The 55538-nt window shown below is 74.3% G+C and carries 52 protein-coding genes (2 of these 52 running past the window's edge); 23 read left to right on the top strand and 29 right to left on the bottom strand.

Features of this window, described 5'->3' with window-relative positions:
• Together ACGFZL_RS08165 and ACGFZL_RS08170 are read left to right on the top strand one after the other, a co-directional pair.
• On the top strand, window positions 1-133 hold the end of the coding sequence (locus ACGFZL_RS08165; protein WP_355174561.1) for an NAD(P)H-quinone dehydrogenase. The gene continues 1316 nt to the left of window position 1, outside the view; the window shows 133 of its 1449 coding nt (coding positions 1317-1449); its start codon lies beyond the left edge, outside the window; the stop codon is at window positions 131-133.
• Window positions 134-291: 158 nt separating this feature from the next.
• Window positions 292-1281 carry a DeoR/GlpR family DNA-binding transcription regulator gene (locus ACGFZL_RS08170; RefSeq protein ID WP_393690093.1) on the top strand — a complete coding sequence of 330 codons (990 nt, stop codon included), beginning with the start codon at window positions 292-294 and terminating at the stop codon, window positions 1279-1281.
• A 111-nt stretch (window positions 1282-1392) separates the two neighbouring features.
• On the opposite strand, the gene ACGFZL_RS08175 is transcribed toward ACGFZL_RS08170, so the two are convergent.
• Window positions 1393-3165 carry an acetyl/propionyl/methylcrotonyl-CoA carboxylase subunit alpha gene (locus ACGFZL_RS08175; RefSeq protein WP_393690094.1) on the bottom strand — a complete coding sequence of 591 codons (1773 nt, stop codon included), beginning with the start codon at window positions 3163-3165 and terminating at the stop codon, window positions 1393-1395.
• 358 nt (window positions 3166-3523) lie between these two features.
• Here ACGFZL_RS08175 and ACGFZL_RS08180 point away from each other — a divergent pair, with 358 nt between their 5' ends.
• On the top strand, window positions 3524-3964 hold the full coding sequence (locus ACGFZL_RS08180; protein WP_393690203.1) for a hypothetical protein: 441 nt from the start codon (window positions 3524-3526) through the stop codon (window positions 3962-3964).
• Here the strand turns inward: ACGFZL_RS08180 and ACGFZL_RS08185 are convergent.
• The 4 genes from ACGFZL_RS08185 to ACGFZL_RS08200 form a co-directional block, all read right to left on the bottom strand.
• Window positions 3933-4550 (bottom strand): nucleoside triphosphate pyrophosphatase, encoded by a 618-nt coding sequence (locus ACGFZL_RS08185; protein WP_393690095.1) that lies wholly within the window; start codon window positions 4548-4550, stop codon window positions 3933-3935. The two genes, ACGFZL_RS08180 and ACGFZL_RS08185, sit on opposite strands and share 32 nt — an antisense overlap.
• Window positions 4551-4582: 32 nt before the next feature.
• Window positions 4583-4711 carry a morphogenic membrane protein MmpB gene (gene mmpB, locus ACGFZL_RS08190; protein ID WP_355174553.1) on the bottom strand — a complete coding sequence of 43 codons (129 nt, stop codon included), beginning with the start codon at window positions 4709-4711 and terminating at the stop codon, window positions 4583-4585.
• Between the two features lie 112 nt (window positions 4712-4823).
• Window positions 4824-5021 (bottom strand): acyl-CoA carboxylase subunit epsilon, encoded by a 198-nt coding sequence (locus tag ACGFZL_RS08195; protein ID WP_393690096.1) that lies wholly within the window; start codon window positions 5019-5021, stop codon window positions 4824-4826.
• A gap of 17 nt (window positions 5022-5038) precedes the next feature.
• Entirely contained in the window at window positions 5039-6640 is a 1602-nt protein-coding gene (locus ACGFZL_RS08200; RefSeq protein WP_393690097.1) for an acyl-CoA carboxylase subunit beta, read from the bottom strand.
• Between the two features lie 120 nt (window positions 6641-6760).
• Between ACGFZL_RS08200 and ACGFZL_RS08205 the strand changes: the two genes are divergently transcribed.
• The 5 genes from ACGFZL_RS08205 (at window position 6761) to hutH (ending at window position 13463) form a co-directional block, all read left to right on the top strand.
• Entirely contained in the window at window positions 6761-7639 is an 879-nt protein-coding gene (locus ACGFZL_RS08205) for a biotin--[acetyl-CoA-carboxylase] ligase (protein ID WP_393690098.1), read from the top strand.
• A gap of 194 nt (window positions 7640-7833) precedes the next feature.
• On the top strand, window positions 7834-8958 hold the full coding sequence (locus ACGFZL_RS08210; protein ID WP_355174545.1) for an adenylate/guanylate cyclase domain-containing protein: 1125 nt from the start codon (window positions 7834-7836) through the stop codon (window positions 8956-8958).
• Between the two features lie 846 nt (window positions 8959-9804).
• Entirely contained in the window at window positions 9805-10605 is an 801-nt protein-coding gene (locus tag ACGFZL_RS08215) for an enoyl-CoA hydratase-related protein (protein ID WP_355174543.1), read from the top strand.
• Window positions 10606-10687: 82 nt separating this feature from the next.
• Window positions 10688-11845, top strand: a complete 1158-nt coding sequence (locus ACGFZL_RS08220; protein ID WP_393690099.1) for a diguanylate cyclase domain-containing protein — start codon at window positions 10688-10690, stop codon at window positions 11843-11845.
• 79 nt (window positions 11846-11924) lie between these two features.
• Window positions 11925-13463: a histidine ammonia-lyase gene (hutH, locus tag ACGFZL_RS08225; protein ID WP_393690204.1), complete on the top strand. Its 1539-nt coding sequence runs from the start codon at window positions 11925-11927 to the stop codon at window positions 13461-13463.
• A 36-nt stretch (window positions 13464-13499) separates the two neighbouring features.
• Here hutH and ACGFZL_RS08230 read toward each other — a convergent pair whose 3' ends face one another.
• The gene (locus tag ACGFZL_RS08230) at window positions 13500-13847 is read right to left on the bottom strand and encodes a hypothetical protein (protein ID WP_355174540.1); all 348 of its coding nucleotides are present in this window, start codon (window positions 13845-13847) and stop codon (window positions 13500-13502) included.
• 108 nt (window positions 13848-13955) lie between these two features.
• Between ACGFZL_RS08230 and ACGFZL_RS08235 the strand changes: the two genes are divergently transcribed.
• The 4 genes from ACGFZL_RS08235 (at window position 13956) to ACGFZL_RS08250 (ending at window position 18173) form a co-directional block, all read left to right on the top strand.
• A complete protein-coding gene (locus ACGFZL_RS08235) occupies window positions 13956-14333 on the top strand; it encodes a hypothetical protein (RefSeq protein ID WP_393690100.1) in 378 nt (125 codons plus the stop codon).
• 236 nt (window positions 14334-14569) lie between these two features.
• Window positions 14570-15820, top strand: coding sequence for an Ig-like domain-containing protein (locus ACGFZL_RS08240; RefSeq protein ID WP_355174536.1), 1251 nt, complete (start codon window positions 14570-14572; stop codon window positions 15818-15820).
• A gap of 124 nt (window positions 15821-15944) precedes the next feature.
• Window positions 15945-17435, top strand: a complete 1491-nt coding sequence (locus ACGFZL_RS08245; RefSeq protein ID WP_393690101.1) for an ABC transporter permease — start codon at window positions 15945-15947, stop codon at window positions 17433-17435.
• 54 nt (window positions 17436-17489) lie between these two features.
• Window positions 17490-18173, top strand: coding sequence for an ABC transporter ATP-binding protein (locus tag ACGFZL_RS08250; protein WP_393690102.1), 684 nt, complete (start codon window positions 17490-17492; stop codon window positions 18171-18173).
• Window positions 18174-18200: 27 nt separating this feature from the next.
• Here the strand turns inward: ACGFZL_RS08250 and ACGFZL_RS08255 are convergent, their stop codons facing one another.
• Window positions 18201-19196, bottom strand: a complete 996-nt coding sequence (locus ACGFZL_RS08255; RefSeq protein ID WP_393690103.1) for a helix-turn-helix domain-containing protein — start codon at window positions 19194-19196, stop codon at window positions 18201-18203.
• 157 nt (window positions 19197-19353) lie between these two features.
• Between ACGFZL_RS08255 and ACGFZL_RS08260 the strand changes: the two genes are divergently transcribed.
• The 3 genes from ACGFZL_RS08260 (at window position 19354) to msrA (ending at window position 21749) form a co-directional block, all read left to right on the top strand.
• A complete protein-coding gene (locus tag ACGFZL_RS08260; RefSeq protein ID WP_355174528.1) occupies window positions 19354-20394 on the top strand; it encodes an NAD(P)-dependent alcohol dehydrogenase in 1041 nt (346 codons plus the stop codon).
• A 110-nt stretch (window positions 20395-20504) separates the two neighbouring features.
• Window positions 20505-21083, top strand: coding sequence for a hypothetical protein (locus tag ACGFZL_RS08265; RefSeq protein WP_393690104.1), 579 nt, complete (start codon window positions 20505-20507; stop codon window positions 21081-21083).
• A gap of 153 nt (window positions 21084-21236) precedes the next feature.
• Complete coding sequence (gene msrA / locus ACGFZL_RS08270; RefSeq protein ID WP_393690105.1) at window positions 21237-21749, top strand: peptide-methionine (S)-S-oxide reductase MsrA; 513 nt, start codon at window positions 21237-21239, stop codon at window positions 21747-21749.
• A gap of 7 nt (window positions 21750-21756) precedes the next feature.
• Here the strand turns inward: msrA and ACGFZL_RS08275 are convergent, their stop codons facing one another.
• Window positions 21757-22875, bottom strand: coding sequence for a hypothetical protein (locus tag ACGFZL_RS08275; protein WP_393690106.1), 1119 nt, complete (start codon window positions 22873-22875; stop codon window positions 21757-21759).
• Window positions 22876-22993: 118 nt separating this feature from the next.
• On the opposite strand from ACGFZL_RS08275, the gene ACGFZL_RS08280 reads away from it, so the two are divergent.
• Window positions 22994-24148 carry a cystathionine gamma-synthase gene (locus ACGFZL_RS08280; protein ID WP_393690107.1) on the top strand — a complete coding sequence of 385 codons (1155 nt, stop codon included), beginning with the start codon at window positions 22994-22996 and terminating at the stop codon, window positions 24146-24148.
• A gap of 16 nt (window positions 24149-24164) precedes the next feature.
• Here ACGFZL_RS08280 and ACGFZL_RS08285 read toward each other — a convergent pair whose 3' ends face one another.
• The 3 genes from ACGFZL_RS08285 to ACGFZL_RS08295 form a co-directional block, all read right to left on the bottom strand.
• Complete coding sequence (locus ACGFZL_RS08285; RefSeq protein WP_393690108.1) at window positions 24165-24422, bottom strand: hypothetical protein; 258 nt, start codon at window positions 24420-24422, stop codon at window positions 24165-24167.
• The gene (locus ACGFZL_RS08290) at window positions 24419-24937 is read right to left on the bottom strand and encodes a sigma factor-like helix-turn-helix DNA-binding protein (RefSeq protein WP_393690109.1); all 519 of its coding nucleotides are present in this window, start codon (window positions 24935-24937) and stop codon (window positions 24419-24421) included. The genes ACGFZL_RS08285 and ACGFZL_RS08290 overlap by 4 nt, the downstream gene beginning before the upstream one ends.
• Before the next feature lie 97 nt (window positions 24938-25034).
• Entirely contained in the window at window positions 25035-25541 is a 507-nt protein-coding gene (locus ACGFZL_RS08295) for a MarR family winged helix-turn-helix transcriptional regulator (protein ID WP_393690110.1), read from the bottom strand.
• Window positions 25542-25704: 163 nt separating this feature from the next.
• Here ACGFZL_RS08295 and ilvA point away from each other — a divergent pair, with 163 nt between their 5' ends.
• The 3 genes from ilvA to ACGFZL_RS08310 all read left to right on the top strand — a co-directional run bounded on the left by ilvA (window position 25705) and on the right by ACGFZL_RS08310 (window position 28913).
• Window positions 25705-26934 (top strand): threonine ammonia-lyase, encoded by a 1230-nt coding sequence (gene ilvA / locus ACGFZL_RS08300; RefSeq protein ID WP_393690111.1) that lies wholly within the window; start codon window positions 25705-25707, stop codon window positions 26932-26934.
• A gap of 129 nt (window positions 26935-27063) precedes the next feature.
• The gene (locus ACGFZL_RS08305; protein ID WP_355174512.1) at window positions 27064-28062 is read left to right on the top strand and encodes an ATP-binding cassette domain-containing protein; all 999 of its coding nucleotides are present in this window, start codon (window positions 27064-27066) and stop codon (window positions 28060-28062) included.
• Window positions 28059-28913: an ABC transporter permease gene (locus ACGFZL_RS08310; protein WP_355174510.1), complete on the top strand. Its 855-nt coding sequence runs from the start codon at window positions 28059-28061 to the stop codon at window positions 28911-28913. Before ACGFZL_RS08305 ends, ACGFZL_RS08310 begins: the two co-directional genes overlap by 4 nt.
• Window positions 28914-28993: 80 nt before the next feature.
• Here the strand turns inward: ACGFZL_RS08310 and greA are convergent, their stop codons facing one another.
• Both greA and ACGFZL_RS08320 read right to left on the bottom strand, forming a co-directional pair.
• Entirely contained in the window at window positions 28994-29491 is a 498-nt protein-coding gene (greA, locus tag ACGFZL_RS08315; protein WP_393690112.1) for a transcription elongation factor GreA, read from the bottom strand.
• Window positions 29492-29640: 149 nt separating this feature from the next.
• A complete protein-coding gene (locus ACGFZL_RS08320; protein ID WP_393690113.1) occupies window positions 29641-30039 on the bottom strand; it encodes a DUF4307 domain-containing protein in 399 nt (132 codons plus the stop codon).
• A 137-nt stretch (window positions 30040-30176) separates the two neighbouring features.
• On the opposite strand from ACGFZL_RS08320, the gene mca reads away from it, so the two are divergent.
• Window positions 30177-31058, top strand: a complete 882-nt coding sequence (gene mca / locus ACGFZL_RS08325; protein ID WP_393690114.1) for a mycothiol conjugate amidase Mca — start codon at window positions 30177-30179, stop codon at window positions 31056-31058.
• Complete coding sequence (locus ACGFZL_RS08330; RefSeq protein ID WP_355174502.1) at window positions 31051-31290, top strand: hypothetical protein; 240 nt, start codon at window positions 31051-31053, stop codon at window positions 31288-31290. The genes mca and ACGFZL_RS08330 overlap by 8 nt, the downstream gene beginning before the upstream one ends.
• 19 nt (window positions 31291-31309) lie before the next feature.
• Here the strand turns inward: ACGFZL_RS08330 and ACGFZL_RS08335 are convergent, their stop codons facing one another.
• Window positions 31310-34510, bottom strand: a complete 3201-nt coding sequence (locus ACGFZL_RS08335) for a tetratricopeptide repeat protein (RefSeq protein WP_393690115.1) — start codon at window positions 34508-34510, stop codon at window positions 31310-31312.
• A gap of 321 nt (window positions 34511-34831) precedes the next feature.
• Here ACGFZL_RS08335 and ACGFZL_RS08340 point away from each other — a divergent pair, with 321 nt between their 5' ends.
• Entirely contained in the window at window positions 34832-35335 is a 504-nt protein-coding gene (locus tag ACGFZL_RS08340; protein WP_393690116.1) for a nucleoside deaminase, read from the top strand.
• A 232-nt stretch (window positions 35336-35567) separates the two neighbouring features.
• On the top strand, window positions 35568-38564 hold the full coding sequence (locus ACGFZL_RS08345) for a DUF4157 domain-containing protein (RefSeq protein WP_393690117.1): 2997 nt from the start codon (window positions 35568-35570) through the stop codon (window positions 38562-38564).
• An 18-nt stretch (window positions 38565-38582) separates the two neighbouring features.
• On the opposite strand, the gene ACGFZL_RS08350 is transcribed toward ACGFZL_RS08345, so the two are convergent.
• The 15 genes from ACGFZL_RS08350 to ACGFZL_RS08420 form a co-directional block, all read right to left on the bottom strand.
• Entirely contained in the window at window positions 38583-39335 is a 753-nt protein-coding gene (locus ACGFZL_RS08350) for a zinc ribbon domain-containing protein (RefSeq protein ID WP_393690118.1), read from the bottom strand.
• Window positions 39336-40245: 910 nt separating this feature from the next.
• Entirely contained in the window at window positions 40246-40800 is a 555-nt protein-coding gene (locus tag ACGFZL_RS08355) for a phage tail protein (RefSeq protein WP_393690119.1), read from the bottom strand.
• On the bottom strand, window positions 40797-42779 hold the full coding sequence (locus tag ACGFZL_RS08360; protein ID WP_393690120.1) for a putative baseplate assembly protein: 1983 nt from the start codon (window positions 42777-42779) through the stop codon (window positions 40797-40799). Before ACGFZL_RS08360 ends, ACGFZL_RS08355 begins: the two co-directional genes overlap by 4 nt.
• Entirely contained in the window at window positions 42779-43201 is a 423-nt protein-coding gene (locus ACGFZL_RS08365; protein WP_355174488.1) for a GPW/gp25 family protein, read from the bottom strand. The genes ACGFZL_RS08360 and ACGFZL_RS08365 overlap by 1 nt, the downstream gene beginning before the upstream one ends.
• Window positions 43201-43518, bottom strand: a complete 318-nt coding sequence (locus ACGFZL_RS08370) for a PAAR domain-containing protein (protein ID WP_355174486.1) — start codon at window positions 43516-43518, stop codon at window positions 43201-43203. The genes ACGFZL_RS08365 and ACGFZL_RS08370 overlap by 1 nt, the downstream gene beginning before the upstream one ends.
• A 37-nt stretch (window positions 43519-43555) precedes the next feature.
• Window positions 43556-45385 (bottom strand): VgrG-related protein, encoded by a 1830-nt coding sequence (locus ACGFZL_RS08375; RefSeq protein WP_393690121.1) that lies wholly within the window; start codon window positions 45383-45385, stop codon window positions 43556-43558.
• Between the two features lie 19 nt (window positions 45386-45404).
• The gene (locus ACGFZL_RS08380; RefSeq protein WP_355174482.1) at window positions 45405-46127 is read right to left on the bottom strand and encodes a LysM peptidoglycan-binding domain-containing protein; all 723 of its coding nucleotides are present in this window, start codon (window positions 46125-46127) and stop codon (window positions 45405-45407) included.
• 66 nt (window positions 46128-46193) lie between these two features.
• Window positions 46194-46622 carry a phage tail protein gene (locus tag ACGFZL_RS08385; protein ID WP_355174480.1) on the bottom strand — a complete coding sequence of 143 codons (429 nt, stop codon included), beginning with the start codon at window positions 46620-46622 and terminating at the stop codon, window positions 46194-46196.
• 23 nt (window positions 46623-46645) lie between these two features.
• On the bottom strand, window positions 46646-49924 hold the full coding sequence (locus ACGFZL_RS08390; protein WP_393690122.1) for a hypothetical protein: 3279 nt from the start codon (window positions 49922-49924) through the stop codon (window positions 46646-46648).
• Window positions 49925-49927: 3 nt separating this feature from the next.
• On the bottom strand, window positions 49928-50086 hold the full coding sequence (locus ACGFZL_RS08395; RefSeq protein ID WP_355174476.1) for a DUF6760 family protein: 159 nt from the start codon (window positions 50084-50086) through the stop codon (window positions 49928-49930).
• Window positions 50083-50580: a hypothetical protein gene (locus tag ACGFZL_RS08400; protein ID WP_355174474.1), complete on the bottom strand. Its 498-nt coding sequence runs from the start codon at window positions 50578-50580 to the stop codon at window positions 50083-50085. The genes ACGFZL_RS08395 and ACGFZL_RS08400 overlap by 4 nt, the downstream gene beginning before the upstream one ends.
• The gene (locus ACGFZL_RS08405) at window positions 50577-51017 is read right to left on the bottom strand and encodes a phage tail protein (protein WP_355174472.1); all 441 of its coding nucleotides are present in this window, start codon (window positions 51015-51017) and stop codon (window positions 50577-50579) included. The genes ACGFZL_RS08400 and ACGFZL_RS08405 overlap by 4 nt, the downstream gene beginning before the upstream one ends.
• 34 nt (window positions 51018-51051) lie before the next feature.
• A complete protein-coding gene (locus ACGFZL_RS08410; RefSeq protein WP_393690123.1) occupies window positions 51052-52632 on the bottom strand; it encodes a phage tail sheath family protein in 1581 nt (526 codons plus the stop codon).
• Between the two features lie 164 nt (window positions 52633-52796).
• Complete coding sequence (locus ACGFZL_RS08415; protein WP_393690205.1) at window positions 52797-54860, bottom strand: ATP-binding protein; 2064 nt, start codon at window positions 54858-54860, stop codon at window positions 52797-52799.
• Window positions 54861-54889: 29 nt separating this feature from the next.
• A protein-coding gene (locus tag ACGFZL_RS08420; RefSeq protein WP_393690124.1) for a DUF4255 domain-containing protein crosses the window boundary here: on the bottom strand, window positions 54890-55538 show its 3' portion. Its footprint extends 59 nt past the window's final position; 649 of the gene's 708 nt are visible here — the last part of the coding sequence; the start codon falls outside the window, past its right edge; its stop codon occupies window positions 54890-54892.

A 55538-nucleotide genomic window follows, 5' to 3' on the forward strand; every position in this document is an offset into this window, starting at 1 on the left:
CTCGATCGCCGTCGACAACAACCTGACGGTCGAACAGATCGCGAACGCGTTCACCGTCTACCCGTCTCTTTCGGGGTCGATCGCCGAGGTGGCCCGGCAGCTGCACACCCGGAAGGCGAGCGGCGAGGGCTGAGCGGCCGGATCCGACTGCTCGGCGGTCACAGGGAGTTGCCGGGCGTGCGGGTGGCATAGGCGGGCCGTATAGCACGTCTGGGACCTGTGTGCGAACAACTTCTGTAATTCGGCGCATACTGCTGAAAGCAGACGGTCGTTGGGGTTACTGTCAGTTTCGTGTTCGCAGCAGAACGTCGCCAGTTGATCCTCGAAATGGTGCGCGCGAACGGGGCCGTGTCGCTCCGTGAGCTCGCCCGCGTCGTCCAGACCTCCGAAGTGACCGTACGGCGGGACGTGCGCGCACTGGAGGCAGAAGGACTCCTCGACCGCCGGCACGGCGGTGCGGTACTGCCCGGCGGGTTCACCCGCGAATCCGGCTTCCCGCAGAAGTCGCACCTCGCGACGGCCGAGAAGACGGCCATCGCCGATCTCGCGGCGGGTCTCGTCGGCGAGGGCGAGGCCATCGTCGTCGGGGCCGGGACCACCACGCAGGAGCTGGCCCGGCGGCTGGCCCGGGTGCCGGGTCTGACCGTCGTCACCAACTCGCTCCTGGTCGCCCAGGCGCTCGCCCACGCCAACCGGGTGGAGGTGGTGATGACCGGCGGCACGCTCCGCGGGTCCAACTACGCCCTGGTGGGGTCCGGCGCCGAGCAGTCCCTCCAGGGGCTGCGGGTGTCCAAGGCCTTCCTGTCGGGCAGCGGACTCACCGCCGAGCGGGGGCTGTCGACCTCCAACATGCTCTCGGCGTCCGTGGACCGGGCCCTGGTGCAGGCCGCCGCCGAGGTCGTGGTGCTCGCCGACCACTCCAAGCTGGGCACCGACACCATGTTCCAGACCGTGCCGACCGACCTCATCACCCGCCTGGTCACCGACGACCCGCCCGGTCACGACGACCGCGCGGCCACCGAACTGCAGGCCCTGGCCGACCAGGGCGTGCACATCGCCGTGACCGGGGCGTCGGGGGGTGCGGGCGGCGGCTCCGGGAAGCCCGGCGCCCCGGGGGGTGATCACGTCCCGGCGCGCCAGCAGCGCCGGGACGTGCCGCTGCCGGGGCCGCGCCGCCAGCTGCCGGGCGCGGCGGGCGGGCTGCGGTCGGCCGCGGGGCTCGGTGAGCCGGGGGCCGGGGCGGAGCAGCGGGCCCGGGTGGCGGATCTGCGGCGCCGCTGAGGCGCCGGGTCGTCCGCGGAAACGTAGAGAGCGCCCGGCGGCGTGCCGGGCGCTCTCCTCGGTGCTCAGGGTCGTACGGGCTTACGTGCGGTGCTCAGGGCCGTACGGTGCTCAGTCCTTGATCTCGCAGATCGCCGCGCCCGACGTGACCGACGCGCCGATCTCCGCGCCCAGCCCCTTGACCGTGCCGGCCTTGTGGGCGTTGAGGGGCTGCTCCATCTTCATGGCCTCCAGGACCACGATCAGGTCGCCCTCCTTGACCTCCTGGCCCTCCTCGACCGCGATCTTCACGATCGTGCCCTGCATGGGCGAGGCCAGGGTGTCGCCGGAGGCCGCCGGGCCGGACTTCTTCGCCGCCCGGCGCTTGGGCTTGGCACCCGCCGCGAGGCCGGTGCGGGCCAGCGACATGCCGAGCGAGGAGGGCAGCGAGACCTCCAGGCGCTTGCCGCCGACCTCCACGACGACCGTCTCGCGGCCCAGCTCGTCGTCCGCCTCGGTGTCGCCCGGGGCGGTGAAGGGCTTGATGTCGTTGACGAACTCGGTCTCGATCCAGCGGGTGTGGACCGTGAAGGGGTCGGCGGAGCCGGTCAGCTCCGGTGCGAACGCCGGGTCGCGGACCACCACGCGGTGGAACGGGATGGCCGTCGCCATGCCCTCGACCTGGAACTCCTCCAGGGCGCGGGAGGCGCGCTCCAGCGCCTCCTTGCGGGTGCGGCCGGTGACGATCAGCTTGGCGAGCAGGGAGTCCCACGCCGGGCCGATCACCGAGCCGGACTCCACGCCGGCGTCCAGGCGGACACCGGGTCCGGAGGGCGGGGCGAAGAGGGTGACGGTGCCGGGGGCCGGGAGGAAGCCCCGGCCCGGGTCCTCGCCGTTGATGCGGAACTCGAAGGAGTGGCCGCGCAGCTCCGGGTCGCCGTAGCCGAGCGCCTCGCCGTCGGCGATGCGGAACATCTCGCGGACCAGGTCGATCCCGGCGACCTCCTCGGTGACCGGGTGCTCCACCTGGAGGCGGGTGTTGACCTCCAGGAAGGAGATCGTGCCGTCCTGGCCGACCAGGAACTCCACCGTGCCCGCGCCCACGTAGCCGGCCTCGGACAGGATCGCCTTGGACGCGCGGTACAGCTCCGCCAGCTGCGCCTCGGAGAGGAAGGGCGCCGGGGCCTCCTCGACCAGCTTCTGGTGGCGGCGCTGGAGGGAGCAGTCGCGGGTGGAGACGACGACCACGTTGCCGTGGGTGTCGGCCAGGCACTGGGTCTCCACGTGCCGGGGCCTGTCGAGGTAGCGCTCGACGAAGCACTCACCGCGGCCGAACGCCGCCACGGCCTCGCGGACCGCCGAGTCGTACAGCTCCGGGACCTCTTCGAGGGTGCGGGCCACCTTCAGGCCGCGACCGCCGCCGCCGAAAGCCGCCTTGATCGCAATCGGCAGGCCGTGCTCCTCGGCGAAGGCCACGACCTCCGCCGAGCCGGAGACCGGGTCCGGCGTGCCGGCCACCAGCGGGGCGCCGGCACGCTGCGCGATGTGCCGGGCGGCGACCTTGTCGCCGAGGTCGCGGATGGCCTGCGGGGGCGGGCCGATCCAGATCAGGTCGGCGTCGAGCACGGCCTGGGCGAACTCGGCGTTCTCCGAGAGGAAGCCGTAGCCGGGGTGGATCGCGTCCGCGCCGGACTCGCGCGCGGCCTTCAGGACCTTCTCGATGTCCAGGTAGCTGGCGGCGGGGGTGTCACCACCCAGGGCGAACGCCTCATCCGCGGCGCGGACATGCAGAGCGTCCCGGTCCGGGTCCGCGTAGACGGCAACGCTCGCGATCCCGGCGTCCCGGCAGGCCCGGGCCACGCGGACAGCGATTTCGCCACGGTTGGCGATGAGCACCTTGCGCACGATTGAGGCTCCCTCCTTGAAACAAGCCGAGTTTAGGGACTGCCGACACGGCACTTCGACCCGTCCCCAATGGTGAGCTTGCCCACACGGAGCGTGATTCGAGGCCCGCTCGACCCGCGAAAGCCCTTGTCGCACCATGGTGCGCCGGACTCCTCGGGGAAACCCTAGCCCCAGGGTGTGGGCAAGGTCTCTGTGAGAGCGTGCTGCGGGCCACTCCGATTCTTTGTGGAGTCCCTACGAATGGCCCAATGATTCTTTGCGCCCGCCCGACCTCTTGTCCCTTCCTTTACCGGTTAGTAACGTGCGGGGGGTCTCGAACGTACTTCGGGTAACAGTGGGGAAGGCGGGTGGGGGCGTGCTGGCGGTGCGCAGGCCGGTGGCGTGGGTCGTGGCGGTGATTCTGCTCCTGGAGGCGCTCGGCGTCGCCGCGCTGAACTGGTTCCTGGGGATCGTCGTGGACCGCCAGGACATGTCTCTGGCCGGCCTCGACCCCGACACCATGGCCACGTCCTCGAAGATCGCCGGCATCGTCTTCGGGCTCTACTTCGCCCTGTGCGGCGTGGTCGCGCTCCTTGTGGCGCTGCGCGACCGCCGGCCGGCCGGGATCGGGCGGGTGCTGCTGATCAGCGCCGCCGTGGTGCACGGGCTGCTCGGCGCCTTCGCCTGGGGGCTGATGGGGGTCGGGCCCTTCCTGTTCATGATCGTCATGCTGGGGCTGCTCGTGCTGCTGCTCCTGGCCTACGCCCCGGCGGGCGGCAGCCCCGAGGTCAGTCCGCCGCCGGCGCCCACAACTCCGTGATCTCCGTGCCCAGTTCCGCCAGCAGGCGGCGCAGCAGGGGCAGGCTCAGGCCGATCACGTTGCCGTGGTCGCCCTCGATGCCGTCGATGAACGGCGCCGAACGGCCGTCCAGCGTGAACGCCCCGGCGACGTACAGCGGCTCGCCCGAGGCGACGTAGGCGGCGATCTCCTCGTCGCTCGGGTGGCCGAAGCGGACGACCGTGGAGGCGGTGGCCGAGACGTGCCGGCCCGCGGCGGTGTCGTAGACGCAGTGCCCCGTCTGGAGCGTGCCCGCGCGCCCGCGCATCGCCTTCCAGCGGGCGGTGGCCTCGGCGGCGTCGGCGGGCTTGCCGAGCGCCTCGCCGTCCAGGTCGAGGACCGAGTCGCAGCCGATCACCAGGGCGTCCCGGGCCTCCGGCCGCGCGGCCACCACGGACGCCTTCGCCTCGGCGAGGGCGAGGGCCAGCTCCGCGGGGGTCGGGGCGGAGACGGCGTCCTCGTCCACACCGCTGACGATCACCTCGGGGGTGAGGCCGGCCTGGCGGAGCAGGCCGAGCCGCGCGGGGGACTGGGAGGCGAGGATGAGGCGGCGGCGCTTGTCTGTCATGCGGTCAGGTTAGTCACGGGCGGCTCGGTGGCTCATCTGAGGCCGGTCACGATCACGACGAGGATCATCGCCACCGGCAGGAGGAAGGTCAGGCGGCGGAGCATGTGCTGGGTGGCGCGGAGGTCTTCGGGGGGTTCGTTCTCGGGGTCGGACCAGAGCATGCCACTAGCGTGGGGCTTGGCGGGGGGGCGGCGCCTGAGTAGGGGTACTCAAGTGGGGCGCGGGGTATTCCGTGTCGTGCGCGGTTCCCCGCGCCCCTGGGTGGGCTGCCCCTCAGGCCGGCCAGTAGGTGCGGGCCCATGCCGTCGGGCCCGGGTGTCGGGTTGCTATGCGGGACGGGTCGGACCAGGCGGGGCTGGGCTGGGGGGCGCCGGGCGGCTCGGTGGCCGCCGCCGCGGCGCGGGCTCGGACCACCGCCAGGGTGGCGGCCAGCTCCTCCGGGGTGGGGTTGCCCCGTACGACCTTGATCACAGCGGCTCCTCTCGTCCTTACAGGGGGATGTTGCCGTGCTTCTTGGGGGGGAGGGTCTCGCGCTTCGTGCGGAGCTGGCGCAGGCCCCGTACGACGTGGCGGCGGGTGTCGGAGGGGAGGATCACCGCGTCGACGTAGCCGCGCTCGGCCGCCGTGTACGGGTTGAGGAGGGCGTCCTCGTACTCCCGGACCAGGCGGGCCCGGACCGCCTCCACGTCCTCGCCGCTCGCCGCCGCCTCGGCCAGGCTGCGGCGGTGCAGGATGTTGACCGCGCCCTGCGCGCCCATCACCGCGATCTGCGCCGTCGGCCAGGCCAGGTTCAGGTCGGCGCCCAGGTGCTTGGAGCCCATCACGTCGTAGGCGCCGCCGAACGCCTTGCGGGTGATCACCGTGATCAGCGGGACCGTCGCCTCGGCGTACGCGTAGATCAGCTTCGCGCCCCGGCGGATGATGCCGTCGTGCTCCTGGTCGACGCCGGGCAGGAAGCCGGGGACGTCCACGAAGGTGAGGACGGGGACGTTGAAGGCGTCGCAGGTGCGCACGAAGCGGGCCGCCTTCTCGGAGGCGGTGATGTCCAGGCAGCCGGCGAACTGCATCGGCTGGTTGGCCACGATGCCGACCGGGCGGCCCTCCACCCGGCCGAAGCCGGTCAGGATGTTCGGCGCGAACAGCGGCTGGGTCTCGAAGAACTCCGCGTCGTCCAGGACGTGTTCGATCACCGTGTGCATGTCGTACGGCTGGTTCGCGCTGTCCGGCACGATCGCGTCCAGCTCGCGGTCCTCGTCCGTGACCTCCAGGTCCGCCTCCTCCGGGAACGCCGGGGGCTCGGAGAGGTTGTTGGAGGGGAGGTAGGAGAGGAGCTGCTTGACGTACTCGACGGCGTCCTTCTCGTCGCCCGCCATGTGGTGGGCCACGCCCGACGTGGAGTTGTGCGTGCGGGCGCCGCCCAGCTCCTCGAAGCCGACGTCCTCGCCGGTGACGGTCTTGATGACGTCCGGTCCGGTGATGAACATGTGCGACGTCTGGTCGACCATCACCGTGAAGTCGGTGATCGCCGGGGAGTAGACCGCGCCGCCCGCGCAGGGGCCGACGACCAGGCTGATCTGCGGGATCACGCCGGAGGCGTGGGTGTTGCGGCGGAAGATCTCGCCGTACGCGCCGAGGGAGGCCACGCCCTCCTGGATGCGGGCGCCGCCGGAGTCGTTGATGCCGATGACCGGGCAGCCGATCTTCAGCGCGAAGTCCATGACCTTGACGATCTTCTGGCCGTAGACCTCGCCCAGGGCGCCGCCGAAGACGGTGAAGTCCTGGGAGAAGACGGCGACCGGGCGGCCGTCCACCGTGCCGTAGCCGGTGACCACGCCGTCGCCGTAGGGGCGGTTGGCGTCCAGGCCGAAGTTGGTGGAGCGGTGCCGCGCGAACTCGTCCAGTTCCACGAACGAGCCCTCGTCGAGGAGCAGTTCGACGCGCTCACGGGCCGTCAGCTTGCCCTTCGCGTGCTGCTTCTCGACGGCCCGAGCCGAACCGGCGTGCGTCGCCTCCTCGATACGGCGCCTCAGGTCCGCGAGCTTGCCCGCGGTCGTGTGGATGTCGGGCTGCTGCTCTTCCGGCTCGGACATCGGGATGCGGCTCCCTGCCTGCTCATGCCTGCTCAAAAGGGGGGTCGGTTACTCATCCGTAGCGTAGTGCGGGGCCTCGCGTTCGGCAGTGCGGTCTTTCCCACACCTAGGGTGGCTTGCATGACGCCCCGCGATGACTCAGGTACCCCGCCCGACCGGCCCGGCAACCGGTGGTCCGACCTGGACCGCCCGCCCCTCGACGCGGCGGCGCTGCGGCGGGGGCTGCTGCGGGAGGGCGGGCTGTGGCGTTCGCTGGACGTCGTCCAGCGCACCGGGTCCACCAACTCCGACCTCGTCGCGCGGGCCGCCGGGGGTGAGGCGCCCGAGGGCGCGGTGCTGGTCGCCGAGGAGCAGACGGCCGCGCGGGGGCGGCTCGACCGGCGCTGGACGGCTCCGGCGCGCTCCGGGATCTTCTTCTCCGTGCTGCTCCGGCCCGCGGCGGTGCCGGTGGCGCGGTGGGGGTGGCTGCCGCTGCTCACGGGGGTGGCGGTGGCGACGGGCCTTTCGCGTACGGCGGGGGTCGACACGGCGCTGAAGTGGCCGAACGACCTGCTGGTCACGGTGGGGGGCGAGGAGCGCAAGGCCGGGGGGATCCTCGCGGAGCGGGCCGACGGGGACGGGGTGGTGGTCGGGGTGGGGATCAACGTCACGCTGCGCGCCGGTGAGCTGCCCGTGCCGCAGGCCGGGTCGCTCGCGCTGGCGGGGGCCGCGTCCACCGACCGGGATCCGCTGCTGCGGGGGGTGCTGCGGTCGCTGGAGGACTGGTACACGCGGTGGCGGTCGGTGAGTGGGGATCCCGTCTCCAGTGGCCTTCAGGAGACGTACGCGGCGGGGTGCGCGACGTTGGGGCGGCGGGTGCGGGCGGAGTTGCCGGGGGGGCGGGCCCTGGTCGGGGAGGCGGTGGCGGTGGACGGGGAGGGGCGGCTGGTGCTGGGTACGGGGGCGGGCGTGCAGGAGCCGGTGGGCGCGGGTGACATCGTCCATCTGCGCCCGGCGTGATGCCCCTTTCCCGCCGTACGCGACTGACCCGCCGTCGTGGCTGGTCGCGCAGTTCCCCGCGCCCCTAAGGGCATGCAGTCCCGCCGGTGCGATACCTGCGGCACCCCCGCGCTCTCAGGAGTGAGCCACGGCACACCTGACGTAAAGTTGGGCCCGGTCGAAACTGACCGCGGCAGATCAGAAGGGCAGCAGGCGTGACCGTCGACGACACGGGCTCCGGCACGGACGGGGACGGCCGGGTGGACCCAGAGCCCGCCGACCCCGGCGGGGACCCGCTCGCCCTCCGCCTCGAACAGCTGATCCTCGGCGCCGAGCGCCGCTACACCCCCTTTCAGGCCGCCCGCAGCGCCGGCGTCTCCATGGAGCTGGCGTCCCGCTTCTGGCGAGCCATGGGCTTCGCCGACATCGGCCAGGCCAAGGCGCTCACCGAGGCCGACGTCCTCGCCCTGCGCCGCCTCGCCGGCCTCGTGGAGGCGGGGCTGCTCAGCGAGGCCATGGCCGTCCAGGTGGCCCGCTCCACCGGGCAGACCACCGCCCGGTTGGCCGAATGGCAGATGGATTCCTTCCTGGAGGGCCTGACCGAGCCCCCGGAGCCGGGGATGACCCGCACCGAGGTCACGTATCCCATCGTCGAGCTGCTCCTCCCCGAACTGGAGGAGTTCCTGGTCTACGTCTGGCGCCGCCAGCTCGCCGCCTCCGCCGGCCGCGTCATCCAGGCCGCCGACGACGAGGAGATGGTCGACCGGCGCCTCGTCGTCGGCTTCGCCGACCTGGTCGGATTCACCCGGCTGACCCGGCGGATGGAGGAGGAGGAGCTGGGCGAGCTGGTCGAGGCGTTCGAGACCACCGCCGCCGACCTGGTCGCCGCCCGCGGCGGGCGCCTGATCAAGACGCTGGGCGACGAGGTGCTCTTCGCCGCCGACGACGCCGGCACCGCCGCCGAGATCGCCCTCAGGCTCATCGAGACGATGGCCAACGACGAGACCATGCCGGAACTGCGCGTCGGCATCGCCTTCGGCACCGTCACCACCCGGATGGGCGACGTCTTCGGCACCACCGTGAACCTCGCCTCCCGGCTCACCTCGATAGCGCCGCGCGACGCCGTCCTGGTCGACAGCGCCTTCGCGCAAGAGCTCATCCGCACCCGCGACGCCCCCACCTCGGAGGCGGAGGCCGTCGAGGAGGCCGCCGCCGCGGAGAAGGAGGGCGAGGAGCCGCCGGCCTACCGCTTCGCGCTCCAGCCCATGTGGCAGCGGCCCGTGCGCGGCCTGGGCGTCGTGGAGCCGTGGCTGCTCACGCGGCGCGGCGAGGAGTCGTAGGGCTCGCAGGGCTAGTCGTCGCCGATCGACACGTCAAGGCACAGGCCCAGCACCGGTACCGGTACGCACACGCCTCCGCTCCGGGGCGGAGGAAGGCTGGGGCCGGGCTGCCTGGGTCCGGTGGTCGGCTTCGGTGAGGGTTTCGGTGCCGGCTCGGACGTCGGTTCCGCGGGTCGGCCCGGGGTCGGCGCCGGGGGTGGGGTGCTGCTCGGTACCGATGCCGGTGCCGGTTCAGGCGTCGGGTTCGGCCGGAGTGGCGCGGCGGGCTCCGCCGCCGTGACGGACGGTTCGCCAGGCGTCGGCGTCGGCGCCGCAGCCGGTGGGGCGGGGGCGTACGGCCGCTCCGTCGCTCCCTGGGCGTGGGCCGACGTGCCCGGGAGGCGGCTGCTCGCCGCCGCGGGGGCCGCGCGGTCCGTCGTAGGGGACGCGGTGGCCGTCGGGGCGGGCCCGCGGTGCGGGTAGGGCCTCGGCCCGGCCGCGTCCCCGCCGCCCGGCTCCGGCACCAGGCGGGCCAGGCTCAGTGCGCCGGCCGCCAGGAGCAGCGCCGCCGTCGCCAGGAGTACCCGGCGGCGTCGGGGGCGGCGGTGGCGGCCGTGTCGGGACCACCAAGGGGTGCCGGGCGGCTCCTCGGGCTCCGGTCTCGCCGGTGTGTCGGTCGTCGTCGGCATGGTCCCTCCCCGGTGCGCGGCGCAGCGACGCTACGCGCACCCGGTGGGCGAGGTACCGGGGTCGCGGCGATGTCACCCGTACGGGTGGGGGCCGCTGTTCGACCGGCCTTCCGTCGTGCCGGTCCGGCTGCGATGATCGGGCCGACTACTTGTTAACCCGCGTTAACCGGAGGGTGTCATGGGCGAGGAGCGGTTCGGGGAGTTCGTCGCGGTGCGGCGGCCGGGGGAGGGGCACGTCGCGGAGCTGGTGCTCGACCGGCCGAAGGCCATGAACGCCGTCTCCACCGCCATGGCCGGCTCCCTCGGCGCGGCCTGCGCGGCGCTGGGCGAGGACCGGGGGGTCAGGGTCGTCGTGCTGACCTCCACGCACGAGCGGGCCTTCTGCGTGGGCGCCGACCTCAAGGAGCGCAACTCCTTCTCCGACGCCGAGCTGCTGCGGCAGCGGCCGGTCGCCCGGGCCGCCTACACGGGCGTACTGGAGCTGCCGGTGCCGACGATCGCGGCCGTGCACGGCTTCGCGCTGGGCGGCGGCTTCGAGCTGGCGCTGGCCTGCGACGTGATCGTGGCCGACCGTACGGCGGTGGTGGGGCTGCCGGAGGTGTCGGTCGGGGTGATCCCGGGGGGCGGCGGCACGCAGCTGCTGCCCCGGCGGGTCGGGGCGGCCCGTGCCGCCGAGCTGGTCTTCACGGCGCGGCGGGTGGAGGCCGCCGAGGCGCGCGAGCTGGGGCTCGTCGACCAGCTGGTGGAGGAGGGGCGGGACCGGGAGGCGGCGCTTGAGCTGGCCTCCCGGATGGCCGCCAACTCGCCCGTCGGGCTGCGCGCCGCCAAGCGGGCCCTGCGGCTCGGGCACGGGCTCGATCTGCGGGCCGGCCTCGAGGTCGAGGACGCGGCCTGGCGCTCCGTCGCCTTCTCCGGCGACCGGGCCGAGGGGGTGGCGGCCTTCAACGAGCGGCGGGCGCCGCGCTGGCCGGGGGAGTAGGGGGCCCAAGGGTTGCGCCGGGGGCCGGTCAAACGGACCAATCGCCTCGGCCCCCTCCGGCCGATCTCCCTAGCCTGGGGAGATGGGTGAGGACAGACGGCTCGCGGCCGTCGTGGCGCTGGCGCAGGGGATGGCCGCGGCGCACAGCGCGCGGGAGGCGTGGCGGGCCGCCGCCGTCGGGGCGTGCCTGGCGCTGGGCGGCGGTTTCGCCGCGCTGTCGGTGTGGGAGCGCGAGCGGGGGCGGCTGCGGGTGCTCGTCAACGTCGGGCGGCGGGCCGCCGACGAGGAGGAGTTCCCGGAGGACGAGTCCTATCCGGTGCACCAGTTCGCCGAGATCACCGAGTTCCTGCACGAGCGCTGGGCCGGCGGCGGCGAGCCGGACGCCTGGGTGGAGACGGCCGCGGGGCCGGCCGCCGGCCGCGCCGGCTACGTGCACCAGCGGGTAGCCGCCCTGCGCAGGCGCGGGCGCGGCTGCTGCGTCGTCGCGCCGATCGTGCTGCACGGGCACGCCTGGGGCGAGCTGTACGTGGCCCGCCCGGTCGGCGACCCCGTCTTCGAGCGGGCCGACGCCGACTTCGCGACCGTCCTGGCCTCGGTGGTGGCCGCCGGCATCGCGCAGACCGAGCGTCTTGAGGAGGTGCGGCGCCTCGCGTACACCGACGCGCTCACCGGCCTCGCCAACCGCCGCGCGGTGGACGCCCGCCTGGACGAGGCCGTGGAGCTGCACCGCAAGGAGGGCGTGGTGGTCAGCCTCGCCGTGTGCGACCTCAACGGGCTCAAGGAGGTCAACGACACCTACGGGCACGCCGCGGGGGACCGGCTCCTGGAGCGGTTCGGGTCGGTGCTGTCGCTGTGCGGGGCGATGGTGCCGGGCGGCGCGCTGGTGGCGCGGCTCGGCGGGGACGAGTTCTGCCTGCTCGCGGTCGGGCCGCCGGCGGACACCGTGGTGGAGGCGGCCGACGAGCTGTGCCGGCGGGCCGCCCTCCTCGAGCCCGGCGAGGGCGTGGCCTGCGGGGTCGCCTCCACCGACGACCCCGTGGGTCCGGTGCGCTCGGCGCGGCGGCTGTTCCGGCTCGCCGACGCCGCCCAGTACCGGGCCAAGGCCGAGCGGGCGGCCGGACCGGTCGTCGCGGGGAGGGAGGGCCCGGAGGATCCCGTCGTCCGGCTCGCCGACGCGCCCTCGCGGGCGGAGGACGGGGAACGCCGGCGGTTCCGCGGCCGGCACTCGCCCGAGGTGTAAGGGGCGCACGCCGGATCCGCTGGTGACGTAGCCGATGGTGACAGTGGGGAATTCACTGCGTACGCTCCTGAATATGGATATGCACACTGTGGTGGTGGGGACGTCCGGGACGACCCCGTCCGACGTCCTCGCCGTGGCCCGCGCCGGCGCCCGCGTCGAGCTGGCCGACGAGGCGGTGGCGGCCCTCGCGGCGGCCCGCGAGGTCGTGGACGCGCTGGCCGCCAAGCCCGAGCCCGTGTACGGCGTGAGCACCGGCTTCGGCGCCCTGGCCACCCGGCACATCAGCCCGGAGCTGCGCGCCCGGCTGCAGCGCAACATCGTCCGCTCGCACGCCGCCGGCATGGGCCCGCGCGTCGAGCGCGAGGTGGTGCGCGCGCTGATGTTCCTGCGGCTGAAGACTGTCTGCTCGGGCCGCACCGGCGTACGCCCCGAGGTCGCGCAGACCATGGCCGACGTCCTCAACGCCGGCATCACCCCGGTCGTGCACGAGTACGGCTCCCTCGGCTGCTCCGGCGACCTCGCCCCCCTCTCGCACTGCGCGTTGACCCTGATGGGCGAGGGCGACGCCGAGGGCCCCGACGGCACCGTCCGCCCGGCCGGCGAGCTGCTCGCCGAGGCGGGCATCGCCCCCGTCGAGCTGCGCGAGAAGGAGGGCCTCGCCCTGCTCAACGGCACCGACGGCATGCTCGGCATGCTGCTGATGGCCCTCGCCGACCTGGACACCCTGTACAAGTCCGCCGACGTGACCGCCGCTCTCAGCATGGAGGCGCTGCTCGGCACCGACCGCGTCCTCGCCCCCGAGCTGCACGCCATCCGCCCGCACCCGGGGCAGGCGGCCAGCGCCGCCAACATGCTCGCCGTGCTCAAGGGCTCCGGGCTCACCGGGCACCACCAGGACGACGCGCCCCGCGTCCAGGACGCCTACTCGGTGCGCTGCGCCCCGCAGGTGGCCGGCGCCGGGCGCGACACCATGGCGCACGCCGCCCTGGTCGCGGAGCGGGAGCTGGCCGCCGCCGTCGACAACCCGGTGGTGCTGCCCGACGGGCGGGTGGAGTCCAACGGCAACTTCCACGGGGCCCCGGTCGCCTACGTCCTCGACTTCCTCGCCGTCGCCGCCGCCGACCTCGGCTCCATCGCCGAGCGGCGCACCGACCGGCTGCTCGACAAGAACCGCAGCCACGGGCTGCCGCCGTTCCTCGCCGACGACGCCGGCGTGGACTCAGGGCTGATGATCGCCCAGTACACGCAGGCCGCCCTGGTCAGCGAGTTGAAGCGGCTGGCCGTGCCGGCCTCGGCGGACTCCATCCCGTCCTCCGCGATGCAGGAGGACCACGTGTCCATGGGCTGGTCGGCGGCGCGCAAGCTGCGCACGGCCGTCGACAACCTGGCCCGGATCATCGCCGTGGAGCTGTACGCGGCGACCCGCGCGATCCAGCTCCGCGAGGGCCTCACGCCCGCCCCGGCCTCCCGGGCCGTCATCGACGCCGCCCGCGCGGCCGGCGTCGAGGGCCCGGGCGGCGACCGCTTCCTGGCCCCCGACCTCGCCGCGGCGGACGCCTTCGTGCGCGCCGGGCACCTGGTGGCGGCGGCGGAGACGGTCACCGGGCCGCTGCGGTAGCAGGACGGCGGGGTCCCGTGCGGGGGCCCCGCTGTCTCAGTACTCCAGCCGCTCCCGGCGCACCGAGTAGCCCACGAAGCCCGCGCCGAGGCCCAGGCAGAGCGCGCCGCCGACGACGTACGGCGTGGTGTCGAAGCCGCCGGTGTCGGCCAGGCGGTCCGTGGTGGCGCCCTCGGTGCCCGTGGCGGCGGCCGTGTTCTCCATGTTCGCGGCGGAGACGGCTCTGGCCTGCTCGGTGCGCTGCGGCGACGGACTCGCGGCGGCGGCGGTCCGGGTGGCCGGGGCGTCGTCCGGTGCCGCGTTCGCGGACGGGACGAACCACAGGGCGCACAGCAGGCCCCCCGCGGCGGCGGCGGTCAGCAGTGGACGGCGAGCGGATGACACGGAATATCGATCCCCTTGTGGCGCTGGCGAATTGCGCGTTGGGCAGATGTTAGTGAAAGGCGCGGGTCACCGGAAAGCCACGGGGGCGGGCGGCCTTACGCTCCGGGCATGAGTACTCCTGACACCTCCCGGTTCGTCCGGGTTCGCGTCGACCTGGTCCTGGAGATCGACGACGAGGAAGCCGTCACCGGGGCCGCGCTCCAGGCCCTCGCCGAGGACCCCGACCTGCCCGACGCCGAGCGGGCGCGGGCCGAGCGGGCCGTGACCGAGGACACGGCGGAGGCCCTGGCCCACCTCGTGGACCCCTTCGACCTGGTCGGCGCGGTGCCCGGCGCCGCGCTCCAGCAGGCATCCTGGAGCAGCGAGCGGATCGACTACGACCCCGACGCGCCCGAGTGGGAGCTGGGCGAGGACGACGACTACGACGACGACGAGGGTGAGGGCGGCGGCTCCCGGGTAGACGGGGAGGAGATGACGGCCGGCTGACGCCGGGTGGGGAAATTCCCGGCCCCGGGCGGCAACCGCCACCCGGGGTTTCGTCGTCTCACGGGGCGCACGACCGCCCACGGCACCGCCCCCCGCGACCCGCGGCGAGGGCGGCGGGGAACGTGGCGTGTCCCACACCGTCCGGCGGTGGGGAACGGGACGAACCGGTCGTAGCGTTGGAAGTTCTGACGGTTGTCTCGGGGTTTCGGGAATCGGCGACGATGGAGAAGCGTGTGATGACGGACGGTATGCGGCGCAAGGGCCTGGCGGCCGCGTCCGCACTGCTCGGCGGTGTGCTGGCACTCTCGGCGTGTTCCAGCGGTGACGCCGACGCCTCCGGCGGCAAGGACGGCAAGTCCTCGCAGAGCGAGGTCGACGAGGCGGCGGCCCAGAAGACGTCCGAGGCCCAGATCAAGATCGCCCCGAACGACGGCTCCGACAACGCCTCCATCAACAACTCCGCGGGCGTCACCGTGAGCAAGGGCACGCTCACGGACGTCAAGATGACCGCCGCCGACGGCACCGAGGTCAGCGGCCAGATATCGGCCGACAAGCTGAGCTGGAAGCCGAGCGGCCAGCTGGAGCGGGCCACCACCTACAAGGTGGCGGCGACCGCCACGGACTCCGACGGCCGCGCCGCCCACGAGAACTCCTCCTTCACCACGGTGTCGCCGAAGAACAGCTTCATCGGCAGCTTCACCCCGGAGGACGGCTCCACGGTCGGCGTCGGCATGCCGGTCTCGCTCAACTTCGACAAGGCGATCACCAACAAGGCCGCCGTCCAGAAGGGCGTCACCGTCACCAGCAGCAGCGGCCAGGAAGTCGCCTGCCACTGGTTCAGCGCCAACCGCATGGACTGCCGCCCCGAGAAGTACTGGCAGGGCGGCTCCACCGTCACCCTGAAGCTCGCGCTCGACGGCGTCCAGGGCGCCGACGGCGTCTACGGCGTCCAGCAGAAGACGGTCAGCTTCAAGATCGGCCGCAACCAGGTCTCCGTCGTCGACGCCAAGACCAAGCAGATGAAGGTCACCCAGGACGGCAAGACCATCCGCACCATCCCGATCTCGGCCGGCTCCCCGGACAACAAGACGTACGAGGGCCAGATGGTGATCTCCGAGAAGTACAAGGAGACCCGGATGAACGGCTCGACGGTCGGTTTCACCGACGACGACGGCAAGGGCGAGTACGACATCAAGGACGTGCCGCACGCCATGCGCCTGAGCACCTCGGGCACCTTCATCCACGGCAACTACTGGGGCGCCAAGTCCATCTTCGGCGGCGCCAACACCAGCCACGGCTGCGTGGGCCTGTCCGACACCAAGGGCGCCAACGACCCGGACACGCCCGCCGCCTGGTTCTACAACCACTCCCTGACCGGTGACGTGGTCGTCGTGAAGAACACCGGCGACAAGACCGTCGCCCCGGACAACGGGCTCAACGGCTGGAACATGGACTGGGCCCAGTGGAAGGCCGGTTCGGCGGCCTGACGCCCCCTCAGCGGCCTCTCCGAGACGCCCGCCGCCCCGGCCCGGGGTGGCGGGCGTCCCGCTTCTCATGAATTTCTGACGCGGCCCTTATCCCTCCGTCACGGCGCCTCCATACCGTGCCGCCATGTTCTTCACCTACCTCAGGCGCGAGCTGCGCCGCCGCAGGAAGGCGGCGCTGGTCGTCGCCTCCGGTCTCGCCCTGGGCATAGCCCTGGTCATCGTGGTCGACTCCGTCTCCGCCGGGATGAGCCGGGCCCAGGACAAGGTCCTGCAGTCGCTGTACGGGCTCGGCACCGACATGACCGTGACCAAGGCCGCGGCCCCGCAGCCCAGCGGCTCCGAGCGCCCCCGCTTCCGGTTCGACGCCAAGGAGAGCGGGGACGACGCCGAGCAGAGCACCGACCGCGTCATGGTGCGAGGCTTCCAGACCCTGCCGGCCTCCGATGTCACCTCGGTCGCCGGCCAGCAGGGCGTGGCCGACGCCGTCGGCGGGCTGAGCCTGCAGGTCATGAAGGTCAGCGGGCAGTTCACCCGCGGCAAGATCGAGCAGGACGGCTCCGGCGGCGGCCCCGGCCAGAGCCCGGGGCAGGGCGGTGCTGGACGCGTCGCGGGCGGCGGCGCCGACTTCGACGTCAACAGCTACACCGTCTACGGCACCGACATCACCAAGCCGGCCCTCGGCCCGCTGACCTCCTCCAAGCTCACCAGCGGCCGTACCTTCACCGCGTCCGAGACGAACGCCGCGGTCGCCGTGGCCGACGCCTCCTACGCCAAGGAGAAGAAGCTCGCGGCGGGCGGCACCGTCACCGTCAAGGGCACCGACTTCAAGGTCATCGGCATCGCCACGCCCGACAGCGGTGAAGCCGCCGCCAACCTCTACATCCCGCTGAAGCGGGCCCAGACGCTGGCCGACGCCAAGGACAAGATCACCACGATCTACGTCAAGGCGAACGACTCGCAGCAGATCGACGCGGTCAAGTCCGCGATCACGAAGAACATCGAGGGCACCGACGTCACCACCTCGGCCGACCTCGCCGCCACCGTCTCCGGTTCGCTGTCCACCGCCTCCGACCTCGCCGGCGGCGTCGGCAAGTGGCTGTCGATCACGGTCCTGGTGGCCGCCTTCCTCGTGGCCGGTCTGCTGACCTCCTCGGCGGTCTCCCGCCGGGTGCGCGAGTTCGGCACGCTCAAGGCGCTCGGCTGGCGCTCGGGCCGGGTGACGCGCCAGGTGGTCGGCGAGGCCGTGGTCAACGGCCTGATCGGCGGGGCGCTCGGCATCGCGGTGGGGCTCGCGGGCGCCTACGCGGTCACCGCGGCGAGCCCGACGCTCCAGGCCCAGCTCGGCGGCGGGTCGAGCGGCGGCTCCGGGGGCGGCGGGTTCGGCGGGGGCGGGTTCGGTGGCGGTGGCGGCGGTTTCGGTGGCGGTGGCTTCGGCGGAGGCGGGCGGCAGGCAGCCGCCAAGACGCTGGACATCGCGCTGACCGCGCCCGTCAGCATCACCACCATCGTCATCGCGGTCGCCCTCGCCGTGACCGGCGGCCTCGTCGCCGGCGCCTTCGGCGGCTGGCGCGCCTCGCGGCTCCGCCCGGCGGACGCGCTGCGCCGGGTGGCGTAGACCGCCGGCGCCCGCCGTCCCCGTCGTACCCGCCACGCATCCAGGAGTCACGCCATGTACCAACTCACCGCCGTCACCAAGACCTACGCCCGGGGCCGGGCCACCGTCCGTGCCCTGGACGGCGTCGACCTGGCCATCGCCGCCGGCGACCGGCTCGTCATCCAGGGCCCCACCGGCGGCGGCAAGTCCACGCTGCTGCAACTTCTCGGCGCGCTGGACCGGCCCACCACCGGCGAGGTGGTGCTCGACGGCACCGACCTCGCCAAGCTGCCCGAGGCCCGGCTGACCAGGGTGCGCAGCGAGAACATCGGCTTCGTCTTCCAGTCCTTCAACCTCATCCCGACGCTCACCGCCCAGGAGAACGTCGAGACGGCGCTGGTGCCGCTCGGCGTGAAGGCGAAGCAGCGCCGCGAACGCGCCGCCGAGGTGCTGGCGTCGGTGGGGCTCGGCGAGCGCCTCGGACACCTGCCCGCCGAGATGTCCGGCGGCCAGCAGCAGCGCGTCGCCATCGCCCGCGCGCTGGTGAAGGAGCCGAAGGTGCTGCTCGCCGACGAACCCACCGGCAACCTCGACGAGTCGACGCGCGACGAGATCATGGAGGTGCTCGACCGGATGTGGCGGGAGCGGGGGCTGACCTTCGTGATGGTCACCCACGACTCGGCGATCGCGCGCAAGGCGCCCCGTCTCGCGACGATCCGCAAGGGCCGGATCACCGTCAAGGAGAACGCCTCGGCCTGACGCCAGGGTGCGGGGGTGGGCGCCGGTTCAGCCCAGGGGCTCACCGGACGACGACCGTCCGGCGGGCCCCGCCGCGTCCCTGCCCCGGCGGTCGGCCGCGTCGGCGCCCCAGCTGGCCAGCAGCCGCAGCGCCTCGGCCGAGGGGGAGCCCGGCTCGGCGTGGTAGGTCACCAGGGACTGCTGCGCGTCGTCCACCAGGCGGAACGTCTCGAACGACAGGGTCAGGTCGCCCACCAGCGGGTGCCGCATCCGCTTGGCGCCGTGGCTCTTCTCCTTGACGTCGTGCGCGGCCCACAGCCGCCGGAACTCCTCGCTCTTCACCGACAACTCCCCGACCAGCTGCGACAGTCGCGGGTCGTCCGGGTGCCGGCCCGCGTCCATCCGCAGGAAGCCGACCATGTCCGACGCCTTCTGGTCCCAGTCCACGAACAGCGCGCGGCAGTCCGGGTCGAGGAAGACCAGTCGCGCCCAGTTCCGCTCCTGCGCCGGCAGCCGGCCCCAGTCGCCGAAGAGGGCGGCGGCCATCCGGTTCCAGGCCAGGATGTCGGAGCGGCGGCCGGTGACGTAGGCCGGCACCGTCTCGATCGAGTCGAGCAGCTGGGTCAGCCCCGCCCGCACCTGCTGCGCCCGCGCGGCGGGGTGGCGGCGCTGCGGCCCGGGCTTCGCCAGGTGCATCAGGTGCGCGTGCTCGGCGTCGGACAGCCGCAGCGTGCGGGCGATGGCGTCCAGGATCTCCGCGGAGACGTTGCGGCCGTTGCCCTGCTCCAGGCGTGTGTAGTACGCCACGGAGACCCCGGCGAGCTGCGCCAGCTCCTCCCGGCGCAGCCCAGGCACCCGGCGCTGCCGGCCGAACCCTTCCAGGCCCACCTCCTCCGGCTTCAGCCGGGCCCGGCGGGTGCGCAGGAACTCGCTCAGCTCGGCGCGGCGGTCCAGGCCGGCGGCTGCTTCCTGCGGGGCCTGCGGGGCCTGCGGGGCCTGCGGGGTGTCGGGCGGGCCGGGTGCTTCGGGTCGTTCCTCGGACATACCCTCCAGTATTCCCGGTCCTACGCACACCGGCCTGACCCTGCCGGTGGTACGCACGGCGAACGTACGCAAAGCCGTGGCCTGGGTGGATGCCGGCGACTCGGGCAGGCTGGAGCCCGTTACCCACGATCACCGCTATTGCTAGGAGACCCCCGGCATGACCACCGTTGCCGCGTACGCAGCCCCCGCCGCGAAGGCCCCGCTGGAGCGGACCACCATCGAGCGGCGCGAGGTCCGCGCGCACGACGTGCTGATCGACATCAAGTTCGCCGGCATCTGCCACTCCGACATCCACCAGGCCCGCGAGGGCTGGGGCGAGGCCATCTTCCCGATGGTCCCCGGCCACGAGATCGCGGGCGTCGTCTCCGAGGTCGGCCCCGAGGTGACCAAGTACGCCGTCGGCGACCGGGTCGGCGTCGGCTGCATGGTCGACTCCTGCCGCGAGTGCGACAACTGCAAGGCCGGCCTGGAGCAGTACTGCGCCCAGGGCAACGTGCCGACGTACAACGGCGTCGGCAAGGACGGGCAGCCCACCTACGGCGGCTACGCGGAGCAGGTCGTCGTCGACGAGTCCTTCGTCCTGCGCATCCCCGAGGGCATCGCCCTGGACGAGGCCGCGCCGCTGCTCTGCGCCGGCATCACCACCTACTCCCCGCTGCGGCACTGGAACGCCGGCCCCGGCAAGAAGGTCGCCGTCGTCGGCATGGGCGGGCTCGGGCACATGGCCGTCAAGCTCGCGCACGCCCTCGGCGCCGAGGTGACCGTGCTGTCGCAGTCCCTGCGCAAGAAGGACGACGGGCTGCGGCTCGGCGCCGACCACTACTACGCCACCAGCGACGAGGCCACCTTCAAGGAGCTGGCCGGCAGCTTCGACCTGATCGTCTCGACCGTTTCCGCGCCGCTCGGCCTCGACACCTACCTGGGGCTGCTGAAGGTCGACGGCGCCTTCGTCAACGTCGGCGCGCCCGAGGAGCCGGTCTCCCTCAACCTCTTCTCGGTCATCGGCGGCCGCAAGACGCTCGCCGGCTCCGCCATCGGCGGCATCCCCGAGACGCAGGAGATGCTCGACTTCTGCGCCGAGCACGGGATCGGCGCGGAGATCGAGCTGATCGCGGCCTCGGAGATCAACGAGGCGTACGAGCGGGTCCTGAACAGCGACGTGCGCTACCGGTTCGTGATCGACACGGCGACGATCTGACCCGCCGGACGTCCGTCGTACGGAGGTCCACAGGCGGCCGGGGCCGCGGCGCGAGGCGGCGATCCTCGGGGCCCCGGTCCGCCGGCACCGCCGTCGGCTAGATTCCTGGCGTGGACGCATCCGTGAGCGCGCTGGTCGTCGCCGTCGTCGGTGTCTGCGGCACGCTGCTCTCCGGCATCCTCGTCCACCGCGGCGCCATCCGGTCCAAGGCGCTGGAGCTCGACCACGCGGAGCGGCAGCGGCGCGAGGACCGCCTGGTGGCGGCGGGCCGGGAGAGCGCGGCCGAACGCAAGGCGGCGTACCGGGAGTTCAACCAACGGCTCCGCCAGTTCCACCAGGTGCTGTGGAACGACCACCTGGCCCTGGAGACCGGGCAGGCCGCGCCGGACCGGACGCGGGAACGGGACGAGCCCCGCCACGCCCTGCGCGACGTGTACGCCGAGGTGCAGATCGTGGTCCCCGACCAGGTGCTCGCCGCCGGCGGCGGACTCGTGCACCGCCTCAACCACATCCACCGCCTGCTCGCGCAGCACGAGCAGGGCACCGTGGCCGACGAGACCCCGGACCAGATCAAGGAACGCCTGCTCAGCGCGTCGGAGGCCCTGTACGAGGTACGCCAGACCATGCGACGCGACCTCGGCGTCTCCGACCTCCCGGTCGAACGACCGGAGGGCTACGGCGCCGACTGAGCCGGGCGCCGAAGAGGCCCGGCCACATCCGCCGAGGGCGCCTTCGGCCACCGGATCTCCCGCCCCGGAATCGCTCGGCGCCCACGGGTGTTGTGGGGGGTGGACGGGTCCGGCGACCCGGATGACCGAGTCGACAGAGTGTGGAGGGCCGTGATGGCCGCGCAGACGCAGAGGGCCGTGCTGGCGGGGGGATGCTTCTGGGGGATGGAGGAGCTGGTCCGTCGGCTCCCGGGCGTCACCGGGACCCGGGTCGGGTACACCGGCGGCGACGTGCCGAACGCGACGTACCGGAACCACGGCACGCACGCGGAGGCCATCGAGATCCGCTACGACCCCGAGCGGACCGACTACCGCGCGCTCCTGGAGTTCTTCTTCCAGATCCACGACCCGAGCACGAAGAACCGCCAGGGCAACGACATCGGCCTCAGCTACCGCTCGGCGATCTACTACGTCGACGACGAGCAGAAGCGGATCGCCGAGGACACCATCGCGGACGTGGACGCCTCCGGCCTGTGGCCCGGCAAGGTCGTCACCGAGGTGGAGCCGGTCGGCCCCTTCTGGGAGGCCGAGCCCGAGCACCAGGACTACCTCCAGCGGTACCCGAACGGCTACACCTGCCACTTCCCGCGCCCGGGCTGGAAGCTGCCCGCCCGGAGCGAGGGGTAGCCAGGGCTCAGTGGGGCAGCGTGGCCGGGCTGCCCCCGTTCGCCTCGTACCCCGCCACCGCCAGCGCGCGGTGGTCCGCGAACGCGGCCGCCGGGTCGGACGACAGGGTCCAGGGCAGCGCCCCCACATGGCCGTCGACCACTATGAGCTGGTTCATCGCCTCCGCCCAGCGCTCGCCGCGCACCAGGAAGAAGACCAGCAGGTGCCGGACATGGGCCTGCATCGGGTCGTCGGGGCGGGCGGCGTGCGCCGCGTGCAGCGCGCCGTGCACCGCCTTGGTGACGACCTCGCTCTGGTGGAAGCCCCTGACCAGATTGACCTCCGGCAGGTGCTCGAAGACCGCGAACAGCGGCAGCGCGGCGAGCAGCGAGCCGTGCGGGGCGCGCGCCGCGGCGGCCTCCGCGAAGGAGTAGGCCAGCTCGCGGGAGCCGTGCCACTTCTCGCACCAGTAGTGCAGGGCGGCCAGGTGGGCGCCCATGTGGTTCGGGGCGCGGTCCAGGATCTTCAGCCAGAGCTGCTCGAACTCCTCCCGCGGATAGCCGAGGCCGCGGGCCACCGACAGCTCGACGATGTACGGGACCGGATCACCGGGGGCGAGCAGCGCCGCCTGCGCGCACGCCGCCTTCGCCTCCTCCATGATGATCCGGAACTCGTCCGTGCCCGGCGTCGCCGTCCGCCACGCCTGCTGCACCAGGAACTCGGCGTGCACCGCCGCACCGCCCGGGTCCTTGGGCGCCTCGGCCCGCCACACCCGCAGCCACTGCCCGCCGGGCACCTCGCCGACCCCGCCCGGCCGCTGCGCCAGCTCCAGGGACGCGGCGCCGGCGAAGGCCTGCACGCGCTGCCAGCGCCGCTCGCCCTCCACCTCGGTGCCGGCCAGGAGCTGCCGCGCGCCCCGGTAGTCATGGGTGCGCTGCACCAGGTCCAGGACGTCCAGCAGGTCCTGGTCGGGGCCCGGCATGCGGACGTCCAGCTCCTCCTCGCGGGCGAAGCCGTAGTTCGCCGGGTCCGCGGCATCCGGATGGCCGGGCGGGACCAGGCCCACCGCACCGCGCCGGCGCCGCAGGACGGGCACCAGCACCACACTGATCATGGCGACCGCCATCAGGACCCACAGAATCTCCATGTCCCCAGCGAACCAGAACCCGACGCCCCTTGGCGAACCCGGTCCGCGGTCTGTGGAAAACCAGCGTGGGCGGGCTGTGGAGACCCATGCGGGCGCCCGCCGCACTACTCTCAGGCCCATGAGCGACAGGCACATCAGTCAGCACTTCGAGACCCTCGCGATCCACGCGGGCAACACCGCCGACCCCCTGACGGGCGCGGTCGTCCCGCCGATCTACCAGGTGTCGACCTACAAGCAGGACGGCGTGGGCGGACTGCGCGGCGGCTACGAGTACAGCCGCAGCGCCAACCCGACCCGCACCGCCCTCGAGGAGAACCTCGCCGCGCTGGAGGGCGGCCGGCGCGGTCTCGCGTTCGCCTCCGGGCTGGCGGCCGAGGACTGCCTGTTGCGGACCCTGCTGAGCCCCGGCGACCACGTCGTCATCCCCAACGACGCCTACGGCGGCACCTTCCGGCTGTTCGCCAAGGTCGCCACGCGGTGGGGCGTCGAGTGGTCGGTGGCCGACACCGGCGACGCCGCGGCCGTGCGCGCCGCGCTCACCCCGAAGACCAAGGTCGTGTGGGTGGAGACGCCGTCCAACCCGCTGCTCGGCATCACCGACATCGCCGCCCTCGCCCAGGTCTCCCGCGAGGCCGGCGCCCGCCTCGTCGTCGACAACACCTTCGCCACGCCGTACCTCCAGCAGCCGCTGGCGCTCGGCGCGGACGTCGTCGTGCACTCCCTCACCAAGTACATGGGCGGCCACTCGGACGTCGTCGGCGGCGCGCTGGTCGTCCAGGACCAGGCGCTGGCCGAGGAGCTGGCCTTCCACCAGAACGCGATGGGCGCGGTCGCCGGGCCCTTCGACTCCTGGCTGGTGCTGCGCGGCACCAAGACGCTGGCGGTGCGCATGGACCGGCACAGCGAGAACGCCGGGAAGGTGGCGGAGATGCTCAGCCGGCACCCGCGCGTGACCGGCGTCTTCTACCCGGGGCTGCCCGAGCACCCCGGGCACGAGGTCGCCGCGAAGCAGATGCGGGCGTTCGGCGGCATGGTGTCCTTCCGCGTCACCGGCGGCGAGGAGGCGGCCGTCGCGGTCTGCGACCGGGCGAAGGTCTTCACGCTCGGCGAGTCCCTCGGCGGCGTCGAGTCCCTGATCGAGCACCCGGGCCGGATGACCCACGCCTCCACCGCGGGCTCGGCCCTGGAGGTCCCCGCCGACCTGGTCCGCCTGTCGGTCGGCATCGAGAACGCCGACGACCTCCTGGAGGACCTCCAGCAGGCCCTCGGCTAGGCGCCGGAGGGGAGTCTCACCAGGTCTCCCAGCCCGTCACGGGTGGGGTCGTCTCCGACGGCGGCTCCACCCAGGGGCGTACGTGCAGCGCCCACACCGCGAACGCCACGGCCACCGCGGTCAGCGCCAGCCACAGCAGCCGGCGGGCGGCCCGGCGGCGGCGCAGCGCGCGGGCGCCGCGGCGCACCACGTCGGCGTACAGCTCGGGCGGCACGCGGGGCGGCGACTGCGCCATGATGCCGCGCGCGGCGGCCTCCCGCTGGGCCCGGTTCACGGCGTCGCCGCCCGTACCCCCGTCACCGGCGGGGCCGGGCGGGCCGCCGGCGGGTGCAACACGGTGGCGGTCGCCCGGTCGCAGACGGTGTGTACGCGCTCCACCGGCAGTCCGAGGAGCGCGGCCGTCTGCTCTTCGGCCACCCCCTCGTGCAGTCGCAGCACCAGGATCAGGCGCTCCTGCGGGGCGAGCGCGGCCAGCGGTCCGGCCGGGCGGCGGCGGGAGCGGGTCAGGCCGCCCAGGAGTCCGCCGTGCCGGTGCCAGGCCCCGCGGGCGAAGCGGGTGGCCAGGTGGCGGCGGGCCCGGTCGTAGGGGTCCTCGCCGCGCAGCCGGTCCCAGTGGGCGTAGGTGTGGGCGAGGGCGAGGGTCAGCAGCCGGCGCGCGTGCGGGTTGCCGTCGGACGGCTCGGCGGTGAGCAGCGTGGCGGTGTGCAGCAACCGCCCGGACGCGCCCGCGGCGAACGCCTCGAAGCCCCGGGCTCGGCGCGCGTCCCGGGAGCCCTGTCGTGCTCGCACCGCGCCTCCTCCCTGGAGGGCGACCCCGGAAGCTCCGGGCCCCGGGCTCTCATGTCTGGGCTCTCATATGAGGCCAGCGGCGACCGCAGGTCAAGGGTCAGGAGCCCTGCGGTGCCTCCGGGCCGGTCGGGCCCTGCGGGGACATCCGCGCGGACAGCGCCCCGTTGAACCGCGTCAGCAGGGTGCAGAACGCCTCGCGCTCCTCGGGCGCCCAGTCGTGGGTCAGCTCCGCCATCAGCGTGCGCCGGGAGGAGCGCACCTCGTCCAGGCGGGCCAGGCCGCGCGGGGAGAGCTGGAGCACCACGGCGCGACCGTCCTCGGGGTGCGAGGTGCGCTTGACCAGCCCGGTGTCGACCAGCGGCGCCACCTGCCGGGTGACCGTGGAGGAGTCGATGCCCATGCTCGCGGCGAGCGCCTTGACCCCCATCGGGCCCTCCTTGTCCAGCCGGTTCAGCAGCAGGTAGGCGGCGCGGTCCATGGAGTTGCGCACCTGCCCGACCCCGCCGAGGCGGGTCTGTTCGGCACGGCGGGCGAACAGCGCGACCTCGTGCTGCAGCGTGTCGAGAAGACCGGGGTCGCCGGCGGTCGTCATGTCCATCGACATTTCGGGTGTTGTGGGCATGGCCGGGGGCTCACTTCGTGGAGGGCTGGCTGATTGGGGGACAGGGTACGCGGCCGGGCTGCGGGACGTACCGGCGCTGTGGAAAGCCGGTCTCGGAGGTTGGTCACAGCGGCCCTTCCCTCCGGTGAACTGCGATGCTGGACGCATGAGCTACAGCACGGCGACCGCCGTCGGGCCGGTCACCCTCGACGACGTACGCGGAGCCCGGAAGATGCTCTCGGGGGTCTCCCGGATGACGGCGCTGGAGGGCAGCAGGCACCTGTCCTCCCTGGTCGGCGCGCCGGTGCACCTGAAGTGCGAGAACCTCCAGCGCACGGGTTCCTTCAAGCTGCGCGGCGCCTACGTCCGGATCGCCGGGCTGCTGCCGGAGGAGCGGGCGGCCGGGGTGGTCGCGGCCAGCGCGGGCAACCATGCGCAGGGGGTGGCGCTCGCCTCCTCGCTGCTCGGCGTGCGCTCGACGGTGTTCATGCCCAAGGGTGCCCCGCTGCCCAAGGTCAGCGCCACCCGGGAGTACGGCGCCGAGGTGCGGCTGCACGGCCAGGTGGTCGACGAGACGCTGGCCGCCGCGCAGGAGTACGCGGAGCGGACCGGCGCGGTCTTCATCCACCCCTTCGACCACCCCGACGTCATCGCGGGACAGGGCACGGTCGGCCTGGAGATCCTGGAGCAGTGCCCGGAGGTGCGGACGGTCGTGGTCGGCGTCGGCGGGGGCGGCCTGCTGGCCGGGATCGCCGTCGCGGTGAAGGCGGTCCGGCCGGACGTGCGGGTCGTCGGCGTGCAGGCGGCGGGGGCGGCGGCGTACCCGCCCTCGCTGGCGGCGGGCCGGCCGGTGGCGGTGGAGCACCCGGCCACGATGGCGGACGGCATCAGGGTCGGGCGGCCGGGCGAGGTGCCGTTCGGGATCATCCGCGAGCTGGTGGACGAGGTGCGCACGGTCTCGGAGGACGAGCTGTCCACCGCGCTGCTGCTCTGCCTGGAGCGGGCCAAGCTGGTGGTGGAGCCGGCCGGGGCGAGCCCGGTGGCGGCGCTGCTGAGCGATCCGGGGACCTTCGCGGGGCCGGTGGTGGCGGTGCTGTCCGGCGGCAACGTGGACCCGGTGCTGATGGAGGGCGTGCTGCGGCACGGCATGGCCGCGCAGGGCCGGTACCTCGCGGTCCGGCTGCGCCTCACGGACCGGCCGGGCGCGCTGGCGACGCTGCTCGGGGTGCTGTCGGCGGCCGACGCCAACGTGCTGGACGTGAGCCACCTGCGCACCGATCCGCGGCTCGGGCTCACGGAGGCGGAGGTGGAGCTGCACCTGGAGACGAAGGGCTCGGAGCACTGCGCCGAGGTCGGGCGGGCGCTGCGGGAGGCGGGGTACACGGTCGCGGGCTGAGGCGCCGCGGGCTGACGCCGTGTCACTCGTTCGGGCAAATGCATTGTGAGACGCGATACATCGCGTTATCGTGAGTCACGTCTCACACACCACACAGGCGCAGACGATGCAGACGATATGGGGGCTCACATGCCAGGCGCCATCTATGCCGAAGGTCTGGTGAAGACCTTCGGCAAAGTCAGGGCTCTGGACGGCGTCGATCTCGACGTTCCCGAGGGCACGGTGCTGGGCCTGCTCGGGCCCAACGGCGCGGGCAAGACGACCGCCGTGCGCTGCCTGACCACCCTGCTCCGCCCCGACAGCGGCAAGGCGGTCGTCGCCGGGCTCGACGTGCTCACGCAGCCCAACGAGGTGCGGCGCTCGATCGGCCTGTCCGGCCAGTTCGCCGCGGTCGACGAGTACCTGACCGGCCGGGAGAACCTCCAGATGGTCGGCCGGCTCTACCAGATGCGGGCGGGCGCCGCGAAGGCCCGGGCCGGCGAGCTGCTGGAGCAGTTCCATCTCGCGGACGCCGCCGACCGCCCCGCGAAGACCTACTCGGGAGGCATGCGCCGCCGGCTCGACCTGGCCGCGGCGCTGGTGGTCTCGCCGCCCGTGATGTTCATGGACGAGCCGACGACCGGCCTCGACCCGCGCAACCGGCAGCAGCTGTGGGAGGTCATCAAGCAGCTGGTCTCCGGCGGCACCACCCTGCTGCTGACCACGCAGTATCTGGAGGAGGCCGACCACCTCGCCCATGACATCGCGGTCGTCGACCAGGGCCGGGTCATCGCCCGCGGCACCTCCGACGAGCTGAAGGCCCGCACCGGCGGCGAGCGCGTGGAGGTGGTGGTCCACGAGCGCGACCACATCAGCACCGCCGCCGAGGTGCTCACCGGCTTCGGCAAGGGCTCGGCCACCGTGGAGGAGCACACCCGCAAGCTCACCGTCCCGGTCAGCGGCGGCGCCAAGCTGCTCGCCGAGGTGATCCGCGAGCTGGACGCCCGCGGCATCGAGATCGACGACATCGCCCTGCGCCGGCCCACCCTCGACGACGTCTTCCTCTTCCTCACCGGCCACGCGGCCGAGGAGGGCGAGCAGGGCGGCGCGAGCGGCGAGGGCGGCCCCACCGAGGAGAGTGCCCAGTGAGCGCCGTCACCGACGCCGTGCGGGCCGGGTCGCCCGGCAACCCGCTCGTCCAGTCCGTCCGGGACTCCCTCGTGGTGGCCCGACGGAACCTGATCCGCATGACCCGGATCCCCGAGGTCGTCATCTTCGGCCTGATCCAGCCGATCATGTTCGTGGTGCTGTTCAGCTACGTCTTCGGCGGCTCGATCAACGTCCCCGGCGCCGGCCTCAGCGCCTCCGGCTACCGCGAGTTCCTGATGGCGGGCATCTTCGCGCAGACCGTCACCTTCGCCACCGCCGGAGCGGGCGCGGGCATCGCCGACGACATGCACAAGGGCCTCATCGACCGCTTCCGCTCGCTGCCGATGAGCCGCGGCGCGGTCCTCACCGGCCGCACCCTCGCGGACCTGGTGCAGACGACCCTGACCCTGGTGGTCCTCGCCCTCGTCGCCGTCCTCGTCGGCTGGCGCACCCACGAGAACGCCGGGAAGGTCCTCGCCGGATTCGGCCTGCTGCTCCTGCTCGGGTACGCGTTCTCCTGGATCGGTGCCCTGATCGGCCTGACCGTGCGCACCCCGGAGGCGGCGACCTCGGGTGGCCTGATCTGGCTCTTCCCGCTGACCTTCATCTCCAACGCGTTCGTCCCGTCCGACAACATGCCGACCCTGCTGCGGGTCATCGCCGAGTGGAACCCGTTCAGCGCCACGGTCCAGGCGTGCCGCCAGATGTTCGGCAACCTTCCCCAGGGCTATCCGGTCCCGGACGCCTGGCCGATGCAGCACCCGGTGTGGGCGTCGCTGATCTGGTCCGTGGTGATCGTCCTGGTCTTCAGATCGCTGGCGGTGCGCAAGTACCGCTCGGCCACCGCGTGAGGGCCCCGTCATGACGACGCCCCCGGCGCTGTCCGTGTGGACGGCGCCGGGGGCGGGTCGGAGACGTGTGGTGGGCCGGGTCAGCCGTTGTAGGGCTCGGCCTTGAGGATCTTCACCGAGGCCGCCTTGCCGTTGGGCAGCTCGTACTCCGCGTCGTCGCCGACCTTGTGGCCGATGACGCCGGAGCCCAGCGGGGACTGCGGGGAGTAGGTCTCGATGTCGGTGCTCGCGTACTCGCGCGAGGCGAGCAGGAAGGTCAGCGTGTCGTCCTCGTCGCCGTCGAAGGCGATCGTGACGACCATGCCGGGCGCGACCGCGCCGTTGGCGGCCGGCGCCTCACCCACCTTGGCGCTCTCGAGCAGCTGGGTCAGCTGGCGCACGCGGAGCTCCTGCTTGCCCTGCTCCTCCTTGGCCGCGTGGTACCCGCCGTTCTCGCGCAGGTCCCCCTCCTCGCGCGCGGCGGCGATCTTGGCAGAGATCTCGGTGCGCGCGGGACCAGTAAGGTACGCAAGCTCTTCCTTGAGCTTGTTGTACGCCTCCTGGGTCAGCCAGGTGACGTTCTCGCTGGTCTGGGTCACAGGTGCTCCTCGTCGGTACAGGGGATAGGGGATACAAATGAACGCCCTACCCAGAAGCATGTTCCTTCACGGAAGGGCGAAACCACGAGCCTAACAATTCCGTGGCCGAAGGGGGAGGACATAAGCCGCCGGACCGGCGTCGCCCCAGGTCAGTCGGCGTGGCAGCCGAGCAGCTCGGCGGAGGTGCCCCGGGCCTTGGTGCGCAGGGTGACGACCTTGTCGATGCGGGTGGCGTCCTGGTCGAAGCGGAAGTCGGCCCGGCCGACCTCGTCGCCGCTCTCCGCCTGGGAGCGCAGGGTGCAGTAGCCGGCGGCGCCGGAGTCCTTGCGGACCTCCAGGTGCACCTTGACCGCCTGGTCGGAGATCTCGAAGCTGATGACCTCGGCGCTGATCTTGTTCTGGCCGACGTAGTGGTAGCCGAACCAGCCGACGAGCAGGAGCAGCAGCGCGCCGAGCACGCCGCCGACGATCTTGAGGGTGCGGTCGGACCGGGCGGCCGAGGAGCGGCCGTAGCGGCCCTCGGGCACTCGTGTGCTCGCCGTGCTCATGATCGTCCTCTCGGCTGGGGGCCGCCCGTCGCCCTCCGGAATAATCCGTCCCCCGATTCGGTCACTATAGAAGCCGCCCACCGGTCACCCGACCGCCGCCCCTCGCGGGCGCGGACCGACACCACGAGGAAACCGTCTTGACTGACCAGCTGCGACTGATGGCCGTCCACGCCCACCCCGACGACGAGTCGAGCAAGGGCGCGGCCACCATGGCGAAGTACGTGTCCGAGGGGGTGGACGTGCTGGTCGTGACCTGCACGGGCGGTGAGCGCGGCTCCATCCTGAACCCCAAGCTCCAGGGCGACGCCTACATCGAGGAGCACATCCACGAGGTGCGCCAGAAGGAGATGGACGAGGCCCGGGAGATCCTCGGCGTCAAGCAGGAGTGGCTCGGCTTCGTCGACTCCGGGCTGCCCGAGGGCGACCCGCTGCCCCCGCTGCCGGAGGGCTGCTTCGCCCTGGAGGACGTGGAGAAGGCGGCCGGTGAGCTGGTGCGCAAGATCCGTTCGTTCCGGCCGCAGGTGATCACCACCTATGACGAGAACGGCGGTTATCCGCACCCCGACCACATCATGACCCACAAGATCACGATGGTGGCATTCGAGGGCGCGGCGGACACCGAGAAGTACCCCGAGTCCGCGTACGGCCCGGCCTGGCAGCCGCAGAAGGTGTACTACAACCAGGGCTTCAACCGGCCGCGCACCGAGGCGCTGCACGAGGCGCTGCTCTCCCGCGGCCTGGAGTCGCCCTACGGGGACTGGCTCAAGCGCTGGTCGGAGTTCGAGCGCAAGGAGCGCACGCTGACCACGCACGTGCCCTGCGCGGACTTCTTCGAGATCCGCGACAAGGCGCTGATCGCGCACGCCACGCAGATCGACCCCGACGGCGGCTGGTTCCGGGTGCCGATGGAGCTCCAGAAGGAGGTCTGGCCCACCGAGGAGTACGAGCTGGCCAAGTCCCTCGTGGACACCTCCCTCCCCGAGGACGACCTCTTCGCGGGCATCCGCGACAATGCCTGACATGAGCGCAAGCCTCGCAGTGACGCACCTCGTCCCGCTCGCCGAGATCGACGAGAACAAGGTCACCCCCGGCATCCTCGGCTTCATCGTCTTCGCGGTGATGGCCCTTGCGGTGTGGGGGCTGATGAAGTCCATGAACCGGCACATGGGCAAGGTCGACTTCAAGGAGCCCCCGACCTCCTCCTCGGCCTCCGCCGACGGCGCCGAGGGCTCCTCCTCCGACAGGGCCTAGCGGCCCGCTCCGACAGGTCCTAGCGGCCCGCCGGGACCGGTACGCCCATCACCTCGCGGGCGTGCCGGTCGGGGACCATGCCCAGGCGCCAGCCCTGCCAGCCGTCCTCCAGGCGCACCCCGCGCTCCAGGAGGAGGGCGAAGGCGCCGGCGTAGTCGTCCAGCTTGGAGTCGCGCGCCGGGTGCCCGGCGCGGGCGAGCTGGGCCAGCTCCTCCTGCGCCACCGCCGTACCGATCTCCACCCCGCCGGGGGCCGCGTACGGCAGCAGGGTGCAGCGCAGGAAGCGCGCCCAGTCCTCGCCCCGCCGGTCCCCGTACGCCGCGAACAGCACCGCCGCCTCGTCGCACAGGGCGAGCGCCTGGGCGGCCCGGGCGTTGCCGGCGTCCACCACGGCCAGCTCCAGACAGGTCCACGCCTCCCCGTGCCCGACGCCGACGCGCTGGAAGTCGGCGCGCGCGTCGACCAGGAGCTGGCGGGCGAAGCCGGAGTTGCGCAGCGAGCCCGTCTGCGCGGCCCGCTGGTCCCGGGTGACCCGCGCCGAGTGGTGCCGGGCGCAGGCCAGGCCGTACACGTCGCGCATCCGGGAGAACATGGTGCGCGAGCGCTCCAGCTCCCGCACGGCACTGTCCCGGTCGCCGGTCTCCTCCAGGGCCTGCCCGAGGTAGTAGACCGTCCACGCCTCGCCGCGCGCGTCCTCGTTCTCCCGGTGCCGGGCCGCCGCCGCGCGCAGCTCCGCGACCGCCTCCGTGGCCCCGCCCGCCACCAGCCGGGCCCGGGCCAGCTGGGTCAGCGCCCACGCCTCGCCGCGGGCGTCGCGGGTGCGGCCGTACAGCTCCAGGGCGGTGCGCAGGTCCGCCTCCGCCGCCGGGACCTCGCCGGTGCGCAGCCGGAGCTGCCCGAGCTGGAAGTGCGCCCACGCCTGGCCGTGCAGGGACTCGCCCGCGCGGTGCAGCGTCAGGGACTCGGTGAGCAGGTCGAGGGCCTCGGCGAGGCGGGCCCGGTCGCGCTGCACCGCCGCCAGGGCGTGCAGCGTCCAGGCGCGGTCGGTGTCCAGGGCCGGGGACGCCTGGAGGTCGAGGGCCTCGCGCAGCCTGGCCGCGGCCTCGGTGAGGTTGCCCTGGTGGTGCAGGGTGATGCCGAGCGAGCACAGGGCGCGGGCCGCGCCCGCGTCGTGATGGGCCTCGCGGTAGAGGTCGACCACCGAGGTCAGGGTGGTGCGCGCGGTGTCCAGCTCGCCCAGCTGGCGGGCCGCGATGCCGGTGCGCCACTGCACCGAGCGGACCAGGAGCCCCTGGTCCACGGACTGGGCCAGGTCGTTGATCTCGCCGAGCCGGTACAGGTCGCCGCGGAGCAGGCAGTAGTCGCACAGCGCGCCCAGCAGGTTCAGCACCGGGCCCTGGTCGACGCCCTCGGCGTGCCGCAGGGCCGCCGTGATGAAGCTCGACTCGTCGTCCAGCCAGCGCAGCGCCTCGTCCAGGGAGGTGAAGCCGTGCGGGCCGAAGCGGTCCGAGCGGGTGGACATGTTGCCGTCGACCAGGCGGAGCACCGAGTCGGCCAGCTCGGCGTAGTTGGTGATCAGCCGCTCCTGGGCCGCCGCCCGCTCGCCCGGCTCCTCCTCGTCGGCGAGCCGGGCCGACGCGAAGGCGCGCACCAGGTCGTGCAGCCGGTAGCGGCTGCCCCGCACGTGGTCGATCAGGCCGGCCGCGGCCAGCGCCGCCAGCTGCTTGGCCGCTGCGCTCTCGTCGGCGCCGAGCAGCGCGGCGGCGGCCGCCGCGCCCAGCGAGGTGCGCCCGGCGAGCGCGAGGCGGCGCAGCAGCCGCCGGGCGGGCTCCGGCTGGTCGGTGTAGCGCAGCCACAGGGCCCGCTCGGCCGGCGCCACCGGCCCGTACGCGCCGAGGTCGGCCGCCAGGGCGCGCGGTGAGCGCGGGCCCAGCGAGGAGCCGGCGATCCGCAGGGCGAGCGGCAGCCCGCCGCACATCTGCCGGATCCGCTCCGCCGACTCGGCGTCGTAGGGTCCTGAGGCGTCCTCGGCGGCGGCGCCGAGCAGCTCCTCCGCGCCGGCCGCGTCCAGCTCCCGCACCGGCAGGTGGTGCACCCGGGCCGGCAGGTCGGCGGGCAGCGCGAGGGGCGTGCGGGCGGTGACCAGGACCAGGCTGTCGGAGCGCTCGGGCACCAGCGTGCGCACCTGCTCCGGGTCCGAGGCGTCGTCCAGGACGATGGTGACCGGCACGCCCGCCAGATGCTGGTGGTACAGCTCGCTCAGCCGCCCGACCTGCTGGTCCGCCGAGGCCCGCTCGCGGAAGAGGAGCTGCTCGCGGGGTGCGCCGAGCCGGTTCAGCAGGTGCAGCAGGGCGTCCCGGGTGGGCAGCGGCGGCTCCTCGGCGCTGTCGCCGCGCAGGTCCACCACGCAGGCGCCGCGGAAGTGGTCGCGCAGCTCGTGCGCGGCCCGTATCGCCAGGGCGGTACGGCCGCTGCCGGGCTCGCCGTGCAGCACCACGACCGTCGGCAGCGTCTCCGTGCCGGCCCGGGCGGACTGCACCCACTGACGCAGCCGGTCCCGCTCCGTGCGCCGCCCCGCGAAGGCGCCCCGCGGCTCCGGGAGCTGCCCGAAGGACTGCTCCAGGACGCTGCGCCCGCGGGCCGCCGCGCTCTTGTCGGCGCCCCGCAGCCGCGACGCGCCCTTCTTCGGCCCGGTGGACGCGGCGAGCATCCGCTGCTGGTCCAGGAAGGGCCGGATGCCCCGCACGTCGAGGGCGGTCAGCCACTGCAGCCGCAGCTGCTCCGGCCCGCCCGGCTGGCCGGCCGCGCCGGCGCGGTGGTGGGCGGCGGGCACATGGGTGCCGGCCACCTTGACCACGGTCGCCGCCGCGCCGACCACGCCGACGCTCACCCCGGCGCCCACCGCCGTGCCCGCGCCGGTGCCCAGCGCGAGGTCGGCGACGGCGGCGGCGACGGCCGCCACGGCGGCCACCAGCAGGGGGGTGCCGGCGCCGTCACGGGCGTAGCGCTGGCCGAAGGTGAGCCGGCCCGCGGCGGCCTCGTCCACCGCCCGGGTGTAGGCGTCGTACTCCTCGGCGGCCGAGGCCGCCATCGCGTCCAGCGCGCCGCGCGCCCGGGACAGCAGCACCTTGCCGTCCGTACGCCCGCCCGAGCGGCGCACCTCCTCCTCCACGGCCCGCGCAAGCAGCCGCTCGGCCTCCGCCCGATGACTGTCCCGCATCCTCGCGCCCCCTCCGGCGGCGTCCGCGTCCCCCGGGAGCCCCCGCCGCCACCCGGGTGCTCCGGCCCGTCCCGGGGTCCTTCCCCGGTTGGCGGCCGGTCAAGTGCGTGGCCGGTGGTCAACCGCTCGTGACCCGCCGTGAACTGGGGTGACTCAGGACAGGAAGGGCACTTGTAGGAGTGTACGAAGAGCTGTCGCCGCCCTCCTGGCCTCTTCATGTCTTCCACCCCTATCTGGTCCGCGGCGGCCCGCGGTGTACTCCTCACACAAGGCGAGTCAGGACGCGAAGGCCCTCCGTTTTCCGAACGAAAGAAGTTCACCGTGACCGTGCAGACCCAAGAAGCGAGCGTCCAGGACCACGAGCGCGCCTGGCTGGACGAGGCGATCCGGGTGGCCACCGAGAGCGTCGCCAACGGCGGCGGCCCGTTCGGCGCCCTGATCGCCCGGGGCAGCGAGATCGTCTGCCTCGGGAACAACCAGGTCACCAAGAACCTGGATCCGACCGCGCACGCCGAGGTGACCGCGATGCGCGCCGCCTGCAAGGAGCTGGGCACCTTCTCGCTGGAGGGCTGCGTCCTGGTCACCTCGTGCGAGCCCTGTCCGATGTGCCTGTCCTCCGCGCTGTGGGCCCGGGTGGACCGGATCGTCTTCTGCGCCGACCGGCACGACGCGGCGGTGGCCGGCTTCGACGACCGCAGGTTCTACGACCTCTTCGAGAAGCAGCCCGCCTCGATGTGGCCGATGCGGGTCGAGCAGCTCGACCTGCCGAACCGCACGGCGCCGTTCGACGCGTGGCTGGCCAAGTCGGACCGCGTCGACTACTGACGCGCCCGCGCCGGGGGACGGGCGGTGGACGGCGGTCGGGTCGTCCACCGCCCGACTCCCGTCGTGCCGGGGCAACCGCGGGTGATCGCGCGTCCGTGGGGACATGCCCTTTCGCCTGCCCCTGGTGTGCCCCCGCGGGCCTTGCCAGGGACGGGCCGGGGGCCGTAAGCAGGAGGGGTCCTCTTTCTCCCAGGCTCCCGGGCGGTAACTGTCGATGGACGTGGCGGCCGACGTGAAACGGTCCAGCGCCGGGAAGGGGCCCGCCGCGACCCGGGCGGCCGAGGAGGGGGCGTCCGGTGCGCGTCCGGTGGACGCCCTCACGGAGTTGCAGGGGAGCGTCGGGAACGCCGCCGTCGTGGAGGTGCTGCGCCGGGTCGGCCGCATCCGCCCGGAGGAGGAGCACCGGCACGGGGACGACTGCGCTCCGGGTGAGGAGCCCGCGGTGCAGCGGCGGTCCGCCGTGCACGACGTGCTGCGCACCGGCGGCAAGCCGCTGGACGGCCCGACCCGGGCGGACGCCGAGGCCCGGCTCGGCGCGGACTTCGGCGGCGTACGCCTGCACGAGGGCCGGGCCGCGAAGAACTCCGCCGCCGAGATCGGCGCCCGGGCCTACACCTCCGGCGAGCACGTCGTCATCGGCGACGGCGGGGCCGACAAGCGCACCCTCTACCACGAGCTGACGCACGTCGTGCAGCAGCGCCAGGGGCCGGTCGCGGGCACCGACAACGGGGCCGGGCTAAGCCTCTCCCACCCCTCCGACCGGTTCGAGCGCGAGGCGGAGGCGAACGCGGCGCGGGCGCTGGCCGCGGGCCCGGTGCCGGCCCAGCGGGCCGAGGCGGACCCCGCCGCCCACTCCTCGCCCGCCGACGCCGGGTCCGCCGTGCAGCGCGCGCCCCTGCGCCCGGGGACCGTCCGGCGGCCGGACTCCGATGAGGAGATGGCCTCCGGGTCCGGGGAGGAGACCTCGGACGAGGAGTACGAGGCGGACTCCGAGACGGATTCCCTGGAGCCGAAGACGCCCGCCGAGGTCATGGAGGAGATCGCCGAACTGGTCGACGACGACCCGATGGTGAACTACGGCGCCCGGCGCCAGGGCCGCGCCCACGGCGAGTTCTGGATGCGCTTCCCGCGCTCCAAGGACCAGGAGGAGGCCGAGCAGACGCTGTCGGACACCAGCGCCCTGCTCTTCGACAGCGCCCGCGGCGCACAGGAGCAGGCCCGCGCGGAGGACCCGGGCAACACCACCGAGGACGCCAACAACCGCGAGATCCAGGGCATGCTGATCAACGACCGCCTGGTCTTCGCGTCGAACTACAACTCCTCGCTCGACACCCTCAGGGACCGGGGGCGGCGGGCGGCGGGCGGGCAGGAGCCCACGCTCCAGCAGCTGCTCGACATCCGCCAGAGCGACGCCGGGGCCACCGCGGGGCTGCGCCGGCACGAGGCCGACAACCAGCGGCAGAAGCTGGCGACCCTGCGCAGGAAGAACCAGGCCATCGTCAGCGGGCAGCGCGGGGACGGCGAGCAGGGGCGGGGCGAGGACGCCACGGCCAAGGCGCTGCGCGCGAAGCTGGGGGCGCCGGTCATCGTCGTCAACATCGAGGACGAGAACCTGCGCGAGTACCTGACGAGCCGCAAGTACGAGGGGCGGGCGTTCCTGCTCCGCCACCGGGCGCTGGACCCGCGGGCCAAGAAGTCCGGCCCGAACGCCGGGCAGCCGACGGCGGAGGGCTCCCTGCACGCGGAGCAGAAGCTGCTCCTCGCCCTCAAGGAGGCCCGCATCAAGCCTCACGAGGACGTCAGGGGACCGATCGCCATCATGGGCAAGTACCGTCCGTGCATGGGCTGCGCCGCCGCGCTGCAGTACTACCGGGAGCGGCTGGGCTTCGAGGACCTCAGCTTCGACGAGAACTACGGCCATTACTTCCAGAGCTCCGTCAACGGCCTCTACGAACACCAGCGGCACATCCTGGACGAGCACTACCTGGAGTACATCCGCCAGATGGTGGAGGAGGACATCACCAGCACGCCCGCGATGCGGAACGAGGCGGCCCCGGAAGGCGCCGTGAACCGTAACGGCGGCCCCAGCCTCCGGGTCCCCGGCCGGTACGCGTCCCGGCAGGCCGACGTGACGCCCCCTACGAGCGATGCCGAGTTCGACGACAAGGGGAAGTACCGGCGCACCAAGGTGCCGCTCAACGACACCTGGACGGTGGACACCGCGCCCGCGGGGATCGGCCAGGGCTCGGCGACCTTCAACGCGCCGCGCCGCAAGCACGAGTTCCTCGACGAGGCCGAGGTGGCGCACCTCAGCGCGCTCTGGAACGGCGGCGCCGGCCGGCCGCCCACCCGGCAGGACCGGCAGCAGGCGCTGGAACTCGCCCACGACTACAAGAACAAGGAGCGGATGACCCTCAAGTACCTGGGCGGGGTCATCGGCCTGCACCCCAACAGGCTCGGCGGCTACCTCACCCGGTACGGGAAGGAGGGCCACTGGAACCAGGTGCCCACGCGGTCGGGCAAGGTGCAGAGCGGGCCGAAGGACCGCAAGAAGGGCGACCCGGCGAAGCAGTTCACCAAGGGCGGGGCGCTCGACCAGGAGGGCCGGGACATCCTCACGGCGACCCTGCGCAGCCTGGCCAAGGAGAAGTGGGCCGCGGACTGGGCGCGGGTGCACAACAGCGGGGCCGAGGAGGAGCTGAATCCGACCAGCGCCCCCGGCGAACTGCTGCGCACGCTCGCCGGGCTCCTCCGCGACCGCGGCTACGACGTGCCGAGCATGTCCAAGTTCCTGCACACGGGCGCCAACGGCGACAAGCTGAGGAAGGCCATCACGCGCAAGGGCAAGCCCCTGCTGGAGCAGAAGGAGCCGGCCATCTCGACGAAGCGGCGGGAGGAGCCGGAGGCCGTGGAGGAGGACGCCATGGAGACGGACCTCTTCGAGGAGGGCGAGGTCGAGGGGCACGCCGGCGGGGACGTCGAGATGGGCGGCACGTCCAGCGGGGCGGGGCGCTACGGGCCGGGACCCGGGGAGGCGTCGAGCAGCTCGAACGTCCCCCGGCCGCCCGCCCAGGTGCCCGGCTACACCCTCCACATCGCGCCCAACGGCCAGGCGTACTACACCGACGACGACGAACCCGAGGCGGTGTACGTCCGCGTCGACGGCCGCATGACCCGGCTCCGGCCCGACGAGGACCACGACCACGACCACGACATGGGCGGCGTCTGAGGGCCTGGAGGTGGGGGCCTAGCTGCGCTGGAAGAACTCCACCTCCGCCAGGGCGAGATGGCGGCCGGGGCCGGTCCCGGCGGGGTCGTCCAGGGTCAGCCGGACGGACGTCACCTTGCTGATGCCCGTCACCGTGGTCTGCGAGCCCGGCTTGTCGCTGATCCGCAGCTCCTCGCGGACGTGCTCGCCGTCCTCGGTGGTCGCGTCCATGGTGATGCGCAGGGCGCGGGCCTGGCGGGCGTACTCCTCGGGGTCCTTCGACGCGCCGTTGGTCACGATGACGTCGACGAGGCGGAAGGGCCGGTCGAAGGTGTACGTCACCGAGGCGCCCGCCTTCGGGGCGCCCCAGTAGCGGTTTCTGAGGCCGTCCGTGGTGTTGCCCGCCGGGTGGTGGGGGACCTCGGCGTCGGCGGTGACCTTCACGGGGGTCACGGCGGTGGCCTTGCCCAGCTTGTCCCGGGTGTCCTCGATCAGGTGCCGGCCGGTCGGGAGGAGCAGGAAGACGCCCGCGCCCACGATGGCCAACGCGCAGAGGATCACCAGCAGACGGGTGCCGCGGCCCGAACCCGCCCGGGTGCGGCGCCGGAACGGCCATATCGTGCGCCACCAGGGCAGGTCGACCCGCGCGGCGGCGGGGTCGAGCGGGGTGGCGCAGCGGCGGCAGAAGCGGCGGCCCGGCGGGTTGGCCGTCCCGCACGCCGGGCACGGTGTGCCGCCGGCGGTGTCGGGGTCGTCCGCGACGGCGGGCCGCACCGCGGGCCGGGCGGTCACGGGGCGGGCCGGCTGGACCGGGATGATCGGGTCGGGGGCGGGGGGCTGGGGGGTGGCCGGCGCGGGGGTGGCCCGGGCCGTCTCGGGTGCGGCTGGTCGGGCCGGGCCGGGTGACACGGCATTCGGCGGGGCGGGTTGGGGCCGTGCGGGCTCGGCCCGGGTGGGGTCGGTCTCCGCCGTACCGGGCCGAGCGCCACGGGGCCTGCCGCGCACGGCCCGAAGGAGGCGCGGCTCGGGGCGTGCGGCGTCGGACGGGGCAGGGTCGGACGGGGCGGGATCGGACGGGGCCGGCCCGGGCTGGGCGGGCTCAGGAGCGGTGGGTTCGGTGTCTGCGGTTCCGGGGCGGGGAGCACGGGCCCTGCCGCGTACGCCGCGCAGGAGGCGGGGCTCGGGTCGATCGGGTTCCGGGCGGGCGGGGTCGGGTCGTGCGGGGTCGGACCCGCCGGGCTCAGGGCCGGTGGGTTCGGGGGCGGCCGTTCCGGGGCGGGCGCCCCGTACGGGGCGCAGGAGACGGCGGGGTGTCTGGGCGGGAGCGGGGTCGGGGTCTCCCGGTGCGGTGGCGTCGTCCGCTCCTGCGCTCTCGCCGGCTTCTTCTCCCCGGGGCTGCCGGGGCGCGTCGGTGTCGCCCCCGGGGGACGGGGCGGCGGTCCGGCGGGGCGGTCCCTCCGGCGGGGTGGCATCGCCGTCCTGCGGAGTGCCGGACGCCGGCTCCGCCGGAGCGAGCGGTGGCGCGGTCGCGGACGGCGACGACGGGGCGGGCGGCTCCCCGGTGCTCGGGTCGCCGGATCCGCTGGACCCCGTATCGGCCCCGCCGGACTCCTCCGACCAGCCCAGGTAGGAGCCGCAGTTGCCGCAGAAGTCGTCGGTCGGGCCTACGGATGACCCGCACGAGGGGCAGGTGCGCACGGTGTCACCCCCTCTCGGTGGGTGGGGCGGGCAGGAACTCGACGCGGCATTCGACGTGCACCGGGCACATGGTCCGCACCAGCGCGCGGACCCGGTCCTCGGGCGCCTGCCCGGCGGGCCACACCCGTACCGCCACCGTGTCCCGCCCCGCAGGCGGCAGGTCGGCGCCGGCCGTGCGGGACCAGGTCGCCGCGCCGTCGCCGGCGATCTCGGCGTCCAGCCCGAAGGCGAGGGCCAGGGCGTCGAGGAGGCCGCGCCGGGTGCCGCGGCGCCGGTGCAGCTCCAGGGCGCGGACCACCGCCTCGCGGCGCCGTTCCAGGGGCCGCTCGGGGTCGTCGGCGGCGCCGACCCAGGAGGCCAGCCAGGCGACGAAGTCGGGCGGGGCCAGGCGGGGGTCGAAGTAGGCCGGCAGGTTGTCCAGCGTCGCGAAGACCGGCGCGAGGACCGTGTCCAGGCCGCCGGTGAAGCGCTGGGCGAAGTCGTCGTCGGCGTACAGGGCGGGGAGCTGACCGCCGATGGGGTGGCGGCTCGGCAGGCCGGGCACGGCGGCGCGGCTCACCCCCGGGCCTCCGGCTCCCGCGCGGAGACCACGACCTGGTGCTGGTGGGAGAAGACCAGCGCGCCGGGGCCGACCTCGATGCGGTCGGCCGCCGACCCGCGCCGCCCGGTGACCGGGTCGGCGGGGAACAGCCGGATCTCCTCCACCAGCGCGTCCCCGCCGGCCCGCTGCACCACGCCGAAGACCTCCCCGTACTGCACCGGGCGCCCGAACGGCCACCCCGTCCCGTCGGGCCCGCCGCGCAGCGGGTCGAGGTGGCGGTGCAGCGCGGCCAGCACCGCGTCGCGCACCCGGTCGGTCTCACCGGCACCGGCCCCGGCCCCCGCGCCCGCCCGGACCGTCAGCCGGGCCACCACGGTGACCCCCTGGTAGACCGGCGGCTCCACCAGCACCCGCGTGCCGATCAGCCGCCGCTCGTCCAGCCGCGCGGCGATCGCGGCGAGCACCTGCTCGGAGGGGATGAGCTGCTCGAAGCGCAGCCGGTCGCCGTCCTCGGGCAGCGCGTCCGGCACCACCAGGACCCGCACCGCCGCGGTCCCGTCCCCGGCGGGCAGGCAGCGCACCCGCCGCACCGACGGCGCCGCCTGGCGGCTGATGATCTCGTAGTCCTCGGCCGTCACCGCCCGCTCCTGCATGCGCAGCGCGTCCGGCGCCCGCAGCCGGGCGTTCTCCACGGTCTCCGCGGCCACCCCGCCGCGCGCCGCCTCCCGGTTGACGACCCGCGCGACGTACGGGACCGAGCTGCGCAGCACGGAGATCGCGTAGCGGGCCACGTTGCCGTCCGGGCCGCCGCCGGTGCGGTAGCGGACCACCCTGATCCGGGCGCCCTTCTCCGGGACCGCGCCGCGGAAGCGCAGCGTGCCGTCCGGCTCGCGCAGCACCGGCGGGAAGGTGAACTCGCCGGTGGCCGCGTCGACGCGGACATGCCGGTCCTCCGGTCCGGAGCGCCCGAAGTGCTCCACCAGCTCCCAGCGCTGCCAGCCCTGCGCCGAGGACACCTCCACCACCGGCGGGTCGCCGTCGAGCAGCACGGGCCGCCGGCTCAGCCGGAAGGACTGCCCGGCCACGCCCTCCGAGGTGCCCAGCGGCTCGTCGAGGACCGTCTCGGCGTTCTCCACGGCCATCGTGCCGCCCACCGTGAACACCTCGGCCTCGCGGACCGTCGGGGACTCGGAGTAGAACGGCTGGCCCGGCTCCGCCTCGGTCACCCGGCAGCGCAGCCAGCCGGCCCGGGTGCCGCCGATCACCGACGCCGTGTGCCCGGCCGGCACGTACACGATGACCTCGCCGGGCCGGTTCAGGCCGCCGGTGGTGTCCTCGCCGGTCTCGCACCGCTGCCACCGCCCGCCGTCCCACGCCTCCCACACCAGCGGCGGCTGGCGCGGGTCGACGCCGACGCCCTCCACCCGGCTGTCCAGGCGGACGGCGACCACGCAGCGCGGCACGGCCGTCGGCAGGCCGAACAGCAGCGCGTCGCCCGGCTCGGGCGACTGCTGGAAGCAGGGCACGTCCCGGCCCTCGGTGAGCTGCCCGGTCCTGTCGGTCTGCTCACCGCCGCGCGGCGCCGTCACCAGGCGGACCAACTCCGACGGGACGATGCGCAGTTCCTCGGTCGTGGCGAAGACGACCGCCTCCTCGCTCTCGCCGCGCGCGGTGGTCACCTCGGTGCCCGGCGGCAGCGTCACCGTGTCGGGCTGCGGCGCGGAGAGCCAGAAGTCGACGTCGGCGCCGGCGGCCGTGGGCGGGAAGAGGTGGATGCCGAGCAGGTCGAGGAAGGCCAGGTAGTTCTTGTCCGGCACCCGGTTGAGCCGGTACAGGAGCTGGTCCACGAGGTAGGCGAACGTCTCGATCAGCGTGACGCCGGGGTCGGACACGTTGTGGTCCGTCCACTCGGGCGCCCGCTGCTGGACGTACCGCTTGGCCTCGTCGACGAGTTGCTGGAACCGCCGGTCGTCCAGGTTGGGGGAGGGCAGTGGCATCAGTCCGCGACCAGTTCCTCGGCCCCGCCGTCGGAGGGGATCGTGTAGAAGGGGAAGACCAGGTTGCGCCGGTCGTTGGTGGAGCGCACGGTGTAGTGCACGTCGATGTAGAGGGTCCCGGCCTCCACGGCGTCGAAGGCGACGACCACGTCGTCGACCTGGATCCGCGGCTCCCACCGCTCCAGCGCCTCGCGCACCTGCTGCGCGATCCGCCCGGCGGTGGCGCCGTCGCCCGGCGCGAAGACGTACTCGTGGATGCCGCAGCCGAACTCGGGGCGCATCGGCCGCTCGCCGGGCGCGGTGCCGAGGACGAGGCGGATCGCCTCCTCGATCTCCCGCTCCTTCTCGACCATGCCGATCCCGCCGGTCGGCCCGACCCGCAGCGGGAAACCCCAGCCCCGGCCGATGAACCGCTCGCTCATCACACGCCCCCGATCAGCACGTTGGGGGCGCCCATCAGGATCATCCCGCCGCACGCCGTCTGGTCGCGCGCCTTCGCGGCCGGCAGCCCGCCGATCAGGACGGGGCCGCCGACGAGCCCGGCCGGGTTGGGCACGATCACGTTGGCCGGGCCGAGCGCCGCGTGCGGCGGGACCGGGCAGACGGTGAGACTGCCGATGACCGCGGCGGGCCGGCCGCCGATCAGGACGGTGGCCACCGCCCGGGCGGCGGGCGGCGGCGGGGTGGTGATCCGGCCGCCGTGGTTGACGGGGTCACCGGTGCGGGCAGCGGCTGGCATGCGGCGCTCCAAAGGGTGTGCGTAGGCGGAGTGGGGGTCAGTTGATGCGGATGAGCTTGGCCTTGAGGACGCCGAGCAGACCGCCGTCGACGGTGACGCCGGAGCTGCCGGTGACGCTCACCGTCCGGCCGCCGATCGTCGTCCCGACCCGGCCCTGGATGTCGACGTTCCGGCCCGACACGCTCACGTCGCCCTGCCCCGCGTCCAGGGTGATGCCCTTCCTGTCCATCGAGACGGACGAGGCGACCCGCTGGCGGCCCTTGCCCATGTACACCTTCAGCTCGATCCGGTCCTGCCGGTCGTCCAGGAAGACTTCGAGGCGCTCGTCGGCGGAGGTGAGCCGCACCCCGGACGGGCCCGGCCGCCGCGCGTCGAGCAGCTCGATCCGGTGCCCCGAACGCGACACGAAGGAGCGCCGGTTGACCTTCCCGGAGGTCCGGTCGATCAGCGGGACGTCGTGCGGCGAGGGCTTGTCCACGCCGTTGTACAGCCCGCCGATGACGTACGGGCTGTCCAGCAGCCCCTGTTCGAAGCCGACCAGCACCTCGTCGTTGACCTCGGCGCTGACCACCCCGCCGCCGCCCTTGCCGCCCCACTGCACGCTGCGCACCCAGTCGGTGACGTACGTGTCGTCCAGCCAGGGGAACTTCAGCTTCACCGCGCCGCTCTGGGCGCCGGCCGGCTCGCGCACGTCGGTGACGACGCCGATCGCCAGGCCGGGTATCCGGGGGCCGCGGGAGGGGGCGTTGGCGCCGGTGACCAGGCCGGTGAGGGAGCGGTCCGGGCTGGCGCTCACCCACACCGTCGTCCGGTAGCCGCCGTGCGGTTCGAGGACGTGCCGCACCGCCGTCGCCGTGTACTTGCCGGAGAACGCCCGCCCGACGTTGCCCAGCGCCACCGGCTTGCCGGCCCGCAGCAGGGGGTTGCCCTCGACCAGCGCCTCCAGCTCGCCGAAGCCCGCGCTGACGTGGTCGGCCACCGCGCCGGCCACCGCCGTCGTCTCGGCCGCCGTGCGGTACGGGGTGTCGGTGACGGTCACCTTGGACGCCTTGCCGAAACGGGCCGCGAACGCCGGACTGAGGCCCGGCACCACCGTGTCGCTGTCCACCGAGGGGCGCCGCGCCACCAGCGGTCGCTTGGTGGTCGCGTCCCAGCCGCGCACCTCCACCTGCTGCGCGCCGTCGGCCGCCGTCAGCGCGGCCCGCAGCGCCAGCAGGTTCCGCCCGTACTCCAGGACCATCGGGCTCCGCGTCGCGGGCGTGGTGGGCGAGGGCGCGCCGGACGCCTTGCGCGGCTTGGTGAACTGCAGCATCCCCTTGTCGTCCACCCGCACCTGGGCACCGCTCTCCGCGGCCAGGAACTGCAGGAAGTCCCAGTCGGAGACGTTCGCCTGCGACAGCTGCTTGTAGGTGACCGGCGCGGCCTCCACCGTCCCGCAGGTGAGCCCGGCGTTCTGGGCGACCTTGCGGACGATCGCGGCGGCCGTCATGTTGCGGTACGCCATCACCCGCCGCCCGCGCTGGAGCCGGTGCGCCCGGGAGAAGCCGCGCACCACGGTGAACGAGCCGGTGGAGTCCCGGTCGATCTCCAGCGCCGTCACCTCGCCGCTGAACAGCAGCTCGCGCGCCCGGCCGCCCACCGTGACCACCGAGACCCGCAGGGGCGTGCCGATGGTGACGCCGGTGGCGCGCAGGAACTCGTTGTCGGGGTCGCGGTAGGTGAGGACCGCCATGTCGGGCAGCCCCGCGTTCTCGTCCACCACGCAGCTGACCAGCTGCGCGGCCCAGATCGGCGGCAGCTCACCGGGTGTCTCCACGATCGGGTCGGCCGCGAAGGACCGCCCGCCGCGTGCCTCGGGCGTGGTCATGGCGTCCCCTCCGGCGTGGTCATCGCTCCTCCTCCGCGCCCGCGTCGCGCAGCCCCGGCACGACCAGTTCGGTGCCGGGGACGAGCGCGAGCGGGTCGTCGATCCGGTTCGCCTCGGCGATGGCCCGCCAGGCCGTCGCGTCGCCGTACTCCCGCCAGGCGAGCATCGCCAGGCTGTCGCCCGCCACCACGGTGTGCGTGGAGCGGGCGGTGCGCGCGCCCGACGTCGGGTTCTGGCCCGGCGGGTCGACGCTCGCCTCCTCGATGGAGAGCGAGCAGGTGGCGCGCAGCGGGCGGCCGTCCACGTCGAAGAGGGTGTACGACACCGACAGGTCCGACAGCACGCCGTCGAAGGACGTGGTGCGCGCGGTGCCCCACTCGAACCGCACCCACGGGCTGGCCGGCTTCTTGCGGCCGAGGCTCGCCTGGGTGGGCACGCACGCCTTCATCAGCTTTTCCACCGCCTGCTCCACCGAGTTGTCGTGGGTGGCGGTGGCGTCCATGAACACCTCCAGGCTCAGCCGCCGGGGGCCGCTGCCGACGAACTCCGGCAGCGCGGACTGGCCGGCCATCCGGGACGGGGAGCGCCGCCACTCCGTCGACTTCGACAGCTGAAGCGAGGCCGGGTTGAACTGGAGGCTGAGCTGCGCCAGCGTCCCGCCGGGCTTCGCGCCGACCGAGGCGGGGGGCTCCTTCAGAGTCAGCTGGGCCCTGGCCCGGGCGGCGCGGACCGATGGGGACATGGCGCGGGGTTCCTTTCCGGTGTCCGGTGTCCGGTGTTCGTCAGGGGGCGGGGGGCGGGGGGCGGCTCAGTCGTCGGGGCGCAGGCCCTGGTGGGCGATCTCCAGGGTCTCCACCGCCGCCTGCGAACTGGCGGGGTCGAAGGAGGGCCCCTGCCAGCGCACCGGGACGATGCCGAAGACCTGCCAGCTGATGATCTTGGTGAGGTCCGGGCGCAGGGCGACGATCTCGCCGTCCTTGGGCTCGACCCGGCGCAGGGTCTCGTCCAGCCAGCGGCCGATCTTGGCGGTGTCCTCCGTCACCGGGCGGGTGAGCGTGATCGGCGACCACGTCACCCGGCCGGGCAGCTGCCAGGCGAAGCCGTTGTTGCCGCCCTCGGCGTAGGTCTCGAGCTCCACCTCGGCGCCCATGCCGGAGCAGGTGTGGAAGGCACCGAGGTCGTTCCCGCCGATCGCCAGCCGGAAGAACACGCTCGTGGCGAAGATGCTGTCCATCATGCGTACGTTCCTTGTCTCTGCCGTCAGCGCCGGCCGTCGTAGGGGCGGCCCGTGCGCTCGCGTCCGCGCCGCAGCTCGGTCCTGAGCAGGCGGGCCACCGGGTCGAGGAGGCGGCGGGCGAGGTCGTCCAGGTCGCCGGCGTCCGGTTGGGGGGCGGGGTCCGGCCGCGGCTGGGTGCGCGTGGACTTGGACTGGGACTTGGGTGTGGAGGAGGGGGAGGGGCCGGCCGTGGCTGTGTGGTGTGGGCCGCCGGTGGGGGCGGGTGTGCCGGGGGTGCGCTGGACCGGGGGCGCGGGTGTCCTGGGACCCGGCCCGGATCGGGCGGGGTTGCCGGGCGCCGCCTGGATGCTGCGGGGGCGGACCACCGGTACGGACTGCGCCGGCGTCGTCGTCGGCGTGCCGGTCATCGAGCGGCCGGCGAGGGGCGGGGCCAGGGGGGCGGTGACCGGGAGGGCGGGGGAGGGACGGGCTCCGGAGGGCTGCACGGGGGTGGCGGGGCCGGGGGAGCCGGCGGCGTGGGGGCGGACGACCGGGACGCGGGCGGGGGTGGGTGCGGGGCTGTGGCTGTGGCTGGAGCCATGTGTGCCGTGAGGCGTCGGGGCCGACGGTGCCCGCTGGACGGCGGGGAGGGGCGACGTGCCGGAGGGGGCGGTGGCGGTGGGCGCGGGTGCCGCCGGGTGCGCCGCGGGCGTTCGGTCGGTCCAGCGTGCGGCCACGACCGGGCGGGCCGGTGGCCGTGGAGCGGGGGCGGGACCGCCTTGCGCCGAGTGGGTGGAGAGGGACAGGGGGCGGGCGGCCAGCAGCGGGCGGATGGGGGCGGGCGTGCGCCGGACCGCCCCTGGGGCGGGTGCCGTTCCGGCTCCGCCTGAGGTGGCGCGTGCCGTGACGAGGGGCGGCGTGCCGTCGGCCTGCGCGGTGCGCGCCGGTGCCGGGGCGGTCGCGCGCTGCACGGCGGGGGCGGAGGCGGGGGCGGGGGACGGGGACGGGCTGGTGGGCCGGGTGCCGGTGCGCGGGGACGTGCCGGCCGCGGGCTCGGGGCCGGCCGGCGGGGTGTGCCGGACGAGGGGGGTGGCGGCGGTCGTGTCCGGGGCGGGCCGTGAGGCGGGCGGGTGGGCGGTGGTCGGGGTGGCGCGCGGTACGTCCGTCCCGAGCAGCGGCGCGTCGGCGGTGCCGGTCGTCCGGTTGGGCGCAGTGGGGCGGGACGGGGTGCCGTCGTCCTTGGCGGACGGCGATCCGCCGGGGTCGGGGCCCTGCCGAGGCGCCGCCGTACTGCGCTGGACGCTCGGGCCACTCGCGTCGGAGGGGCGGGCGGCGGGGCTCCCGGGCCGGGTGGCGGTCGCGGGCAGCGCGGACAGGGGCGCGCCGAGGCCGCCCCGGGCGCGGGCCCGGGAGGCGGCGGCGCCGGCGGCCCGCTGCCCGGTGCCGGGCGCCGCGGTGGGTGCCGGGGGCTTCGTGGAGGCACCCGGCGTCGGCGGGGTCGTCGAGGAGGCCGGGCCCTCGCTCGTCCGCTGGACCATGGGGAGGCCGGACCCGCGTGCGGCGCCCGGGGCGGTGGTGCCGGGGGCCGGGGCGCCGGGAGACGCGGTGGCCGTCTCGGGCAGCGCGGTCAGCGGGGCGCCGAGGGTGGCCCGGCCTTCCGTACGGCGTCCGGGGCGCGGGGTGTCCGACGGTGCGCCGGGAGCCGTCGCGGCGGGGGCGCTCGGGGCGCCCGGGGCGCTCGGGGTGTCGGCGGTGGAGGCGGTGCCCTTTCGGTCGCCGGTGGAATGGGAAGCGGAGGGCGCGGGCGCCGATGCGGGTGGCGGTGCGTCGGCCGAGGGCAGCACGCGCGCCCGCCGCAGCGGAGTGGACACGGCGCGGGCCACGGTCAGGGCGGCCCCGACGGGCCGGACGCGCACCAGCGGACGCGCGGTGTCCTGTACAGGCGCCGCCCGGCCCGGCCGTTCCGGGCCGGCCGGCGCCGACGGCGAGGGCCCTTCGGGCCGGACGCGCACCGGCGCTCCCGAGGCGGCGGAGGCGGAGGCGGCCCCGGCGTCGGCCTGCGCTCGGGGCGACGTGCCCCCGCCCGCCCGGGCCCGGTCGCCCGGCACCGGGCGATCCGGCGCGCCGGTCCGCGCCCCGCTCCCGGTCACCGTGCGCTGCACGGGCGCCCCGGGCGGCGTGCCCGGTGTCCTGCTGGGCCCCGGCCGGGCCGCGGGGGAGGTGCCGCCGAGCACCGCGACGCGGCGCACCAGCGGGACGGCCGGGGGCGTGACCGTACGAGGGCCGGCGTCGGAGGGCGCGGCGGAGGGCGCGGCGGAGGGGGCCGGGGCACGCGAGGCCCCGAGGACGGTGGGGTCGTCGGTGGAGGTGAGCCCGCGCTCCCGGGGCGCCTCCCCGCCGGACGCACCCGGCGGGTCGGCGGCGACCCTCGGCGTGCTGGGCGTGCTGGGCGTGCTGGGCGTGCTGGGCGTGCTGGGCGCGCGGGGCGTGCTGGGCGTGCCGTCCGTATGGGTGGCCATGGCGCGGGCCACCACCGGGCCCGAACCCGACCGGCCGGAACCGGGCCGTACGAGGGGCGGCGCCGACGCCGCCGGTGTTCCCGGGGCCGTCCGTTGCCGCCCCGCACCCACCGGACCCGTACCCGATCCGCCGGAAGCGGGCCGCACGACGGGCGGCGCCGCCGCTGCTCCCGGCGCCGCCTGCGGCCCCGTCCCCACCGACCCGCCGCGGGCCTCGTCCGGGACCCCGGCCGCACCCGCCCCGCCGCCCGGCGCGGAAGGTGTCGTACCGGCCGCCGGACCCCGCACCGAGGTGCTCGCCCGCTGTACCGGGGAACCCTCGCGCGCGGAACGCGTCGCCCCCGGCCCCGAGCCCCGCCGCGCGGACGGTCCGCCGCCGGAGGCGACGGCGTCCGCGCCCCCCGGCTCCTCGGCGTCCGGCCGCAGGGCACGCAGCAGCAGCGGGCCGCCCCCGCTGTGGACGGGCTGGGCGGTGGCCGCGGGGCGGGCGACGCCGCCCACCAGGCCGGTCGGTGCGGTGGGCAGGACGGCGTGGCCGAGGCCCGCGTCGAAGGACGGGTTCTGCCAGGCCGCGAGCCCGTCCCGGAAGGACAGGCCGTCGCTGACGGCCAGCGGCGCACGGCTGAGGGTCAGCGCGGGCGGGGAGGTGCGACGCCAGCCGCCGTCCCAGCCGCCCGGGGTGCCGGAGGGAGCGGGCGGTGCTGTCGTGGTGGCCGCTTCCCGGCCACCGTCCGTCGCCGGGACGGCCGGGGTGACGGCCCGTCGGCGGCGTATCCGCTCCCGCCATGCCATGCGCTCGGCCACCGCTCAGCCACCCTCGTTCACACGCGTGTTGATACGGGCGATCTCCGTCACCCATTGCTGCCGCTCGCCGTGGGGCAGGTCGAGGATCTCCTCGCGCGGCCAGTGGAAGTGGTAGGCGATGTACGCGATCTCCTCCCGCAGGCGGGGGAGGGCGTACGTCACGATTCCCCCAGGCGCCCACCCGAGAGATCGACCTCGAAGCCGCCCTCGCAGTGCGGGCAGGTCACCGCCGCCCGGGTGTGCCCCTCGCTGTTGACCCGCCGGTAGAAGTCCTGGAGGAAGGCGACGTCGGTGGCGTACATCCGCTCCACCACCCCGGCGTGCACATCGGTGACGGAGCCGATCCGGGTGATCACCTGGCTCAGCAGCACCACGCTCAGGTACGCCGGGTTCTCCTTCACCCGCAGGTCGATCTGCGGGCGCAGCTCGTCGCGCGCCGTGGCCAGGCGCATGGCGCCGTGCCGGTGCACGGTCCCCGCCTCGTCGACGTACCCGCGCGGCAGCTCGAACTCGAACTCCGTGCGCAGCCCGGTGTCCCGCTGCCGGGCCGGCGGCGCGGCAGCGGGGACCGGGCTGGGCTGCTCCGGAGCCACCCCGGACGCCGTGACCTGCAGGATCTCGTCCAGGTTGCCCGCGGTGACCGTACGGCGCTTCATTCGACGATGATCTCCTCGAACACGATCGTCACGGACTCGGTGGCCGCCGAGGACTCGTTCGCCGACAGCGACGGGCCCTCCCACTTCGACGCCCAGCCCTGCATGAGCTGGATGCGGCGGACCGTCTCACCGGTGGAGTCCTTGATCTCGATGGTGAGGTTCTGGCGCGCGGTGTCCACGGCGCCGTTGTTCAGGGTCTCCTTGATCCACTTCGTGAACTCGCTGCTCTGGTCGAGTCCCCGGGTGATCGTGATCTCGCCGGCCTGCCGGGCGCCCGGCTGCTTGCGGATGATCTGCTTGCCCTCCGCGCTGACCTGGCGGACCTCGACGACCTCCTCCTCGACGGTCAGCCCGCTGATCTCCTGGATCGACTCGACCAGGTAACCCCCGAGCTGCACGCCGAAGATATGGGTGGAAAGAGCATCGCCCTCTGCCATGACTGTCTGTCACCTATCCTTTGAGACCGGTCGGTCACTCGTCGACGAGGCTGGTGCTGTCGGAGAACTGGGCCAGGCGGAAGACGACGAACTCCGCCGGCTTGACCGGGGAGACGCCGATCTCGCAGACCACGCGGCCCTGGTCGATGGACTCCTGCGGGTTGTTGTCCCGGTCGCACTTGACGTAGAACGCCTCCGCCGCCGTGCGGCCGAACAACGCCCCGCGCCGCCACTCCTCGGTGAGGAACGCGGTGATGTTGCGCCGGATGCTGGACCAGAGCCGGTCGTCGTTGGGTTCGAAGACCACCCACTGGGTGCCCAGGAGGATGGACTCCTCCAGGTAGTTGAAGAGCCGGCGCACGTTCAGGTAGCGCCAGGCCGGGTCGGAGGAGAGGGTGCGGGCGCCCCAGATGCGGATGCCGCGGCCGGGGAAGGCCCGCACGCAGTTCACGCCGATCGGGTTGAGCAGGTCCTGCTCGCCCTTGCTGAGCCGGATCTCCAGGTCGACCGCGCCGCGGATCACCTCGTTGGCGGGGGCCTTGTGCACGCCGCGCTCGGCGTCGCTGCGCGCCCACACGCCGGCGATGTGGCCGCTCGGCGGGATGGTGGCGTTGCGCCCGGTGGCCGGGTCGAAGACCCGCACCCACGGGTAGTAGAGCGTGGCGTAGCGGGAGTCGTAGCCCGCCTCGTCGTTGCGCCAGGTCCGCACCTGCTGCGCGGACATCCCCGGCGGGGAGTCGAGGACCGCGACCCGGTCGCCCATCTGCTCGCAGTGCGAGATCACCGCGAGCTGCACCGTGCGCACGCCCTCGGCGTCGATGTCGCCGCGCTCGAAGGCGCCCATCAGGTCGGGGACCGCGACCATGGTGATCTCGTCGATGGTCTCCAGGCCGCCGAAGCCGGTGCGGGCGCCCGCGTCGCCGACGTACTCCGCCGGGTCGAGCCGGGCGACCTCGCCGGAGTTCGAGCCCGCGTCCGGCCCGGTGGCGGCCGGCGCGGTCTGTGCCGGGGCGTCGGGGACGGCGAGCGTCTGGCCCGCGGGCCGGGTCTGGGTGGCGGTGCGCTGCTGCTCGGTGACCTCGATCAGCTTCGAGGAGCGGGCCTGGTTGACCAGGTAGCCCTTGACGTTCTTGCGGGTGGACGCCTCGTAGGTCTCGGCCACCTGGTCGCCCTGGCGGACCAGCAGCTTGAAGCGGTCCTCGGGCGGGTTCTCGCCGTCCGCGTCGGCGACCTCCACCGACACCCCGCTCACGCCGGGCCGCGCCGCGACCAGGAAGCCGCCCAGCTCCACCCGCTGCCGCTCGGGCTCGGTCCGCCCGGCGGCCGGCGCCGGGGCGGAGGCGTCCTCGGCGGAGCCGCCGATGCGCACCACGTAGGCCGCGCCGCCGCCGTTGGCGAAGTAGCCGTAGACCGCGTGCGCCAGGTAGGTGCCCTCGGTGAAGCCGCCGAACTGCTGGGTGTACTGCTCCCAGTTGGTGACCAGGGTCGGGGCGTGGAAGGGCCCGCTCTGGGCGAACCCGACGAACGCGGCGACCGCGGTGCCGACCCCCTCGATGGGCCGCGCACCGGACTGCACCTCCTCCACGTACACGCCCGGGGTGAGGTACGTCGCCATGCTCGCTCCTTCGCGTCCACGTGTGCAGGCTGTCTCCCCGCCGAGTCTGGTCGGCCCGCCGGGGGCCGACCAGGGGCCGCGGTACCCGCGCGGGGGCAACGGGTCTGCCTCTACGGGCGGCCCGGATGTGCCCGGCGTGCCTGCTCAGAGGTGCCGGACGCGGGTCAGACCTGCCCGACGTCCGCCGTGTACGGCCCGAACTCGCCCTCCAGGACCAGCCGGCCGAGCTTGCGGTACTCCTGGGCGACCGCCGTCACCACCTGGCGCATGGTCAGCGGGGCCTCCGCCTCGGCCGCGAGATAGGCGGCGGTGACCGCGCAGGCCCGGATCGAACCGCCGGCCAGCTCGAAGCGGTCGGCGCAGAAGGCCAGGTCGAGATCGTCGGCCCGGGGCAGGGATCGGAGGCACCGTTCCCACAGGGCGAGGCGCTGGCCGGTGTCCGGCATCGGGAAGTCCGCCACCACGTCCAGGCGGCGGGTGAACGCCTCGTCCAGGTTGGCCCGCAGGTTGGTGGTGAGCACCGCGATGCCGTCGAAGGACTCCATGCGCTGGAGCAGGTAGGCCGACTCGATGTTGGCGTGCCGGTCGTGGGCGCCCTTCACCTCGGAGCGCTTGCCGAAGATGGCGTCGGCCTCGTCGAAGAGCAGCACCGCGTTGACCGCCGACGCCTCGGTGAAGATCCGCTCCAGGTTCTTCTCGGTCTCGCCGATGTACTTGTCCACGACCGTGGAGAGGTCCACGACGTACAGGTCCATGCCCAGGTCGGCGGCGACGACCTCGGCGGACATCGTCTTGCCGGTGCCCGACTCGCCCGCGAACAGCGCGATCACGCCCCGGCCCCGGCCACCGCCGGGACGCATGCCCCAGGCCCCGAGGACCTGCTCGCGGTGGCGGGCCCGCAGGGCGAGTTCGCGCAGCCGCCGGTGGGTCGGCGGCGGCAGGACCAGGTCGTCCCAGCCGACGCCGGGCTCCACCCGGCGGGCCAGCCGGGCCAGCCCGGCGCCGTTCTGGGCGCGTACGGCCACCCGCAGGTCGCCGGCGGACACCGGCCGCCCGTCGAGCGCCGCCGCGCGCGTTGCCGCGCCGGCCGCCCGCAGCAGCTGCCGGGCGTCCAGCCGGTGCGCGGCGACGGCCCGGGCCAGCTCCGGGGCGTCCGCCGTGGACGCGCCGTCCCCGGCGTCCTCCAGGGCGCGGCGCCAGCGTTCGGCCTGGCGCTCCGGTCCTGGGGCCGCCACCGGGAGGGTGAGGGGGGTGTCGGCCGACCACTCCGGGGCCCACACCGCGTAGCCGTACGTGAAGAAGGGCACCCCGCGCAGCGCGGCGCAGCAGGCGCGCAGCAGGCGGGTCCGGGCGGCCGGCTCGCCGGGCAGCTCCTCCAGCGGGCCCAGGACCACGCCCGCGCCGGTGAGGCGGGCCTCCAGGGCCGCGACCCGGGCCTGCTCCGCCGCCTCGCCCGGACGCTCGGCCAGCGCGCCCGCGTCCAGGGCCAGGCAGCCGAGCCCGGCCGTGTCCAGCGCGGCGGCGGCCAGGCCCTCGGCGTCGCCGCCCCGGCTGCGCAGGTGCACATGGCGGGAGCCGCCGGCGGTGGCCGCCGCCGCGCGCCGCGCCTCCTGCGGTGCCGCCGTCGGGTCCGGGTGCGCGGTGCCGAGCACCCCGGCGAGGCGGGCGTCGGGCGCGGTGTTCCCGAGGAGGTGCGCGGTGACCCGGTCGGGCACGGCGAGGACCCGGGCGAGCGGTGGCCGTTCGGGGTCCGTCACCCGCAGCAGGCCGCCCGCCACCAGGGGCGCGTCCGGCGCCAGCCGGAAGCGGGCGGGTGACGTCGTGGGCAGCCCGCACAGCTCCAGGGCGAGGCCCACGGTGGGCCGGCGGCGGGTCAGGTCGTCGTTGAGGTAGCCGTAGAGCGGCTCGAAGCGCGGATCCAGATCGGGGGCGGCCACCACCAGGAGCAGGTCCGTCTCCAGCGGCGTGAGCCCGAACCGGTCGGCCAGCTCGCCGAGGACGCTGCCCTCGGGGGCGGCGTCCGGCGCGAGCGCGGGCAGGCCGAGGCCGCCCGGCGCGCCCAGGAGGCGGTCGGCTCCGTCGGGGGTGAGGTACCGGCCCCGGTACGGGTCGTCCGGGTCGGGATCCACGGCCCGCCGCGCCGCGACGGCCCGCCGCACCCGCTCCTCGACCAGCCGGAGCCGCTCCCAGAGATGGGCGTCGGCAGGTGTCTCCCGGCGCTGCTTCACGGCGGGGCCCTCGGCCGTGTGTGTGCGCGTCACGGCTGGCGGTCCCCTCGTCTGCGGCGGGCGGGCCGGGGGCCGCGCTCGCGCTGCCCGGCGAAGCCCTCGTCCGGAGCCGGGTCGGGCACCTCCGCGTACCGCAGCCGGCGGCCCGCCGACGGGTCCCCGCCGGAGGAGAGGTCGCCCGCGCGGACGAGGAGCCCCTCGGTGACCGGCGGTCCCGCGGCGGCCACCGTGCCCGCGAGCGGCGCCCGCACCCGCACCCCGAGCGACGCCTTCAGCTCCCCGCCGAGCGCCGACCACACGTCGGAGGCGGCCGGCGCGTCGAGGCCGGACCCGCCGCCGTCCAGGCCGACCGTGAGGCCCAGCTCGGCCAGGGTGCCGGTCAGCAGCGCCGGGGGCAGCATGTCGTGGGCGGTCAGGCAGGCCAGCGCCTGGGAGAGCAGCCGGTGCTCGTCCTGCGGGCGGCTTGCCCACGCGGTGACCAGGTACGTCAGCTCGAACCACCGCGCCGGCGCCCGCCGGGCCACCACGTGCCCGTCCTCGTCGTACAGCTCGTGCCCGCCGCTGGCCCGCCGGGTGGGGTCCTCCCGGATGTCGTAGAGGAAGAGGCTGAGCGTCGGGGCGCCGCGGCCCGCCGCCCACTCCCGGGTCGGCGCGTCGAGGACCACCTCGACGCCCGAC

It is taken from the genome of Streptomyces sp. NPDC048182 (assembly GCF_043202555.1).
Taxonomy (GTDB): Bacteria; Actinomycetota; Actinomycetes; order Streptomycetales; family Streptomycetaceae; genus Streptomyces.

What these genes read in the sequence shown, in the direction of transcription:
- ACGFZL_RS08360 (WP_393690120.1), bottom strand. Translation starts at nt 42,779, where the DNA reads ATGCCACTGCCCTCCCCCAACCTGGACGACCGGCGGTTCCAGCAACTC.
- ACGFZL_RS08375 (WP_393690121.1), bottom strand. Translation starts at nt 45,385, where the DNA reads ATGACCACGCCCGAGGCACGCGGCGGGCGGTCCTTCGCGGCCGACCCG.
- ACGFZL_RS08370 (WP_355174486.1), bottom strand. Translation starts at nt 43,518, where the DNA reads ATGCCAGCCGCTGCCCGCACCGGTGACCCCGTCAACCACGGCGGCCGG.
- ACGFZL_RS08295 (WP_393690110.1), bottom strand. Translation starts at nt 25,541, where the DNA reads ATGTCGATGGACATGACGACCGCCGGCGACCCCGGTCTTCTCGACACG.
- ACGFZL_RS08380 (WP_355174482.1), bottom strand. Translation starts at nt 46,127, where the DNA reads ATGTCCCCATCGGTCCGCGCCGCCCGGGCCAGGGCCCAGCTGACTCTG.
- ACGFZL_RS08250 (WP_393690102.1), top strand. Translation starts at nt 17,490, where the DNA reads ATGTACCAACTCACCGCCGTCACCAAGACCTACGCCCGGGGCCGGGCC.
- ACGFZL_RS08335 (WP_393690115.1), bottom strand. Translation starts at nt 34,510, where the DNA reads ATGCGGGACAGTCATCGGGCGGAGGCCGAGCGGCTGCTTGCGCGGGCC.
- ACGFZL_RS08200 (WP_393690097.1), bottom strand. Translation starts at nt 6,640, where the DNA reads ATGTCCGAGCCGGAAGAGCAGCAGCCCGACATCCACACGACCGCGGGC.
- ACGFZL_RS08220 (WP_393690099.1), top strand. Translation starts at nt 10,688, where the DNA reads ATGGGTGAGGACAGACGGCTCGCGGCCGTCGTGGCGCTGGCGCAGGGG.
- ACGFZL_RS08240 (WP_355174536.1), top strand. Translation starts at nt 14,570, where the DNA reads ATGACGGACGGTATGCGGCGCAAGGGCCTGGCGGCCGCGTCCGCACTG.
- ACGFZL_RS08330 (WP_355174502.1), top strand. Translation starts at nt 31,051, where the DNA reads ATGCCTGACATGAGCGCAAGCCTCGCAGTGACGCACCTCGTCCCGCTC.
- ACGFZL_RS08260 (WP_355174528.1), top strand. Translation starts at nt 19,354, where the DNA reads ATGACCACCGTTGCCGCGTACGCAGCCCCCGCCGCGAAGGCCCCGCTG.
- ACGFZL_RS08215 (WP_355174543.1), top strand. Translation starts at nt 9,805, where the DNA reads ATGGGCGAGGAGCGGTTCGGGGAGTTCGTCGCGGTGCGGCGGCCGGGG.
- ACGFZL_RS08305 (WP_355174512.1), top strand. Translation starts at nt 27,064, where the DNA reads ATGCCAGGCGCCATCTATGCCGAAGGTCTGGTGAAGACCTTCGGCAAA.
- msrA (WP_393690105.1), top strand. Translation starts at nt 21,237, where the DNA reads ATGGCCGCGCAGACGCAGAGGGCCGTGCTGGCGGGGGGATGCTTCTGG.
- ACGFZL_RS08275 (WP_393690106.1), bottom strand. Translation starts at nt 22,875, where the DNA reads ATGGAGATTCTGTGGGTCCTGATGGCGGTCGCCATGATCAGTGTGGTG.
- ACGFZL_RS08280 (WP_393690107.1), top strand. Translation starts at nt 22,994, where the DNA reads ATGAGCGACAGGCACATCAGTCAGCACTTCGAGACCCTCGCGATCCAC.
- ACGFZL_RS08385 (WP_355174480.1), bottom strand. Translation starts at nt 46,622, where the DNA reads ATGATGGACAGCATCTTCGCCACGAGCGTGTTCTTCCGGCTGGCGATC.
- ACGFZL_RS08255 (WP_393690103.1), bottom strand. Translation starts at nt 19,196, where the DNA reads ATGTCCGAGGAACGACCCGAAGCACCCGGCCCGCCCGACACCCCGCAG.
- ACGFZL_RS08245 (WP_393690101.1), top strand. Translation starts at nt 15,945, where the DNA reads ATGTTCTTCACCTACCTCAGGCGCGAGCTGCGCCGCCGCAGGAAGGCG.
- ACGFZL_RS08365 (WP_355174488.1), bottom strand. Translation starts at nt 43,201, where the DNA reads ATGAGCGAGCGGTTCATCGGCCGGGGCTGGGGTTTCCCGCTGCGGGTC.
- ACGFZL_RS08410 (WP_393690123.1), bottom strand. Translation starts at nt 52,632, where the DNA reads ATGGCGACGTACCTCACCCCGGGCGTGTACGTGGAGGAGGTGCAGTCC.
- hutH (WP_393690204.1), top strand. Translation starts at nt 11,925, where the DNA reads ATGCACACTGTGGTGGTGGGGACGTCCGGGACGACCCCGTCCGACGTC.
- ACGFZL_RS08185 (WP_393690095.1), bottom strand. Translation starts at nt 4,550, where the DNA reads ATGACAGACAAGCGCCGCCGCCTCATCCTCGCCTCCCAGTCCCCCGCG.
- ACGFZL_RS08400 (WP_355174474.1), bottom strand. Translation starts at nt 50,580, where the DNA reads ATGAAGCGCCGTACGGTCACCGCGGGCAACCTGGACGAGATCCTGCAG.
- ACGFZL_RS08205 (WP_393690098.1), top strand. Translation starts at nt 6,761, where the DNA reads ATGACGCCCCGCGATGACTCAGGTACCCCGCCCGACCGGCCCGGCAAC.
- mmpB (WP_355174553.1), bottom strand. Translation starts at nt 4,711, where the DNA reads ATGCTCTGGTCCGACCCCGAGAACGAACCCCCCGAAGACCTCCGCGCC.
- ACGFZL_RS08405 (WP_355174472.1), bottom strand. Translation starts at nt 51,017, where the DNA reads ATGGCAGAGGGCGATGCTCTTTCCACCCATATCTTCGGCGTGCAGCTC.
- ACGFZL_RS08320 (WP_393690113.1), bottom strand. Translation starts at nt 30,039, where the DNA reads ATGAGCACGGCGAGCACACGAGTGCCCGAGGGCCGCTACGGCCGCTCC.
- ilvA (WP_393690111.1), top strand. Translation starts at nt 25,705, where the DNA reads ATGAGCTACAGCACGGCGACCGCCGTCGGGCCGGTCACCCTCGACGAC.
- ACGFZL_RS08235 (WP_393690100.1), top strand. Translation starts at nt 13,956, where the DNA reads ATGAGTACTCCTGACACCTCCCGGTTCGTCCGGGTTCGCGTCGACCTG.